Annotated in this window: 53 protein-coding genes and 1 riboswitch (2 of these 54 cut by a window edge); of the genes, 13 read left to right on the top strand and 40 right to left on the bottom strand. The window is 45.3% G+C overall.

Annotation, left to right across the window (positions count from 1 at the left end):
• The 4 genes from JWH17_RS08665 to JWH17_RS08680 all read right to left on the bottom strand — a co-directional run.
• Positions 1 to 922, bottom strand: the 5' portion of a protein-coding gene (locus tag JWH17_RS08665) for an HlyD family secretion protein (protein WP_205222202.1). Its footprint begins 185 nt before the window's first position; the window shows 922 of its 1,107 coding nt (coding positions 1-922); the start codon lies at positions 920 to 922; its stop codon lies off the left edge, out of view.
• Positions 923 to 928: 6 nt separating this feature from the next.
• The gene (locus tag JWH17_RS08670; RefSeq protein ID WP_205222203.1) at positions 929 to 1,141 is read right to left on the bottom strand and encodes a DUF1656 domain-containing protein; all 213 of its coding nucleotides are present in this window, start codon (positions 1,139 to 1,141) and stop codon (positions 929 to 931) included.
• Positions 1,142 to 1,159: 18 nt separating this feature from the next.
• Positions 1,160 to 3,334 (bottom strand): FUSC family protein, encoded by a 2,175-nt coding sequence (locus JWH17_RS08675; protein ID WP_205222204.1) that lies wholly within the window; start codon positions 3,332 to 3,334, stop codon positions 1,160 to 1,162.
• A gap of 67 nt (positions 3,335 to 3,401) precedes the next feature.
• Entirely contained in the window at positions 3,402 to 4,616 is a 1,215-nt protein-coding gene (locus tag JWH17_RS08680; RefSeq protein WP_205222205.1) for a cation:proton antiporter, read from the bottom strand.
• Between the two features lie 1,497 nt (positions 4,617 to 6,113).
• Here JWH17_RS08680 and JWH17_RS08685 point away from each other — a divergent pair.
• The gene (locus JWH17_RS08685) at positions 6,114 to 7,997 is read left to right on the top strand and encodes a bifunctional acetyl-CoA hydrolase/transferase family protein/GNAT family N-acetyltransferase (RefSeq protein WP_232370995.1); all 1,884 of its coding nucleotides are present in this window, start codon (positions 6,114 to 6,116) and stop codon (positions 7,995 to 7,997) included.
• Positions 7,998 to 8,160: 163 nt separating this feature from the next.
• Entirely contained in the window at positions 8,161 to 9,267 is a 1,107-nt protein-coding gene (locus JWH17_RS24335) for a diguanylate cyclase domain-containing protein (protein WP_205222206.1), read from the top strand.
• Positions 9,268 to 9,501: 234 nt separating this feature from the next.
• Here the strand turns inward: JWH17_RS24335 and JWH17_RS08695 are convergent, their stop codons facing one another.
• From JWH17_RS08695 to aqpZ, 16 genes are all read right to left on the bottom strand, one after another.
• Entirely contained in the window at positions 9,502 to 9,726 is a 225-nt protein-coding gene (locus tag JWH17_RS08695; RefSeq protein ID WP_205222207.1) for a YMGG-like glycine zipper-containing protein, read from the bottom strand.
• Between the two features lie 68 nt (positions 9,727 to 9,794).
• Positions 9,795 to 10,202 carry a Rap1a/Tai family immunity protein gene (locus JWH17_RS08700; protein ID WP_205222208.1) on the bottom strand — a complete coding sequence of 136 codons (408 nt, stop codon included), beginning with the start codon at positions 10,200 to 10,202 and terminating at the stop codon, positions 9,795 to 9,797.
• 410 nt (positions 10,203 to 10,612) lie between these two features.
• A riboswitch (cyclic di-GMP riboswitch) is annotated at positions 10,613 to 10,685 on the bottom strand.
• 289 nt (positions 10,686 to 10,974) lie between these two features.
• Positions 10,975 to 11,790: a helix-turn-helix transcriptional regulator gene (locus JWH17_RS08705; RefSeq protein WP_205222209.1), complete on the bottom strand. Its 816-nt coding sequence runs from the start codon at positions 11,788 to 11,790 to the stop codon at positions 10,975 to 10,977.
• Positions 11,791 to 11,858: 68 nt separating this feature from the next.
• Entirely contained in the window at positions 11,859 to 12,197 is a 339-nt protein-coding gene (locus JWH17_RS08710; RefSeq protein ID WP_232370996.1) for a carboxymuconolactone decarboxylase family protein, read from the bottom strand.
• Between the two features lie 27 nt (positions 12,198 to 12,224).
• Positions 12,225 to 12,758 carry a nitroreductase family protein gene (locus JWH17_RS08715; RefSeq protein ID WP_205222210.1) on the bottom strand — a complete coding sequence of 178 codons (534 nt, stop codon included), beginning with the start codon at positions 12,756 to 12,758 and terminating at the stop codon, positions 12,225 to 12,227.
• Positions 12,759 to 12,818: 60 nt separating this feature from the next.
• Positions 12,819 to 13,157, bottom strand: a complete 339-nt coding sequence (locus JWH17_RS08720; protein ID WP_205222211.1) for a zinc ribbon domain-containing protein YjdM — start codon at positions 13,155 to 13,157, stop codon at positions 12,819 to 12,821.
• Between the two features lie 122 nt (positions 13,158 to 13,279).
• Positions 13,280 to 13,924, bottom strand: coding sequence for a flavodoxin family protein (locus JWH17_RS08725; RefSeq protein WP_205222212.1), 645 nt, complete (start codon positions 13,922 to 13,924; stop codon positions 13,280 to 13,282).
• Between the two features lie 65 nt (positions 13,925 to 13,989).
• Positions 13,990 to 14,190 (bottom strand): YwbE family protein, encoded by a 201-nt coding sequence (locus JWH17_RS08730; RefSeq protein WP_205222213.1) that lies wholly within the window; start codon positions 14,188 to 14,190, stop codon positions 13,990 to 13,992.
• Positions 14,165 to 15,454, bottom strand: a complete 1,290-nt coding sequence (locus JWH17_RS08735; RefSeq protein ID WP_205222214.1) for a DEAD/DEAH box helicase — start codon at positions 15,452 to 15,454, stop codon at positions 14,165 to 14,167. The genes JWH17_RS08730 and JWH17_RS08735 overlap by 26 nt, the downstream gene beginning before the upstream one ends.
• A gap of 91 nt (positions 15,455 to 15,545) precedes the next feature.
• Positions 15,546 to 16,793, bottom strand: coding sequence for a phenylacetate--CoA ligase family protein (locus JWH17_RS08740; RefSeq protein WP_205222215.1), 1,248 nt, complete (start codon positions 16,791 to 16,793; stop codon positions 15,546 to 15,548).
• Positions 16,793 to 17,539, bottom strand: a complete 747-nt coding sequence (locus JWH17_RS08745) for an ABC transporter ATP-binding protein (protein ID WP_205222216.1) — start codon at positions 17,537 to 17,539, stop codon at positions 16,793 to 16,795. The genes JWH17_RS08740 and JWH17_RS08745 overlap by 1 nt, the downstream gene beginning before the upstream one ends.
• A gap of 225 nt (positions 17,540 to 17,764) precedes the next feature.
• Complete coding sequence (locus tag JWH17_RS08750; protein WP_205222217.1) at positions 17,765 to 18,553, bottom strand: ABC transporter ATP-binding protein; 789 nt, start codon at positions 18,551 to 18,553, stop codon at positions 17,765 to 17,767.
• The gene (locus JWH17_RS08755; protein WP_205222218.1) at positions 18,550 to 19,506 is read right to left on the bottom strand and encodes a branched-chain amino acid ABC transporter permease; all 957 of its coding nucleotides are present in this window, start codon (positions 19,504 to 19,506) and stop codon (positions 18,550 to 18,552) included. Before JWH17_RS08755 ends, JWH17_RS08750 begins: the two co-directional genes overlap by 4 nt.
• 1 nt (position 19,507) lies before the next feature.
• A complete protein-coding gene (locus tag JWH17_RS08760; RefSeq protein ID WP_205222219.1) occupies positions 19,508 to 20,383 on the bottom strand; it encodes a branched-chain amino acid ABC transporter permease in 876 nt (291 codons plus the stop codon).
• Positions 20,384 to 20,480: 97 nt separating this feature from the next.
• Entirely contained in the window at positions 20,481 to 21,626 is a 1,146-nt protein-coding gene (locus JWH17_RS08765) for an ABC transporter substrate-binding protein (RefSeq protein ID WP_438941064.1), read from the bottom strand.
• Between the two features lie 854 nt (positions 21,627 to 22,480).
• Positions 22,481 to 23,185, bottom strand: coding sequence for an aquaporin Z (aqpZ, locus tag JWH17_RS08770; protein WP_205222221.1), 705 nt, complete (start codon positions 23,183 to 23,185; stop codon positions 22,481 to 22,483).
• Positions 23,186 to 23,582: 397 nt separating this feature from the next.
• On the opposite strand from aqpZ, the gene JWH17_RS08775 reads away from it, so the two are divergent.
• Positions 23,583 to 23,756 carry a hypothetical protein gene (locus JWH17_RS08775; RefSeq protein WP_205222222.1) on the top strand — a complete coding sequence of 58 codons (174 nt, stop codon included), beginning with the start codon at positions 23,583 to 23,585 and terminating at the stop codon, positions 23,754 to 23,756.
• 6 nt (positions 23,757 to 23,762) lie between these two features.
• On the opposite strand, the gene JWH17_RS08780 is transcribed toward JWH17_RS08775, so the two are convergent.
• The 3 genes from JWH17_RS08780 to wtpA all read right to left on the bottom strand — a co-directional run bounded on the left by JWH17_RS08780 (position 23,763) and on the right by wtpA (position 26,658).
• Positions 23,763 to 24,794 carry an ABC transporter ATP-binding protein gene (locus JWH17_RS08780; protein WP_205222223.1) on the bottom strand — a complete coding sequence of 344 codons (1,032 nt, stop codon included), beginning with the start codon at positions 24,792 to 24,794 and terminating at the stop codon, positions 23,763 to 23,765.
• Positions 24,791 to 25,528 (bottom strand): ABC transporter permease, encoded by a 738-nt coding sequence (locus JWH17_RS08785; protein ID WP_205222256.1) that lies wholly within the window; start codon positions 25,526 to 25,528, stop codon positions 24,791 to 24,793. Before JWH17_RS08785 ends, JWH17_RS08780 begins: the two co-directional genes overlap by 4 nt.
• Positions 25,529 to 25,677: 149 nt before the next feature.
• Entirely contained in the window at positions 25,678 to 26,658 is a 981-nt protein-coding gene (gene wtpA, locus JWH17_RS08790; protein ID WP_205222224.1) for a tungstate ABC transporter substrate-binding protein WtpA, read from the bottom strand.
• A 261-nt stretch (positions 26,659 to 26,919) separates the two neighbouring features.
• On the opposite strand from wtpA, the gene JWH17_RS08795 reads away from it, so the two are divergent.
• Complete coding sequence (locus JWH17_RS08795) at positions 26,920 to 27,093, top strand: hypothetical protein (protein ID WP_205222225.1); 174 nt, start codon at positions 26,920 to 26,922, stop codon at positions 27,091 to 27,093.
• Positions 27,094 to 27,253: 160 nt separating this feature from the next.
• Here JWH17_RS08795 and JWH17_RS08800 read toward each other — a convergent pair whose 3' ends face one another.
• Complete coding sequence (locus tag JWH17_RS08800; protein WP_205222226.1) at positions 27,254 to 27,442, bottom strand: ferredoxin; 189 nt, start codon at positions 27,440 to 27,442, stop codon at positions 27,254 to 27,256.
• Positions 27,443 to 27,955: 513 nt separating this feature from the next.
• Here JWH17_RS08800 and JWH17_RS08805 point away from each other — a divergent pair.
• From JWH17_RS08805 to ilvN, 3 genes are all read left to right on the top strand, one after another.
• Positions 27,956 to 28,426, top strand: coding sequence for an Lrp/AsnC family transcriptional regulator (locus tag JWH17_RS08805; RefSeq protein WP_205222227.1), 471 nt, complete (start codon positions 27,956 to 27,958; stop codon positions 28,424 to 28,426).
• A 628-nt stretch (positions 28,427 to 29,054) separates the two neighbouring features.
• A complete protein-coding gene (ilvB, locus tag JWH17_RS08810; RefSeq protein ID WP_205222228.1) occupies positions 29,055 to 30,737 on the top strand; it encodes an acetolactate synthase large subunit in 1,683 nt (560 codons plus the stop codon).
• Positions 30,724 to 31,020 (top strand): acetolactate synthase small subunit, encoded by a 297-nt coding sequence (ilvN, locus tag JWH17_RS08815; RefSeq protein ID WP_205222229.1) that lies wholly within the window; start codon positions 30,724 to 30,726, stop codon positions 31,018 to 31,020. Before ilvB ends, ilvN begins: the two co-directional genes overlap by 14 nt.
• A gap of 117 nt (positions 31,021 to 31,137) precedes the next feature.
• On the opposite strand, the gene JWH17_RS08820 is transcribed toward ilvN, so the two are convergent.
• From JWH17_RS08820 to JWH17_RS08855, 8 genes are all read right to left on the bottom strand, one after another.
• Complete coding sequence (locus JWH17_RS08820; protein ID WP_205222230.1) at positions 31,138 to 31,863, bottom strand: SIMPL domain-containing protein; 726 nt, start codon at positions 31,861 to 31,863, stop codon at positions 31,138 to 31,140.
• A gap of 57 nt (positions 31,864 to 31,920) precedes the next feature.
• Positions 31,921 to 32,622, bottom strand: coding sequence for an orotidine-5'-phosphate decarboxylase (gene pyrF / locus JWH17_RS08825; RefSeq protein ID WP_205222231.1), 702 nt, complete (start codon positions 32,620 to 32,622; stop codon positions 31,921 to 31,923).
• Positions 32,619 to 32,951, bottom strand: coding sequence for a hypothetical protein (locus JWH17_RS08830; RefSeq protein ID WP_205222232.1), 333 nt, complete (start codon positions 32,949 to 32,951; stop codon positions 32,619 to 32,621). Before JWH17_RS08830 ends, pyrF begins: the two co-directional genes overlap by 4 nt.
• A 203-nt stretch (positions 32,952 to 33,154) precedes the next feature.
• Positions 33,155 to 34,264, bottom strand: a complete 1,110-nt coding sequence (locus JWH17_RS08835; RefSeq protein ID WP_205222233.1) for an aminopeptidase P family protein — start codon at positions 34,262 to 34,264, stop codon at positions 33,155 to 33,157.
• Between the two features lie 2 nt (positions 34,265 to 34,266).
• A complete protein-coding gene (locus JWH17_RS08840) occupies positions 34,267 to 34,854 on the bottom strand; it encodes a DUF6657 family protein (RefSeq protein WP_205222234.1) in 588 nt (195 codons plus the stop codon).
• A 249-nt stretch (positions 34,855 to 35,103) separates the two neighbouring features.
• Complete coding sequence (gene rsmB / locus JWH17_RS08845; protein WP_205222235.1) at positions 35,104 to 36,513, bottom strand: 16S rRNA (cytosine(967)-C(5))-methyltransferase RsmB; 1,410 nt, start codon at positions 36,511 to 36,513, stop codon at positions 35,104 to 35,106.
• A gap of 394 nt (positions 36,514 to 36,907) precedes the next feature.
• Positions 36,908 to 37,333: a response regulator gene (locus tag JWH17_RS08850; RefSeq protein ID WP_332468396.1), complete on the bottom strand. Its 426-nt coding sequence runs from the start codon at positions 37,331 to 37,333 to the stop codon at positions 36,908 to 36,910.
• Positions 37,305 to 38,501, bottom strand: a complete 1,197-nt coding sequence (locus tag JWH17_RS08855; protein ID WP_205222237.1) for a two-component system sensor histidine kinase NtrB — start codon at positions 38,499 to 38,501, stop codon at positions 37,305 to 37,307. Before JWH17_RS08855 ends, JWH17_RS08850 begins: the two co-directional genes overlap by 29 nt.
• Before the next feature lie 1,014 nt (positions 38,502 to 39,515).
• Between JWH17_RS08855 and JWH17_RS08860 the strand changes: the two genes are divergently transcribed.
• Positions 39,516 to 41,540, top strand: coding sequence for a methyl-accepting chemotaxis protein (locus JWH17_RS08860; protein ID WP_205222238.1), 2,025 nt, complete (start codon positions 39,516 to 39,518; stop codon positions 41,538 to 41,540).
• A gap of 481 nt (positions 41,541 to 42,021) precedes the next feature.
• Positions 42,022 to 44,343: an EAL domain-containing protein gene (locus JWH17_RS08865; protein ID WP_205222239.1), complete on the top strand. Its 2,322-nt coding sequence runs from the start codon at positions 42,022 to 42,024 to the stop codon at positions 44,341 to 44,343.
• Between the two features lie 201 nt (positions 44,344 to 44,544).
• Here the strand turns inward: JWH17_RS08865 and JWH17_RS08870 are convergent, their stop codons facing one another.
• From JWH17_RS08870 to JWH17_RS08880, 3 genes are all read right to left on the bottom strand, one after another.
• A complete protein-coding gene (locus JWH17_RS08870) occupies positions 44,545 to 45,315 on the bottom strand; it encodes a transglutaminase-like domain-containing protein (protein ID WP_205222240.1) in 771 nt (256 codons plus the stop codon).
• Between the two features lie 141 nt (positions 45,316 to 45,456).
• Positions 45,457 to 45,852: a hypothetical protein gene (locus JWH17_RS08875; protein ID WP_205222241.1), complete on the bottom strand. Its 396-nt coding sequence runs from the start codon at positions 45,850 to 45,852 to the stop codon at positions 45,457 to 45,459.
• A 455-nt stretch (positions 45,853 to 46,307) separates the two neighbouring features.
• Entirely contained in the window at positions 46,308 to 47,234 is a 927-nt protein-coding gene (locus JWH17_RS08880; protein ID WP_205222242.1) for an RluA family pseudouridine synthase, read from the bottom strand.
• A 596-nt stretch (positions 47,235 to 47,830) separates the two neighbouring features.
• On the opposite strand from JWH17_RS08880, the gene JWH17_RS08885 reads away from it, so the two are divergent.
• The gene (locus JWH17_RS08885) at positions 47,831 to 48,301 is read left to right on the top strand and encodes a MauE/DoxX family redox-associated membrane protein (protein ID WP_205222243.1); all 471 of its coding nucleotides are present in this window, start codon (positions 47,831 to 47,833) and stop codon (positions 48,299 to 48,301) included.
• A 4-nt stretch (positions 48,302 to 48,305) separates the two neighbouring features.
• A complete protein-coding gene (locus tag JWH17_RS08890; RefSeq protein WP_205222244.1) occupies positions 48,306 to 48,842 on the top strand; it encodes a rhodanese-like domain-containing protein in 537 nt (178 codons plus the stop codon).
• A gap of 229 nt (positions 48,843 to 49,071) precedes the next feature.
• On the opposite strand, the gene JWH17_RS08895 is transcribed toward JWH17_RS08890, so the two are convergent.
• From JWH17_RS08895 to JWH17_RS08905, 3 genes are all read right to left on the bottom strand, one after another.
• Complete coding sequence (locus JWH17_RS08895) at positions 49,072 to 49,623, bottom strand: Hsp20/alpha crystallin family protein (RefSeq protein WP_205222245.1); 552 nt, start codon at positions 49,621 to 49,623, stop codon at positions 49,072 to 49,074.
• 106 nt (positions 49,624 to 49,729) lie between these two features.
• Positions 49,730 to 50,116: an Hsp20/alpha crystallin family protein gene (locus JWH17_RS08900; RefSeq protein ID WP_205222246.1), complete on the bottom strand. Its 387-nt coding sequence runs from the start codon at positions 50,114 to 50,116 to the stop codon at positions 49,730 to 49,732.
• Between the two features lie 44 nt (positions 50,117 to 50,160).
• Positions 50,161 to 50,607, bottom strand: coding sequence for an Hsp20/alpha crystallin family protein (locus tag JWH17_RS08905; protein WP_205222247.1), 447 nt, complete (start codon positions 50,605 to 50,607; stop codon positions 50,161 to 50,163).
• A gap of 211 nt (positions 50,608 to 50,818) precedes the next feature.
• Between JWH17_RS08905 and JWH17_RS08910 the strand changes: the two genes are divergently transcribed.
• Together JWH17_RS08910 and JWH17_RS08915 are read left to right on the top strand one after the other, a co-directional pair.
• On the top strand, positions 50,819 to 51,391 hold the full coding sequence (locus tag JWH17_RS08910; protein ID WP_205222248.1) for a hypothetical protein: 573 nt from the start codon (positions 50,819 to 50,821) through the stop codon (positions 51,389 to 51,391).
• Positions 51,392 to 52,219: 828 nt separating this feature from the next.
• Positions 52,220 to 55,378 (top strand): DUF748 domain-containing protein, encoded by a 3,159-nt coding sequence (locus tag JWH17_RS08915; RefSeq protein ID WP_205222249.1) that lies wholly within the window; start codon positions 52,220 to 52,222, stop codon positions 55,376 to 55,378.
• A 49-nt stretch (positions 55,379 to 55,427) separates the two neighbouring features.
• On the opposite strand, the gene JWH17_RS08920 is transcribed toward JWH17_RS08915, so the two are convergent.
• Complete coding sequence (locus JWH17_RS08920; RefSeq protein WP_205222250.1) at positions 55,428 to 56,579, bottom strand: ABC transporter substrate-binding protein; 1,152 nt, start codon at positions 56,577 to 56,579, stop codon at positions 55,428 to 55,430.
• A 3-nt stretch (positions 56,580 to 56,582) separates the two neighbouring features.
• Positions 56,583 to 57,671, bottom strand: partial view of a TIGR00341 family protein gene (locus tag JWH17_RS08925; protein ID WP_205222251.1) — the 3' portion only. Its footprint extends 990 nt past the window's final position; 1,089 of the gene's 2,079 nt are visible here — the last part of the coding sequence; the start codon falls outside the window, past its right edge; the stop codon is at positions 56,583 to 56,585.

Consider the following 57,671-nt stretch of genomic DNA (forward strand, 5'->3'; position numbering starts at 1 on the left):
TTTGTTGGGCGATTCCCCACCCAAGACTATCGACATATCCTTCTAGGGGATTATCTGGATAAGTCATTAGGGTGATAACTGCCTTGTTGCCTGGAGATATTTCACCAATCAGGGTTTCTTTAAAAAAACCATATACCCAAAAGCTGTTTGTATCAATTAAAGCCAAGGCTGGTTGATTGGCAACTGCCTGTGTGCCAACCCGTAGGTTAAGATTGGTTATGTATCCATCTGTGGTGGCCTTAACCTGTGTGAACTCAAAATTTAACCTGGCTTGACGTACATTTGCCTTGGCTGAGCGAATACTGGCGTTTGCTTCTCCTTGTTCGCCCAAATTAGCATTAGCTTCTGCCAAAGCCGCCTCTGCTTGACGCAGTGACGCTTTTGCCTGAGACAAGCTCGCTAACGCGCCTTTTCGTTTTTCAAGGGAAACAGCATAGCTGGCTTTGGCCCGTTCAAGTGATTTTTCAGATGTGGCCTTATGTGGCAACATTTCTTTTTGGCGCTCATATTCAGATTCATTTTTTTCAATCATGGAATCGAGCTCTTTGATTGAACTCATTCCTTTTAATACTGCAGCTTTTGAAACCTCAACGTTGGCTCTGGCAGCCTCAACTTTTTTTTCCAAGGCGACGTAATTGCTTCTGGTGTTATCGAGCTGCGCTTTTGCCTGTTCTAAAGATGCTTTAAAAGTTCTTGGATCGATTTCAAAAAGGAGATCTCCAGCTTTCACAAATTGATTGTCTTTAATCGGGAGTTTTACAATAGGCCCAGAAACCCTTGGCGCAATCTGTATCACTTCTGCACGAACTTGGCCGTCACGAGTCCACGGGTTAGTTAGGTATCTGTTATATTTAAATAAGATGAAGGCCAGTGCGATAAAGACGATACTTCCTGTGAGTAGGTATTTTTGGTATGATTTCATTCTGTTTTATATTCCTGTTAACAATATATCGATAAAAAATGTGTAGATTATCAATAATGCGACAAAAACAAGCGGCGGGTAAAAGAAATATTTAGAAAGCCGATAGCGATTGAGCAGCTTTGCCGTAAAACCGGCAGCTATCGCTCCAACAAGACTTGCAACTAATAGTGGCGGCATATAAACTCCACCGAAAGCAATTTCATGCGGGATTTGATTCATATGCACTCCTTCTGGTTTTCATGAAAATCTTTCTTCTCGCCAATGATCCCAATCAATAGCTGTGGCCAATTCAGCATAAGAGACAGTTGTGGTAGTTACACCTCGTAGTCCTCCAAGTAATCTATAAAAATTTGCAACTTCTTCTTTGCTCATATCTTTTACACCTTGCTCCTGAAGAATCTTTTCAATTTTATCTTCAAGGTACATTTGCCAACGATGGAGCCGATTTTTCAGTGTTTCAGCAGGTTCGAGTGTTTTATTGCTGGAGCAGCTTTTTAAGATTGGGGTGATACCGTCATACCATTTTTGCACATCTGCGTCTAAGCCGATGACCAACTGTTGCGCCTGATGAGCTTTACCAGCTTCATAGAGTTCTTCAATGCGAAAAACAAGAGCCTGTAAATGTAGGACAAGATCGCTAAGTTGTTCAGGTGTGATACCTGGAAAAAGCTTATAATTTATAGCATTACCCCATCCATTGATTTTCGTGGGCAGGGTTCGTATTTCGTGCAGGTAAAATGAATTTTTCCATTGCCGGAAAGACGATGGCTTGGAGCCTGGTTTTTTTACGACCGCAGCAACCAAATATTCGGCACCGCGAAAGAATCTACTGATCATGTGTAAAACAGCCTTTTCAGGACGAGGCGACCTTATTATGTAGGATATCGTAAAAATGAAAAGAAAAACAATTAGTAAAAAAATATACATGTTTGCCATGCTGGCGAAGCTAAAAACTTGCGGATTTTTGATAGAAATCAAATTAACTATGCAAGCAATGCCGATAAGCCGATAAAAGCCCGAGAAAAAATAGCAGGCAATGAACATGCACGAAAAAAGCAGTAGTCCTAGTTCCCAAAAGGTTGACAGCTGGGGCAAAATTAAGACATAAACAGATAGGGCCAGGGAGGCGGCTATGGCGAATGGTTTAATTATCGTAGTTAACCTAATTTGGGGCATAGAAGCAAGCATCATCCCCAACGCACCACAGAGGTTAAACCATAGGTTGTGTCCTGGAGGATCAAAAAATATCCATAGGCAAAACCCCAAAGCTGTGCAGACCGCAGCAAATACAGCACTCAGCATGTAGTCAACATCTGGTACGGGCCAACTCCAATCTCTCTTTTTCTTCTTTCTTTTTATCAGTGAAAGAAGTGAGGGAAAACTCGTTGATGTACTGTAGATTTCCTGGGCACAAGTAAGTATCTCTTTCGTCAGAGGATCCAGTTTCTTTAATTCGTTTCCGCACACAGCGTATAGGGCTTTGTCCAGATGCGAGAACTCGTTCACCATTGATGAATCAACGTTTAATGAGATTGGCTGAGGTACATACCTATTAGGCTGTCCTTCAAATATTTTTTTAACCTCGGCCAGGCGTTCATCGATTTCTGCTAAGTAAATATGCAACTCATCAAAACCATATGTCATCAGAGGGCGTGCATGACCAGCAAGAGATGTTTGCAATCGATTAAAAGTTGACATCAAGCTCGTTGAAAGACTGTGGAAATGACGCAAAAGGTGATACACCTCCTGCACTGAATAGCTCTCCGAGCCCTCTGCTTCAAGCGACTGGGCAAACTGGCCTAGTAATTTTACTTCTTGAGTTTGTAGCAGCTTTAGGCTTTCACCTGACTCAAGACCCAGTATAACCTTGCTTAAGCTGTTAAATAGCTGAATTTGGATAGCTATTAATTCTTTACCACTTTTTTTAATTGCTCCAGCGTTGGTTTGTGGCCATAAAAATACAGAAACAAAAGTATAAACAATAATTCCCAGGCCTGTTTCCAAAACGCGAAACATTGCATGTTGAAAAATATTATTTGAAGATGTGGGATCAACAATAGCAATAATCAGACAAACAAACCCGGCAACATTCCAAAAATATGAATGCTGTTTATCCGAGAGCATCATGTATGTTGTAAAAAAAATCCAAATACAATTAAGAAGTAAAAAAAGCCAAGGTTTTTGCGCAGCAATTGACAGAATGAGCAATGCCGCCAAACACCCGGGAATGGTTCCAAATAAACGCATCAGCCCTTTGCGAATGGACTGACCGGCTGTTGGCAGGGAAATTATTCCTACTGCAAGAGCAGCCCAATTTGGATTCAACCAGTTAACTTTTAAAGCAATACCGTACACTATTACGACTGCAAGGCTTGTTTTAATCGCTTCTTTACATTGAACAGACAGTCTCATGTAAACGCCTTTTTAAAAAGTTTAAAGTCAGTGCACATTTTCGAGGAGTTAAAGATCATCTTTTTTTTTAATGCTTTTTGCAAGTGTTTTTAATACTTTTTGCAAGAACAGCGACAAGAGGGGTTGCAGAAATTCCATGGAGTGTTGCCGATAAAAAAATGGTACAAATCGATACCATGGCGATCACACTCTCCCCCTCTAAATTATTACCGATAACTATTATTCCAAAAACAATACTAGCTAACCCCCTTGGTCCAAACCAACCTATAAAGAGTTTTTCTTTTCTGTCCATCTCGATTCCTTTCAGAGAAATCATAACTGGAATCATTCTGACAAGGGTGAGGCTTAGCAGTGAATAAACAATAATTTGCCAGCTGAAAGCACCAAGTGAAGGACCAATAACACCAGCGCCGAAAATGACCCATGTAATCAGGGCCAAAATTTCGCCAACCCCTTCAGCGGCAAGCACATATGCTGCTTTAGACTTGTGAGCAATTTTACCAAATAAGAGACCACCGATAAACGCAGCAATAAAGCCGCTGCCACCAAGCGATTGAGCAAGAGAAAAACATCCAATTGCTATTGCTACAACAGGCAGTTGCCTCCATGTTTCACCAACCCATCCTAATGAATCACATCGATTAAAGATCCAAACACAAAGAAATGTGAAAGCCACACCAACCGCAAGGCCAATACCTAATTCTTCAACGACAAGTTTTAGCGCGATCATGCCGCTATGATGAGGATCACCATTATGGCTAGTTGCCAAAGCTAGAAAAATAAAGAGAATAGGAACGCAGATACCATCGTTAAGACCGCTTTCGACATTTAATCCCTCTCTTATAGCAGGTGGTACAGCATTATCTGTAACCACAGCTTTACCCAAAGCCGCATCAGTGGGGGCCAGCATAGTTGCAAGAATTGCTATTTCCAAAAAAGTTAGATTGGGCAACAATATCAATCCAGCAGCAAAACCAAACAAGATGGTAAGAGGCAAACCAATAAGAAGTAATCGGCCTGGAATATAAAAAACTTTTTTTAGTACAGAAAGATTAGCGTTTGAGGCATCTGTAAACAATACTAACGCAAGCGTTACTTCTGCTAATGTACGCAGCTCTTCTGCATCAATGTTTACATTGATAAAACCTAGACCCAAGGGGCTGGCAATCAATCCAAAAAGGATAAAGAAAAATGCTCCATTTATAGGTGTTTTTTGCAGTCTCCCTGATATCACGATGTAGAGAAAAATAAAAATGACTACAGCGGTCAGGTTTTCATACATGGTGTACTCCTTTGGTATAAGTTACTTCCAGAGTTATAGAATTACGATTTTTGAACTATCTCAAAATCAGAAGGATTGAGTTTGTAATCGTAATGTTGGCGTGTACTGGTCTTTTGCGGCCATTGTCTTCCGGTATACCAAGCCATTCCGCTCTATTTCCAACGTTAATTGCAAAATGTAGTACTGCTTGTTTCGTTCTCACTGTATAAAGGATACGGGGACACCGCTTTCAGCCTGCTTCAAAATTAACGACATTTGATTGTCGTTGAATCTCAACTTTTTTATAGGAATTTTCCTGTGATACTTTAACGGAAAATGTCACTTATGAATGGGTATTTTTTTCGAGCGGTTTTTTCCCTGGGCATTGATTTTAAAAAGCAGAAAGCTTTATCATCCTTTAAAAAAATGATGGGTTAAATCGCCTCTGAAATTTTCTCCAATCCTTGACATTATTCTTGGATACATTTACCAAGTTTTTCTGTTAAATAGCAATCTTAATATATTTTTACTCTCGGGTTTCCAAGTACCGTATTTTTACAAATTTCAAAAGAGTCAGCTTCATTCTTCGATTTTACACTGCTACTGTTATACTGTTACATCAGCAATCAGAACTTCAATCAATATGACTCCTGTACATCATGATTTGAGACTCGGAATTTAACTTTAGGGATGTTTCCAGAAAATCAATACTCCTGATACCCACTGGGCTATCGATTGCACTATTCCCACCCCTTTTTATGATTGGCCAAGAGTGGCTCCATCAAGTCGATATGTCTGCATTTTGCCTGCATACCGAAAAATATTTGAATCAAAAGGGCACGGTAATGATTAGTAGCTTGATTTTTTTGTGCAAGTAGTTGTGGTGCCGCAATTTGGTAGGTCGGCTAGTGGCGCCTTCGGTGACAATGCATGGTCTTGCTCTGCTTTCCCGAAGTGTCGTTGCACAAGGTCAATTTAGTGTGTGGCTATGAGTAATTGTTGGATATTGAAAATTGTGCAGAGTGTACTGGTTCTTTGTTTATACCTGCCCATGACAGTTCTTAAAGTCGCTTCCGTGGTTCTATCCCCACCAGCTCCAGCTATGGAGTGCTTTGATTGGGCAAATACCTCCAGCTCAACAGCCATCATAACGGCAGTAAAAATTTACACCTATTACTCCGGCAGCAGCGGTACTTTAAAAACGGCAGAAAACGTACTCAATCTTTTTTACATAAGAAGGGTGTTGTAAAGATTGCTTGTTTATCTTGTAAAATCAGAATTTTACCAGTTAAATTATTTTTCTATACTCTCGAGCTTAATTTGTTAATTTCAGGGGTATTTGCAAATACATTGCAACACCCTTAAAAGGTGTATCCTTTAAAAGGACCTGAGAACTATGGTATAAGGGGGAGAGAGGTTTTGCCAATTCGTCATTGATAAAAATTTCCTTTTTGACAACCTGCAACCGGCCTTGTTTATTATTTTAAACTTGAGGCAATGGGGAGATAAAAAAATATAATGCATACTCAATATTGGGCAGACAGTTATGTGGAAAAATCCGTCACTCCTCAAAAAGCAATATCACATATACGATCTGGTCAAATGGTTTTTATAGGCTCGGGATGTGGTGAACCTCAAAAACTGGTTCAGACCCTTGCCGAAAGTACGTCTCGGCTCAATGGACTTGAGATTGTCCGCCTGTTCGGACGAGAAACAGCCTCATTAACAGCCATTGCAGACAAAACATCGGATACGAGTATAAATATTCGTTCAATCTATCTCGGCTCAGCGGAAACACCTCGCATTGCGAAGCATAAACGTTTTATCACACCAATGAATATGTCCGATGTTCCCGCCCTTTTTACAACCCGCAAGATGCCTTTAAATGTTGCGCTGGTTCAGGTGTCTCCTCCGGATGATTTTGGTTGGATGAGCCTAGGGATTTCCGTTGATGTGACTCTTGCAGCCGCCCAATCTGCTGATTTCGTGATTGCCCAGGTGAATCCCCGGATGCCACGCATTATGGGACAAAGTTTTATTCACGTAAACGACGTTGATGCAATTGTCCATCATGAAGAAGAACTTCTTGCTGTACCTCCGGCAAAATTTTCACCGGAGGCTGCCATTACCATGGGTAAACTTATCGCCCGTCAGATAGAGGATGGCTCAACGCTGCAAATAAATATTGATGCCGCTTCCCATGCAACGGTACAGGCGCTGGTCGACAAAAATGATCTCGGGATTCACTCCCAGTTTTTAACAGATGACGTCATGCACCTCTATGCCAGAGGAAATGTCAATAATCGGAAAAAAGGTTTTAACGAAGGCAAAATGGTGGCTTCCATGGCCATTGGCAGTCACAACCTCTATGAATTCCTCAATGACAATCCTGCCGTCGATTTTCATCCTTCCGATTATGTGAATAATCCCTTCAATATTGCCCGAAACAATCGAATGGTATCCTTGAATGTTGCTCAAACCATTGACCTGACCGGACAGGTTTCGGCCGAGGCATCATCAACGACACGGTACGCCGGTGTTTCAGGCACTCCTGATTTTGTGAGAGGGGCTCGCCAATCACCTGGCGGCAAATCGATTATCATGATTTTTTCAACCACCCCTGGAGAAGAGGGCCATGTCTCCAATATCGTACCTCATATCGGCAAAAAAGCTGTTGTAGTCCCACGGGGAGATGTGCACTATGTGGTTTCCGAGTACGGAGCAGTGAACCTCTTTGGGAAAAGCCTACAGGAACGTGTGGTAGCTATGATCAGTCTGGCGCACCCAGACTTTCGAGAAGAGCTTTTCGAGCATGCCAAGGAACAGGGGCTGATAGGAGCACAACGCAGTCTCGGCGAGGCGGAAAAGGCTGTTTACCCCGTTCGCCTGGAAGAAACAATGACAATAGATGGTAATGAAGTCACTATCCGTCCCTCTAAACCTGTGGATGGACGACGCATTCAGGAACACTTTTACAATCTGGCAAAAGCGGACATATTTACACGTTTTTTCCACGAAAAAACAGTTTTTGGTATCTCGGAAGTGGAAAGTCGCTCCCATGTTGATTATATGCAAGATCTTGCTCTGGTGGCCGTTGTCGGTGAATTTGGCTTTGGTCGTGTTGTCGCTATCGGGGAAAGCATGAGACTGAAAAACTCCAATATGGCAGAAGTGGCTTTTTCGGTGAGTAAAGACTATCAAGGTAAGGGACTGGGGAAGATTTTCCTCAAGAAGTTGGCTCTTTCGGCCAGGGAGAACGGTATTGCAGGCCTGATGGCCACCACCTTTCCCAGCAATACGGCCATGATTAAACTTTTTAAAACTCTTCCTTATAAGGTGCACACAAAGTATGAAGATGGAGATGTTGTCCTGAGTTGTCGTTTTGATGAACTTGCTGAATAGGGGAGAGGAAAGGTGGTGACAAACCAGCAGGTTTACCGGTCGGTGAACTGTTCCTCTGTCTCCCTAGTGATCGGGAACCAGTAACCGGGGCAGGACAAAACCAACCCAGCAAAAAAAGTGTCCGAACTCTTTTATAAAGTCAAAACAATCCCTCCTGTCAACTGTGTTCATAAAACAAGAACTTCTCATTGAAAACCAATTTTCGGCAATCAGGATCAATGTCGGAATCGTACAAGCTCCAGATATATTTTTCTCTTTTGGAAATGCGCGTAACTCATTTCAGTTGATGAGGTTGTACCAAGCAAAATACCTCAACGGAGCCAATGAGAAGTATTTTGTAATGTTTAAAAACAACTATAAATACGCTAAAGAAGCTTTTCATAACCTGAACACAGCTTTGGTGAAAGTTTCTGATAGTGCTCGTATTAGTGCTAATGCTTTCAAAGCAAACCAAGAGTTACAGGTTTATTATGAGACCTTTTTGAAAATTCGTTCTGCCAGCATTGATTTAAAAAAAGCATCCCGTAAATTAGATCAACATGAACTTCAAATCACACGGACGGCCTCTGATATTGCATCGGAAATCGAAAGTGAGTACCAGAGTCAAAATAAGGTAATGCAATCATTAGTTCTCAGGACACAATTTGAGATTGTTGTTGCTGTTATTATCTCTATTTCACTTAGTTTAGGCCTGATCTTAGTTGTGTCACGAAAAATAACGACACCCATATTTCTTGAGATGCAAAAAAGGGCAGATGAACTTGAGCGGTTAGCAAAACTTGATGGACTCACTGGAATTGCTAATAGGCGACTTGTGGATGAACGATTGACACTGGAATGGCAGAGGTTGAAAAGAGCTAAAGAAACTTTGTCCATTATCATGGTGGATGTTGACATGTTCAAAGCATATAATGACTATTATGGTCATCAGAAAGGAGATAATTGTTTATTCAGAGTAGCCCATGTCATCGATAGTTGTCTAAAACGCCCTGGTGATTTGGCTGGGAGGTATGGGGGAGAGGAATTCATAGTTATTTTACCAAATACTAATACCCCTGGTGCAATAGAGGTAGCCGAGCATATAAAGAAACATCTTTTTGAAGTGAATATCGAACATGCTCAATCAGATGTTGCACCCCACCTTACTCTTTCTTTTGGCATTGCTTCCTGTGTTCCCTGTGAAGAAAGTTCTCCTGATAGACTTATTCTATTAGCTGATGAGGCTCTTTATAAAGCGAAAAGACAAGGGCGAAATCGAATATCTGTCTAATCGGATCCAATCTGGAAATCTCTCAGCTGAAGCAAAACAATTGAGCCTTTAAACTGGAGCTGACCACCATCCCACAACTTAAAATTGAAGTGTGGGATGGTGGTTGGTTTGCTAGCCCGAAGGGGGAACTTTTTGATTGAAAACGAAAAACAGACTGTTCATTGTGCAATTACTCTTTGAGCAATAAAATCAATTAATTGAGTTTAAAATCAAAAAGTTCATGAGAAAATCGGGCTAGTCAATATTTCCCTTTTTATGTTGGTCGTGCAGATAACCTCCTACCGCTCCAACACCTGCTCCAATGGCAGCTCCTGTACCGAAATTTCCGGACATTGAACCTATTACCCCACCTGCGGCTGCTCCCATACCCGCCCCGCTGAGAGAGCGGCTGCCGGTTGTTTCGCCACAACCAGTTAAAAACAGAAGAATTAAAGCTGAACCAATAGCTACTTTTTTCATGACAATACTCCCTGGTTGCAAGAAAATATAAGAAAGTTGCTGTTGTAAAAATCAAGCAAACCTTCCTGTTAATCTGTACAGGGATACTTGGCGGCCAGAGCTTTTACCAGTCCGAGCACAGCCTGTTCCCGCATAATTGCAGTGTCGCTTTCTCTGTCCTTAGCCCACGCGACAAATGCTTCCCTCCCTTCCTTTAACGTAGTGTCTGGGGGATAACAAATTAAACGCTTCATATCTTTACGGTTACTGATACCATCATGATAATCAACAGCACCGGCAATGTATCCTTTGCAAGAATATATGGCTGCAACAAAATCAGGATCGTCAAGCGGTGCTGAACAGAGTGAATATAGATCCTCTGTTGTGAGAAAATTGAAGTCATCCTTATCAACTTCTACAGCGCTAATTGTCAAGGGCAGACTTATCAGCAGCGTAATCGCCAAGGAGATAAGTCCTTTTTGGATTTGCGTACCCATTAAAACTCTCCTTTCTGTTATGTTGTTAAATCTGTTTTCATCTCTTGAAACTAATATTCATGGGGGGCTTGTTCAGGTGAGACAATTGGTCTTCGGAACATACCCCTTTCTAAATTTTGTAAACAGATCTTCTCTGTTTACTTACCCGATCGAGGGTCCCTGCAAGAAGATAGGGCAGTGAGCCACAAACAGCTCTGCTGCTATGTTGTAAACTTTCCGACATGATCCATTTTATCCTCCTTATTTCTGATTTTAATGCTATTGCATGAAATGTTATTTGCAAGTTTGACATTATGTGCTTGGGTTATGATCATCTCCCCCTAACAAAAGGAAAGTGTGTGTACATAAGCATCTACGCCGATTTTTTTATAATACCATAAATAAAAAAAGCCGGACTGCCTCAATAAAGTAAAGGCAGCCCGGCTATCTCTTGGACCCGTGGCTTTCCGTCCCTGCCTTTCGGAAGGTTTGGCTTTGTCTATTAAATCGAAACCCGTCTAGTTCAATATTAAGGCAAAGCCTGACCAAAAAGCAAGTTAACAAAGATGTTAAGTTCATTTTTTCTACAACAGAATAAAAGGAAGATGGATGTGATTTGAAAGAGTTAACCATATTACACGGAACGTAACTCATTCTCCTCAGCCAAAATCAATTTTTCTCCTGTAAATATTGACTTCGAGAATAGAAGACAGGTTCTAGTTGCATCGATTTGTTAACTGAGTAACGAATATTTGTAGCTAATAATCGGCAATCGAAAAGGTTGCACCGACAGCTAGAGTGGTAGCAGGCAGCGCTGATATTCTCCAGGGGTGAGTGTGGTCATTGCTTTAAAATGGCGGTGGAAGTGGCTCTGGTCGTAAAATCCGCAGGCAAGGGCGGTGTCGGCAATCTCTTCGCCCTGTTGCAGCAGTCTGCGTGCTTTTTCGATTCGGCAGTTCATGCGATAGGCGTGGGGAGTGATGCCGGTGTTTTTACGGAATTGACGGAGGAGTGTGTAAGGGTTGACATGTAACCGTTCGGCTGCAGCAGCCATGATGAATTCCCGCTCCAGATCACTTTCCAGGAGTTGTTTCAAATCATCCACCTTGCTTTGCTGCTTTTGTTCTACCAATCGCTGCGGGTTGCACCCATGTAGAAAAAGCACTTCTGCCAGCTGCACCAGGGCCTGCTCTTTTTCCAGCAGCTCATACCGATCATCCATGAGCTGCTCCATGGTTTGGATATAGAGATCGTAGAGCCTCCACTTTTCCAATATAGGATTTAGCAGAGGGACAAAGGTCTCAACCTGCCACAGCATCTGCTGTACCTGTAGGCACCATGTTGTGTCAAGATAGAGCATGTAGTAGCTGCGGGCAGATATCGGCTGAGGATTGCAGCTATGGAGTATTTCAGGGTTAATCACGGCAAGTGTGCCCTGGGTTAAGGGGACTTGCTCGCTACCGATTCTGAAATAGAGGGAACCTTTGCTGACCGCGCCAACCGAGAAACGACGATGCATGTGCGGCTTGAAGAGGCGGGTGCTGTGTTGGGCATGACGCCCTTCGACAAAGGGAAGGTTTTGGTTTTTAAAAAAACGTTCGTTGTTCATTTTCTGGAACCGCAGCAGAACGTATCAACTTTTATCAAGGACTAGTGATTATACTATTTACACTCGTCTCAAAGCCCTAATTCGTCAAGCAACTGGATCACTTTTAGCCCTTCACCAACGCCTGTGGTTCCACTCATTGCCATGTTGACACTGATGGTCTCCATGATTTCCGCCCTGGTTGCCCCGGCATCAATCGCATGCATGGTCTGGGCAATGATGCAGTTTTCACAGCCGGCCCGTAACCCTATGGCCAGTGCCATAAGTCTTTTCGTTTTTCTACTCAGCGCACCGTCTTGGTAGGTTGTGTCCCACTTGGCTGCATCAAGCTCCATTATTTGAGGGAGTTCCTTGCGCAGTTTTTTTAACAGGGCGAGCCGGGTGTTGTTTTTTGCAGTAAGTGTTTCCATCGGGATTCTTGGTTAATAGTGGTCAGATTAACGCCTGTTGTCAAATTGGTCGTAGCTCACCTGGTTGTAGAGAAGGGAGTCGGCAGGGTGACCGGCTTTTTCCTCCATCGGGTGGCCAATGCCGATAACGGCCACCGGCAGGATGTTTTGCGGCAAGTTGAGGATGTTGCCCAGATACTCCTGGGATGATTGCTGCTCGTTATGTTCACGGAGTCGAATTTGTACCCAGCAGGAGCCAAGGCCCATGTCTGCAGCTGCTAGGTGAACGATAAGCGAAGCAATGGAAGCGTCTTCCACCCACACATCCGTTTTAGAGCTATCAGCACAGACAACAATGGCTAAAGGGGCATTTTTTAAAAAGGTAGCACCATGAGGCTTTGCCACGGCCAGCTTCTGGATCAATTCCTTATCCTGGACCACGACAAATTCCCAGGGATTAATTCCTTTGGAAGAAGGGGAACGAAGCGCAGCTTCAAGCAGCAGGTCAATGTCTTCCTGACTGACAGGTTTGTCCTGGAAACGACGAATGCTTCTTCTTTTTTTCAGTAAATCGATAAACATGAAATACCTCACAAAAAAATGAAAAGGGAATGGGATGGGAATGTGAGTGGAGAAGCCTGGTTATATCTTTTTTACAAAGGCAGACTTCAACTTCATTGCGCCAATACCGCTAATCTTACAGTCAATATCGTGATCGCCATCCACAAGGCGGATATTTTTTACCTTGGTGCCGACTTTGACCACGGTAGATGACCCTTTGACCTTAAGATCTTTTATCACCGTTACCGTGTCACCATCCTGCAGGATGTTACCGTTGGCATCTTTAATGACCGAAGACTTTTCGTCTTCAATGGTGGTGTCCAGGGGCCATTCGTGTCCGCATTCAGGGCAGACATAAAGACTGCCGTCGTTGTAGGTGTATTCCGAGTTACATTGCGGACAGTTGGGGAGTTCACTCATGATGTTCCTTATGGATAAGAGGTATGTTGTTATAGGAAAAATTGTGCAGTAGAAAGATTTTGATGGATAGGATGATACTCAAAATTTTTGCGTACAGCCAAGTGTGTTCTCTATTCAAACACTTATTGTATCATAGATCTGCCTAGTTTTGCGCCCAGTTTTTCAGCCTGGAGCATCACCTCTTCATATTCTTTGACCTTCTTTTTATCAAAGACGCTTAGCACAGGTAACTCATCAATGATATCATAGCCCAATGCTTCAAGAGGGAGGCGCATGGCCTCCAGGGTAAATCCCATGTCTTTTTTGTTTTCCTGTTCACAAATGGCTGCAATTATTGCCTTGCGTCCCTGGCCTGCCAAACGACTCGACCAGTTTCTGGGGCGGTCATTGGTGAAATTGTAAAAACAGTAGAGTCTATCAATAAATGCTTTCATCCAGGATGTAATATTGTAGTTGTGAGTAGGACAGACAAGGACCAGACCCTGGGATTTCAGAATGTCTGGATAGAGAAAGGACATGCCGTCTTGCAGGCCTGTGCAGATTTTATCTTTTCTGCATCGCTCACAGCCAATACAGCCTTGATACTGCATATCCCGTAGATGAATATTTTCTGTGGGGAGCTGTTGCTTGGCTGCACCGATAAGTATTTGCTGGAGGATAGCATCGGAGTTGCCACCCTTTCTGGGACTGCCACCAATACCCAATACCTGCGGTTGGGGAGGAGCGATCGTCGCACTTTGTTGAATCAGGCTGTCAAAAATAGTCATGGTCGATTTGTATCCTGCTTTTTGAAGGGTTTCAAGTTGTATGAGAGAGTAAAAAAAAGTGCTCTCTATTGAGCTTGGATTACCTTCACTCTACCGACAAGTCCGCTTTGCAAACGAACTTTGATACCATGTGGATGGGTGGCGGATTTTGTTAGAATATCTTTCACTATGCCATGGGTAAGCTTTCCCGATCGCTGGTCTTGCTTTAAGACAATGGAAACTTTTGCACCGGCTGTAATTTCAGCTCTTTTGGTTCCGTCGGTCATTTCTTTTATACCTTTTCTTGTTTTTGGGAGAGGTCTTTGCCTTTGCTCTTACAGTGCTACCAGCTGGTTTCTGCGTAGGCGTTTTCGTTTTTTTGGGCCGCGCTTTTGCCAGACGGGTTAAGGGCACGCTATGTTTCGGGATAAAGCCTTTCTCCACTTCACGTATCAGCGTTTGCCCAAGAAGAGCCTCAATGGCGGAGAGCAGTTTCACCTCATCAGCACTTACCAGTGATATTGCAACGCCCTTTGCACCTGCTCGACCCGTACGGCCAATACTGTGAATATAGTCTTCTGCGACTTGAGGTAAATCGAAATTAATCACAGCGGCAAGTTCATTGATATCGAGCCCGCGTGATGCAATACCGGTGGCTACCAGAATACGAATCTTCTTTGCTTTGAAATCTGCAAGGACCCTGTTGCGGTTTTCTTGGCTCTTGTCTCCGTGGATTGCCTCACTGGAAATCCCATCACCTGCAAGTTGCTGAACCAGGCGATTGGCTCCTTTCCTGGTGCGAGTAAAGACCAACACTTGCTCCCAGCTGTTTTTTTGCAGCAGGTAGCGCAGCAAAGCCGGTTTCCTGCTTTTATCCACCTCAATTGCCCATTGCTTGACACCTTTTGCTGCGGAGCTTCTAGGATTGACCTCGATCACCACAGGATTTCGGAACAAATATTTCGTGAGAGACCGGATCTCAGGGGAAAAGGTTGCTGAAAAAAGCAGATTTTGTCGTTTACTTGGCAGCAGATTCATGACGTTTTTAATATCTTCGATAAAGCCCATGCCAAGCATTCGGTCAGCTTCATCCAGGATTAGTGTTTCTACCTGCCCAAATTTAACAGCACCCTGTCGGAAGAGATCCAGCAGCCGGCCTGGTGTTGCCACCAATATATCGAGCCCACCGCGCAGTTGCATCATTTGGGGATTAATCTTCACTCCACCATAAGCTACGCCAAACGTAAGAGGCAGGTGCTTGCCATAGGTTGCCAGGCTCTCCCCAACCTGGTCTGCAAGTTCACGGGTTGGTGCAAGCACAAGCGCTCGAATATGGTTGGATTTCACTCTCGGTCCTTGGGCTAGTCGCTGCAGCAGTGGCAGGGCAAAACCAGCTGTTTTACCTGTCCCTGTCTGAGCCGCAGCTATTACATCCTTACCGGAAAGAATAACAGGAATAGCCTTTGTTTGGATTGGAAAAGGTGTCGTGTACCCCTTTTCATCGATAGCGCGGAGAAGGGCTTTTGAGAGTCCGAGCGAAGAAAATGACATAGAGTGATGTGTCTGCAAAAGGTTGGTTATCAGGAAAAAGGGGAAATCAGCGTCCTGTCAACACTATCCGGCTCGATTTTTCCAGTTTTTTCTATGGTCGCTTTTGCATAAGTCGAATTTTTATGGGAACCCCTACACGCTCACTTAATATCTCTTCCGTGCGGTACATCAGCCTTTCCAGGTCTTTTATTTCATCTGAGAAAAGTTGGTTGTCTACCACAAGAGATATCTTAAGGATCTCTATACCACCTTGGCATATTTTTTCCATTTCGCAATCTGGAGAAGGTATATTCAGAGCCTTTTTGAGATCGATTTTTACCTGATCCAAGGAGACCTTGATGCCGGAGATGATAATATAATTGTCAGCCCGTTTTCTATGCCAGACCATTTTTGTAAAATGTGAACAACAGGAACAGGTTTCGGTTAAAAAGTGAGCCATATCACCGGTGCGAAACCGAATAAGGGGAAAGGCCCGTGCCGAGAGAGTGGTTAGCACCAATTCCCCTTTTTCTCCAGGGAGTACAGGGCGGCCTGTATTCGGATCGATGATTTCAGGAAGGATATGGTCATCATTGATGCGGAGTCCGCAGTGATTTTCGGATTCATGGGCAATGGCGGGTCCGGGAATCTCGCTGAGGCCGTAATTGAGCCAGACATCAACATGAAGCCGGTCTTCAATATCTTTCGCAACGTCTCTTGCCACAGGCTCACCCACCAGGATGATCCGTTTCAGATTCAGCTCGTTGGGATTGTGCTCCTTTTCAAACATATGCTCCATGAGTTGTTGGGCAAAGGCCAAGGTGGTCACCAGGGTGCTGGTTTTGTAGTCCCTCAACACCATGAGTGTTTTTGAAAGGGAGAGAGGGGAGTTGGGGATGACGCTCGCACCGACAGTTTCCCCGCCGTCTTTATAGTCTCGGCCCCAGTTTGCCAACCCCGGCGGCAGGTGGATCTGGATAATATCCATTTCAGTCACTCCGGCAGCTTCAAGGCTCCTGGCGACAAGCTTTTTCCAGATTAATAAGTCTGCCTTGGTGTATCCGCTGATGGAGGGGCTGTCGCCTGTTCCCGGTGCGGTGTGGATACGAACGATATCCCTTAAAGGAACGGCAAACAGGCCATAAGGATAGTGGGTGGCCAGGTGGCCCCGATCCATAAAGGGCAGTTTTTCAATATCCTTGAGGGAAATTATATCCTGGGGGGAAAGTTCCCTTTCCAGGAAACGATTACGGTGGAAGGGTACATTTTTATATGCTCGATTTAATGTGCTTTGCAGTCTTTCTAGTTTGAGCTGTTCTCTTTCTTCAATGCTGCATTCAGACATTTGCATTTCCACCATTACTGGTTCCTCCCATCGTAAAAATCACCGTAATCTTGCCCCAGGTAGGCCCGTTTGACATCGTCGTCCACCAGGAGTTCGTCCGAACTTCCCTGGAGAACCATTTTGCCGGTTTCCAACACATACCCCCGGTCGGCAATTTTTAACGCGGCCCGGGCATTCTGTTCTACCAGCAGGATGGTTACCCCCTGTTCTCTCAAGGTTACTATGGTATTAAAAATCTGATCCACTATCTTGGGTGCCAGCCCCATGGAAGGCTCGTCAAGAATCAACAGTTTCGGCCTGGCCATGAGGGCCCGGCCAATGGCCAGCATTTGCTGTTCTCCACCAGACAACGTTCCTGCGAGTTGCTCCACCCTTTCATGCAGGATGGGAAACATGTCCAGGATCATCTCCAGATCTTTTTCTACCTCGGTTTTCATCCCCCTCCGGTAAATCGTGTAAGCACCCATCTTCAAATTATCCATAACACTGAGAGGGGCAAAAATTTGCCTGCCCTCGGGTACCATGCTGATACCGGAGCGGACAATAGCCGGGGGTGACATGCCTTTTAAGGGGATTTCCTGGAAAAGGATCTCCCCTGACCAGTTCTTCAGCAGGCCTGAAATGGCTAGCAGCAAAGAGCTTTTCCCGGCGCCGTTGGCACCGATAATGGAAATCAGCTCTCCCTCCTTTACGGAAAGGCTGACCCCGTGAACCGCAGTAATACTGCCGTAACTGCATTTTAAGTTTTGTATTCTCAGCATCCTTTAGCCCGGATTTCTCATCAGTTCAGGCGGCGTCAGGTTCAAAGTTTTTGGCTGTAAACTATAATGATTTATGTTTACTGCCAAAATACTGAAGAAGATGGCGTCGCCTGGGCTGACCTTTGGTGAACGTTGTGGAAAATTGATATCTTTTTAAATTGAATCCAACCACTTGTTAGGAAACAATATTTATGAATTTGGCAAAATGTTCATGAGAAGTACGGGTTAGCCCTGTCCCAGGTAAGCCGCCATGACCGCTTCATTGTTCTGGATTTCCCTGGGAGTGCCTTCGGCCAGTTTACTGCCCTGATCAAGAACAATCATTTTGTCGCAAATACCCATAGCAAGGCTCATGTCATGCTCAACCAGCATCATGGTCACGCCTCTTTTTTTGACCTGTTCAATGAGTTTGCCAAGAGCCTCTGTCTCCACTGCATTCAACCCCGCAGCCGGTTCATCGAGCAGCAGAAGCAGAGGGTCCGATGCCAGAGCCCTGGCGATTTCAGCTGTCTTCTGCCTTCCTACGGGCAGGTCTCCTGCCGGGTGGTGGGCATAGTCCATAAGGCCGGTAAATTCAAGAAGAGCTTCAGCCTTTTCAACCGCTTCTTTTTCCTCTCGTATGACCCAGGGGAGGCGGGTTACTGCACCCCAGAATCCGGATCTGGTCCGCACATGCATACCAACCAGCACATTTTCGAGTAGGGTCATGGATCCGAACAGTTCTACATGCTGGAAGGTTCTGGCAATACCGGCCCTCACCCGTTGGTCAACGGTCATCTTCCGGGTGTCTTTACCGTTGAAAACCACCTGGCCCTCGTCAGGGGAATAGATGCCTGTTATCAGGTTGAAGAGGGTGGTCTTTCCCGCCCCGTTGGGTCCTATAAGGCCGCAAACAATACCGGGTTGAATGGAAAAGGAGATATTGTCCTGGGCCTTGACTCCCCCGAACATCTTAGTCAGGGAGCTTACCGCCAGTATCGGCTTGTTGTTGTGTCCGGGTTCAGGGGATATCATTGCCTTTTTTTCCTTGCCTTTTCATACATATCCAGAAATCCACGGGTGAGCCCTTGGGGCATAAAAATCATTACCACCATAAGGATCAGGCCGAATACAATCATCTCGTACTCGGCAAATCCGTGAAGAACCTCCGGCAGCAAGGTGAGCAGAGAGGCACCAAGCAGAGCCCCCCACACACTTGCCATGCCACCGATAACCACCATGGTCACCATTTTCACAGACACCATGAAACCAAATGATTCAGGACTTATGAAGAGGACGAAATGGGCGTAGAGAAATCCAGCAACGGCTCCCAGTGAGGCTGAAAACATGAAAATTTGTAGTTTGAGATAGTGGGTGTTGACTCCCACTGCCAGTGAGGCTTTTTCCCCGTCGTGGATGGAGCGTAACGCCCTGCCCATGCGTGAGGCAAGAATCCTGCGGCACATCAGGATGGCTCCAAGTACCACCCCCCACACCAGGAAAAAATAATTTTGTCCGGACATAAATGAAACCTTTCCTGCCTCCAGAACAGGAATACCGACAAAACCCGAGGAGCCGCCCGTGACACTGCTCCACTCTCTGAACAAAATATTGACGATCATACCGAATCCCAGGGTTCCCATGCCCAGGTAATAACCAGATAGGCGCAGGGTGGGGAGCCCAACCACAAAGGCAATGAGTACAGCCACACCAATGGCGCAGAGCAGGGACAACCAAGGGGAGATTCCAAAGGTCCCGGAAAGGATGGCCGTGGTATATGCCCCTATACCGTAGAATGCCGCATGCCCTAAAGAAATCTGACCAGCATACCCTATCAGCATATTGAGCCCTAAAGCCAGCAGGGTGTTAATACCGATAAAGGTCATTATTTGGAGATAATAGGTGTTTTGGGTAAACAGGCCCAACACCAGTATTATGCAGATAAAAACAGCATGTTCTATTCTGTTTTTAATTTTGTTGTCATCCATATCAGAACCGTTTTGCCTCTTTAGCCGAAAACAGTCCGCCAGGGCGTACATAGAGAATCAGGAGCAGGAGGATAAATGCAATTGCATCCTTGAGTCCCGAAGAAATAAGGCCTGCCCCCAGGGATTCCAAAACTCCCAAAAGGATGCCGCCGGCAAAAGCTCCCCACAGGCTGCCGAGACCTCCGATCATGGCCGCACAAAAACCTTTCAGTCCCAGGATGGTGCCCATGTCATAGGAGCTCATGGTGACGGGCGCAATAAAAATACCGGCAACCGCACCGCAACCTGTGCTGATGGCAAAGGCGAGCACTGCCATTCTTTCCGGGGGAATCCCGCTGAGCCAGGCAGCTTTTTGATTCACGGCACTGGCGACCATGGCCTTTCCGGTTAATGTCCGTTTCAGGAAAAAATGAATGCCACCGGCAAGAAGCAGGGCCGCGGCAACTATCCAGATGGACTGGGGCAGCAGGGCAGCACCGAAAATCTCTAAGGACTCGTGGTTGGAAAACGGTGGCACGCTGAAGGGATCTTTTCCCCACACGATCATTCCCGTTCCCCTTAGAAAGATCGAAGCTCCGACCGTGATGATGACCAGGACAATGGGTTGCGGATTTCTGGCAGTTCGAATGGCAAACCGTTCAAACAAAAGTCCCAGGGCACATCCCAAGGCCAGAGTGCAACCAATAGCTACGGGCAGGGGAAGAGCCATATGGACCCAGAATGTCACCATGGACATTGCGCCGATCATGACGAACTCTCCGTGGGCAAAGTTGATGAGTTCTGTTGAACTATACAGCATGGACAACCCTACGGCGATTACAGCATAAATAGCCCCGGTGGTGATGCCTGAAAAGAGATATTGAATGATTTCCTGCATGGACCTGCCTTGAATTGGATTAATTCAGGGGAAATGCAGGCGAGGGCACCAGACGGTGCCCTCGCAGCAAATCCCCTTGTCTCTACTTAGCGATACCCTAATCGATGAGTTTCCAGGTACCGTTTTTTATTTCCACCATGACAAAAGCCTCTGGTGACAAACCGTTGTGATCCTTGTCGGAAAAATTGAATTCGCCTGTGGCTCCCACGTGATTTCGGGTGTTTTCCAGCGCCAGGCGAATTTTATTTTTATCGCCGTTACTTCCTTTTAAGGCGTTGGCTAGCATATTCACGGCATCAAAGGCATATCCGCCAAACCCCGATACGTTGCTGTTGAACTTGGCGCTGTAGTCTGTCTGGTATCCTTCCAGGATCTTTTTCTGGCTGTCCTTGTCGTCAAGAAGTTCGGTTACAAGAATTTTGCCGGTGGGAAGGATGATGCCTTCTGCCGCATCCCCTGCAAGTTCGATGAACTTGGGAGAAGCAACCCCATGGCTTTGGTACAGAGGAATGTCAATTTTCAGTTGTTTGACGTTTTTGGCAACCACGGCCGGGCCTGGGTTTGTTCCCCAGCAAACAATGGCATCCGGGGAGGCAGCCTTGATTTTGGTGAGTTGGGTGGTTGTGTCCGTATCTTTTGCACCAAAGCTCTCTACCTGAACGACCTCAATACCAAAGTCTTGTGCCTGGTCTAAGAGCTGCATTTTACCGCTCTCGCCAAATGAGTTGGACACGGTGAGAATACCGATTTTTTTGATGCCTGCGTTCTTCATGTGCTGATACACCGCTGCCACAGCCAACAGGTCGCTTTGGGCGGTTTTAAATACCCATGGCTTAACCGGGGTGGTAATTTTGACCCCAGCAGCGCAGCTGATCAGGGGAACCTGGGCCCGCTCTACGAAATTGACAATGGCCAGGGTGGTAGGGGTGGTGGATGGACCAACAATGGCGAGGACCTTGTCTTTGTGGATTAATTTATTAACGGCGCTGACAGCCTTGGCAGGATCACCTTCAGAGTCGTAAATCACCGCCTCGAGCATATGGCCGTCAATACCGCCCTCCGCATTGATTTTTTCCACCATCATTTCCATGGTTTTCTTTTCCGGATCACCAAGGAAAGAGGCTCTTCCTGTGGAGGAGAAGATTCCCCCCACCTTGTACACGGAAGTCGCCATCAGGCTCGATGCCGGTAGCAAAATTAGAACAAGGAACAATGCTGCGATTACGGATTTTTTCATACCCATTTCCATACACTCCTTTATTAAAAATTGTTGAATTAACCAAAGAACCTTATTGACCTGTGTCTTTTTGCAGTCCGAATGATCCAAAAAAAAGGCTGACGGTTCTCCATGCTGTCTTTTGATATGACAAAAAGGTTCCTGTTCCGGCCTGCCCATGGTGTGCCAGATTTCCAATATGTTGCGCTATTTCTCTTGGCCCTTCCACTGTCATATTTTTTTATACCGGGAAAGAACATATCATATTAATTAAAATTTGCAATCTGGCCAAGAAGGTTAATAAAGAAAGTGAGTTGCTGGTTAATCTCTACTTTTGTTAAGTCTTAGTGGTTGGTGTAATATTCCTTATTCAAAATAAGGGAAGCATGAATTAAGAAGCATAAAAATGATTTCCCATCAGCAACTGTTTAATATTACGAGTATATAGTTGTGGTGTATCACTGAAGTCGGGAAAAAAATTGATTTCGGGCGGAAACAGGGGTGGAGAAAATAACCGGCAACAGGTAGTTCGTTTAATGGTAGAACATTTGACCTAACCCGCATTTCTCATCAGTGAAGTTTTTCGCAGATCGAGGCGCAGGACATGCAGCAGGTAAGCGTAGACTCCGATAGTAAGCTACCGCAAATGGCCTGCAACAAAGAGTCTGCGGAAAAATCCGCTGACCCGGAGGGTGAGTTTTTTTGATTATCGACGAAAAAAACAGTCTGTTTATTTAGCGCTACCGTATTTTCTTTAAATATCAAAAGTTAAGTCGAAAATCAAAAAACTCATGAGAAATCCGGGCTAACCTCAATCCGTGAAAGATTTTAGTAATCGATTGTCACGGATTGAGGAAGTTGAGAAAGTTGAAATAGTCTTGTTATGCCTTGTTTTCAGATTCAAACCATCGGTAGACAAGGCCGGCCAAAATAGCACCCACTATAGGAGCAATCCAAAAGAGCCATAACTGAGAGATTGCCCAGCCTCCCTGGAAGAGAGCAACGCCAGTGCTTCGTGCTGGATTGACTGATGTGTTGGTCACGGGAATGCTGATAAGATGAATAAGAGTAAGGCCAAGGCCAATAGCGATAGGAGCAAATCCTTGCGGTGCCCGTTTATCGGTTGCGCCTAAAATAATAATGAGAAACATGAAGGTCATAACCACCTCACAGACCAGTGCCGCCATCAGGCTGTATCCACCAGGTGAGTGTTCTCCATACCCATTGGATGCAAAGCCGGTAGCAGCTGCATCAAATCCTGCCTGGCCAGTAGCAATAACATACAATATCGCAGCTCCAGTAAGCCCACCTGCCACTTGTGCAATGATGTAAGGGCCAAGTTCAGCCGTTGAAAATCTGCCGCCGGACCAAAGACCAAACGAAACAGCAGGATTAAGATGGCAACCGGATACATGACCAATCGCAAACGCCATCGTTAGCACCGTAAGCCCGAAAGCAAAGGAAACACCCAGTAAGCCAATACCAACATTGGGAAATGCTGCAGCAAGAACAGCGCTCCCGCAACCTCCAAGAACGAGCCATAATGTACCAATAAATTCTGCGCCTAATTTTTTGGTTAATGTCATCTTTCTACTCCTTTAGTTGAGTGATTAAAGGTTGGATGAATGAGATGGCGAGTGTAGATTTATCTGATTTATAATCAGAGTGTTATTTTACTTTTCATTTGTAACTGTAAATAGATGGCTGACCTTCTGCAAGGTGCCACTTACACGTAGTTACGTGATGATCATGTCGATCATTCCGCGCTGCTCTTTAACTTGTTGTGTGTTAACAAAGCCTCTGGATAACTCCTTGTAAGGGATGATGGCGCTGTCTTTTTAATAATAAAAAGATAATTTTTCAGTGTATACTGGGAAAGGTTCTCTTCGATAAGCAAAACCATTTTTTTTTGCTTTCCGTGACAATTGAAGTGTCTGTTTACCCATAGCATTTTTTGATACTATGTATATTGAGAATGTTGATATGACTAAGCCCAAAAAAATGTACTGCGAAGGCTGCGGGATAGAAATCGACCCTGATATAGAGCAAATGGTAGTGGCAGGCGGACAGTTATTTTGTATCTGGTGCTGGAGCAATGATTGCTGTCGGGTCAGCAGGGATGCTGCTGAGGCAAAACAAAAGGAAGGAGACAACTAAAAAAGGCTAAAAGTAATGGACAGCATCCGGATGAAACCCAAGGTAAATCTGCTCGCCGATGGTTAAACCCTTGTCTCTAATGTTTCCTTTATCACCGTGAACAAGGAAAGTGCTGCCTTCACAGTCAATGGTCATTTCACAGCCAAAACCCTGCAGCGTCATCGATTGCAGGATTCCCCTGCCGACCATAAACCCGTCGGGAAAAGAATGAGTGGTACCGACGGTGATGTCCTCGGGACGAAGACCAACATTCCTGCCCTCTGATGTCTTTTCTGCATCTATTCTAAGCCCTGCAAAATATAAACTCCTCCCCTCCCGTTGCGGGGTGAATATATTTTGCATGCCCACAAACTCGCCGACTGCCTTATTTTTGGGGCGTTGAAAGACTTCTTCCACCGTGCCGGTCTGCTCCAGTATGCCCTTGCTTATCACTCCCACTGTATCAGCCAGATAAAATGCCTCGTTAAAATCATGGGTAACCATAAGAAAGGTGGTTGGAAGGGTTTCATGGAGCTGTCTGAGCAACCGCTGGATATCGCTGCGGAAACAGGGGTCTATTGCTGAGAGTGGTTCATCCAGCAAAAGCACCTGCGGCTGAATGGCCAGTGCGCGAGCAAGCGCCACCCGTTGTTTTTCTCCTCCTGAGAGTTTGGTGGTTGATTTTTTGAGGTGGCGGGCCAATCCAAGGGTATCGATAATTCCGGCCAGCACCGCCTTGCTTGCTTTGGTTTTGTTTTTTTGATAGCGAAGGCCGAACTCAATGTTTTCCTGGACAGTCAAGTGTGGGAAAAGTGCCTGGTCCTGGTACACGATGCCGACTTGGCGATTTTCAGGAGCCACTCGGGTGACATCTTTACCAAATAAAAAGATATCTCCGCTATGCGGTTTCTGCAGGCCGGCGATGGACTCCAGGATGACGGTTTTGCCGGAACCGGTAGGGCCAAGAAGAATAAAAAATTCCTGTTGCTCTATGTGGAGGTCGATCGGTCCCAGGGTAAAATTGGGAAATTGGTATGTGAGCTGGTTAATTCGAATCAATTTTTCTTTCCAATCGGTGAGGAGACTACTCGTAAAAGCAAGAACAAGACAAGGCAGATCAGGATAAGCCAAACCGCAACAGGCTGGGAGTATTTAAGGCCGTAGGCTGTAAATCGTTCATACATGAGAACCGGTGCAATCATAGGGTGATAAGCGACAATAACCACGGCACCGAATTCGCTGATTGCTCTGGCCATGCTCATGATAAAGCCGGTTATCATATGCCGCCAGGTAAGCGGTACGGTAATCCGAAAAAAAGTAGCACTTTGTCCGGCACCAAGGCTTCTGGCTACCTGTTCCAGGCGGCAAGGGACTGCCTGGAAACCTGCCTTGGCCGTGTTGATATAGAACGGCAGAGCAACAAAGGTAAGTACGGTGATGATGCCGGTTTTCGTACCTAGGAGCTGGATGCCGATATCTTGGAAAAATTGTCCCAACCAGTGGTTTCTTCCTGAAAGGCTTAAAATGGCAATGCCGATCACCGGGTGGGGAATCATTATTGGCAGGTCAATCATGGATTCAACAACCTTTTTGCCGGTAAAGTCGGTGCGGGCAAGCAGGTAGGCCATGGGGGTGCCGAAAATGAAAGAGATTGCTGCTGCAGAGGCAGAGCAGGTAAGCGACAAAAAGATTGCCGACCTGACCTCTTCATCGGCAATGGTTTCTCGTAGGTCATTCCAGGAAGGTTGGGAAACCATTTCAAACAGTGGCAGCAGGATAAAAAGCAGAACCATCGTCCCTGCTGCTATACAAAGCGGGGTAAAAAGGCGTAAGTTGTACTTTTGGGTCAAAATTGTTCTCCGATCGACCTGCCGGGAAATTTATCTCCCCGGCAGGTCTGCTCGTACATTCGGATAGAAAGTGATGGATTTTTACGATGTCATCAATTCTTCACTTCTACTAATGCCTGCATTCCCTCAGAAAGTTTGCCTTTCATTTCCTCGGAAGCAATTCGAGCTGGAATAAAAGGAGGCTGTCCCATTTCCTTGAGTACTGCCATGCCACCGTTGGGGTCCAAAAGGTACTGGAGAAACATATCTGCTGCTTGTGGATTTGGTGCATTTTTCAACAGGGTGATGCCATAGGTTATGGACTTGCCTTTTCTTTCGATGGTTGTTCCAGGCTTTTTACCACTAACTTCGACGGTTGCATTTTTGTAAAAATCGTTATGGCTGTAATCGCTGAGGTTTATCTGGTTATCCAGGGTTACATATTTCAAGTTATGCTGTACTGCAACAGAGAGGTATTCCCAGGCATAGTCCATGTTGCCGGATTGGAGCAGGGAAATCAGCTCTACTGATTTGGGACGAACCCACTGCTTTTTACGTTGCTCGATCAAGGTATTGTAGAGCCCTTCTTTTTTGTAATATTTCTCAGCAAGCTGGAGAACCATCAGGCTTCGGTAGCCGCATGGATCAAGATTAGGATCTGAGTGGCCCCAGACCACATCAGGTTTGGTAAGAATTTCTGTCCAGTTTTTGCTGTTGATTTCATCAGCATATTTACTTTTGTCAGTATAGCAGAGGACCATCTGATTGGTGGCAAATCGGATGTTGACATCGGCAAAATTAGGAATGAGGTTTTTGTCAATAACCACATAGTCAGCAGAAGCCATGATATCGGCTGGTTTGCCCAGTTCGGAAATCATGCGGGCCATCTTGGTGCTGCCGCCAAATTCGCGGAGGACATCAATGGTCGGATGCTGTGCTTCAAATTGTTTTTCGATTTTTTTGAACGGAACGGAAAGGCTGCCGGCATGGAAAATAATCAGTTTTTCTTTGTCTGCGGCAAGTGAGGGCTGGACAAACAAAAGTGTTACGGCCAATGCAAGGCAGTAGTGGAAGATGGTGTTTTGTTTCGGCATACTATACTCCATTAAATAGATATGGTGGATGGGGGTATCTGTTAATTCGAAGCACGGTATAATTGAAGGAACTCAGGGGTCAAGTAAAAAGAGTATATGCACATAAAAAAGGAAAAATGTTACCATCGTTAACTAGTAATAACAGGTTAACCGGAGGCCGCCGTTTACAGCTTAAGGGTACATTGAAACAATCAGTTTTTCGATCAGGCCTGGTATGTGTAGGTTTACCATGTTGGAAATGGGGCCTTTTCTAAGGCAAATTTGAACGAACATTCTACCCGGTCAACAGGCTCAATTATCGGTCTCTATAAAAGGCGTGCGGAAATAACCCACAGTGCATTCAACGGCCCATGGCTCAAAGAAGACAGTGGTGGTCGGGGAATGTTGCACGAAGACTGTGCAGGTATTTTGGCCTACGATGATGGTATATTGTGACTAAGAGTGGTTAGGTGTGGCTAAGGGGAAAGTTTTTGGTGAAATTCGTTGCCACAACGAAAAAAATGCTATGGAGAAGGTGCGTAGAACTTTTCCAATCCCGTACAAGGGGATGGACATGGTCAGCCAAGGCTGTCGGCCAAGACTGGCCATGTTTTTCTCAGTCGTTTGTGATGCATCCAGCTGGGCACGAAGCAATAGCCTCTTCAACGCAATCTGCGCTTGTGTCAGCACCTTCAATTATAAATGCTTTGGTTTCATCATCGTCAAAACCGAAAACTTCGGGACATGCTTCAACGCATGCTTCACAACCGATACATTCTTCTTGGTCAAGCTGTAATTCTGCCATGGATAATACCTCCGATAGAGTTTAATAAGTTCCATTCAACACGTGTTGGATGGAGAAAATTTTATAAATACGATAAACGTATACATCAACCTTTATCCAAATGCCAACAGTCTTTTATCTTGTCCGGTTTGTATAACGTCTTTTGGAGTTTATCAAGTGGGTGGTTTCGAGTTTACTTCCAAGGCTGGTCCTTCATTAACGGCTGTTGGTGGAGCATGAAAAAATATCGGCCCTTGTTTGCTTTTCGCCCCGACTTTTCATCACTTTAGGCGGCGTCAGGTTCAAATTTTTTGGTTGATCCGCCGGCAGGATTATACCACGACGACGAGGGACAAAACCGTCACCGTGGCAGGCTTTACATCTATCGGAGATGTTTAGTCTGTGCTTTTGGCGGGAGCTTTTATTCGTCGAAAAAGAGGTGTATGTTTTGGTTGTAAAGTGAATAAAATAAGGTGATATTGGTCGTAGTCTTAATAAAATTAAATTTAGCCTGTGTTGCTTGGTACGGGGATTATGGCCTTTGATAAAATAGATATCCAAATTTTGAACATATTGCAGCAAGATGGGCGGATCACCAATACAAAATTAGCAAAGGAAATTGGCATTTCCCCTCCTGCAATGCTGGAACGGGTCAGGAGACTGGAATCTTTCGGAGTAATAGATAGATATGCTGCCATTCTGGATCGTGAAAAGGCAGGGTTTGGCCTGCTGGCAATCATTATTGTCAGTCTGAGCCTGCACCAGATATCTTCTTTGCAGGTTGTGAAGGAGCGGCTGATTGAATTGGAGGAAGTACTCGAATGTCTGCAGCTGACCGGTGATGTGGATTTTTTGCTGAAAGTGGCCATCAAGGACATGAAAACCTACACGGCGTTTATCAACGACAAGCTATCCCATATCCCTGGTATTCAAAATATCAAAACGTCCTTTGTGCTCGATACGCTGAAATCGGAAACCATGCTCCACATGCATCTGGAAGGTTAAAAAAAGCATGCTGCTTATAAGGCAGCATGCTTTTACTTGTATAGGCGAATAAGTTACGGAAGGCTGGTAATGCTACCAGCGCTCAGTACCTACAATTTGATTCACATTGGGACAGGATTTTTTTTCAGATGCGGAAAGGTTTTCAAATCTCTTTTCGTTGCTTAATTTTCTTAAACTAAGGATGTAGTAGTTTGTTGCAAGTGTTGTGTTTTACACTTTTTCGCATATGCTTAGAATTGTTTCGTTTTTTTGTGGAAGTTTTCGTTACCCCACCACGGAGAAGAGGAGGATGAGGGCAGGGCTTTTGTCGCGAGCGGTGATTTTTTCTTCTTGACGCAGCCCGGCAAGCTTGGTATCGATAATTTTCACATACAGTAACAATAACCCATATACAAAGGCGTTTTCGCATGTCCCACAACCTGTTTTCCACTCTCAACATAGCTGATTTTACAAAGCTGTTTGTAGTGGTAGCAGTGGTCGTCGTGGTGATTATTAATGTGAGGAGCGAGGCGCCGTAGCGGTTACTGAAAATAGTTTTTTAACCCCTGTCGGCGCCAGCCGGCGGGGGTTTTTTTTTGCTCCCGCAAAGGCAGCCGACAGCCAAACATGGAAAAAGAGGAGGTGTGTCATGGAGCAGTTAACAGGAGCAGAACTGACCATAAGGCTGTTGGAGGAGTATGGAATCGAGACCATTGCAGGTATTCCCGGTGGTGCTAACCTGCCCTTATACGATGCCCTTTCGCGTTCTTCGCGGATTCGGCATGTACTGGCAAGGCATGAGCAGGGTGCAGGATTTATCGCTCAGGGAATGGCCAGATCAAGCGGGAAGCCGGCTGTCTGTTTTGCGACCTCCGGTCCCGGAGCAACCAATATCGTCACTGCCCTTGCCGATGCCAATCTGGATTCGATTCCGGTGATCTGTATAACCGGTCAGGTTCCATTGTCCATGATTGGTACAGATGCCTTTCAGGAGGTGGATGTTTATGGGTTGACCATTCCCATTACCAAGCATAATTTCCTTGTCCGCTCAGCTCAGGATCTGTTGCGGATTATCCCTGAAGCATTCCATATTGCAACTACCGGTCGGCCAGGTCCTGTGCTTATTGATATCCCAAAAGATGTACAGCTCGATATCGTTGACATAGAAGAACTGCCCATCCCTGCATCTGCTGTTGTCTCTGTTGTTCACAGCCAGGATGATCTGACCCTGGCTGCTGCGATGATTAACAACGCCAAAAGGCCCGTGTTCTATGTGGGGGGAGGGATTGTACATAGTGATGCGGGTGCTGTTGCCCGTTTTTTTGCAGAGAAGAACAGCTTGCCGACCACTATGACGCTGATGGGGCTTGGTGTTATTCCACCTGAGCATGATCTGTTTATGGGGATGTTAGGTATGCATGCCGCCCGTTCCACCAATATGATGCTTGACGAGTGCGATCTTCTGATAGCTGCCGGAGTCAGATTTGATGATCGGGCGACAGGGAAAATCGGCGAGTTTTGTCCTGAGGCAAGGATTATCCACATTGATATTGACCCCTGTGAAATCTGTAAGCTCAAAGAGGCGCACGTCGGCTTGGTTGGCGACATCCGTGACACTCTGGACCGTTTGCTGCCCCTTGTCGAGAGTAGAGCGAGATCATCGTGGAATCAACACATACAACTGCTCCGCGCCAGGCATCCGTTTTTCTGTTCTGAAAATTTTGACTTCAGCAGTCCCTATGGAATCATTATGCGGATCGCCGAGATTGTAGGTGAGGATGCCATTGTGGCAACAGATGTGGGCAAGCATCAGATGTGGACCGCCCAGGTGTATCCCTTTAATCGAACGCGCCGGTTCTTGACCTCAGGTGGTCTCGGCACCATGGGATTCGGCTTGCCGACAGCCATAGGTGCGGCTTTGGAAAATCCAGATAAAACAGTGGTCTGTATTACCGGCGACGGTAGTATTATGATGAATATTCAGGAACTGGCGACCGCTGTAGAGCATGATGTGAATGTCAAGGTGATTGTCCTCAACAATCAATCGCTTGGTCTGGTTCGTCAGCAGCAGAAATTATTTTATAACGAACATATCTTTGCGTCAGAGTATGAGCACCAGGTTGATTTAGCTACCATTGCCAAGGGATTTGGAATGAAGTCATTTGATGCGCGCGACACCCTGGTTCTCGACGAATTACTCACCGTTGCCCTGCAGACGCCTGGACCCAGTCTGATAAATATTCCGATAAGTATAGATGAAGAGGTCTACCCCATTGTCCCACCGGGTGCAGCCAACTCTGTTATGATTGGAGGGAATTATGAGTGCGCATAACAATCAGCCCATTGCCGTTTTGGAACTGCTTGTCCGTAATCACCCCGGCGTGATGTCTCATGTATGCGGCTTGTTTTCCAGGCGCGCCTATAATGTGGAGGGGATTGTCTGTTTACCGGTTGCTACCGGCGAAACCAGCAAGATCTACTTGCAGGTGAGGGAGGAAGAACGGCTGGACCAGATAATGAAACAGATACAAAAACTTTCAGATGTGGAAGGAGTGGTTCGATACACCGGCGATCATCCTGTATTTACAGGTTTAGCAACGTACTTTACCTGTTAGCATTTACCGTTTATTGAAGCAGGTTGATGTTGCTGCTGAGTGCACTCGTTATCTGTCTGCCACCGGTGAAGAGTATTTCACCGGTGGCAGCAGAGAGTGAAATGGATGACCGCTTTGTCATATATCAGTGAGCATATAATCTACCGTGGTGACAACCCTGATTATTTTACGGTAAGGACTGTTTCGGTCACGGTCGACGATTGAGAAAATGCCTTGGCGAGCATTTCTGATTTTGCCGACAGCACTTCCAGAATCACGGGCAAATTGTTCTGCAGCTTTACGGGCACCCTCAGTTGCCTCCCGAATCATATCCGGTTTGATGCTGTTGAGGGTGGTATACAGGAATTCCGGCCGCATCTGATATTGGTCTCCGGTCAAAACGATCCCCTGTTTGATCAGCTCGCTTGATTTACCCATCAGCTGACGAACCAGCTCAACATTTTCAGAGCGTACCGTCAAGGTAGCCCGGGCAAGGTAGCGATACTGACGCTGCTGGTTGGCAGGGTTGTATTTTCTTGCCTGAAAGTCGGTGATGTCCGGAGGGTTGGCGGTGATATTGGTCGGCTGAATGCCGCGCGAGGTCAGAAAAGTGGTCACTGCGGCCTGTCTTTTCTGCATTATTTCATAAAGTCCGGCCAGCTCATTGCCTGCTTCGGCAAAGGAAAGCGGCCAGATTACCAGGTTGGCATCGACCTCCCTTTCTGCCAGGCCTTTAACCGTGACATAGCGGTCAGCATCTTTAAAGGAAAGGAGAGCTTTACCGCTGACAAAAGCAGCACCGATAAGGCCAAGTGCAATGAGGAGGCCGAGGATAAAAGCAGCTGTCGGACTGTTGGTGCGCATGAGGACGCTTCTCCTTACTATTACAATGTACCCTAAAAGATTATATTGCTTGTCAGGCTACAGGGCTGTGCCAATTTCTTGTTGCATAGCAGCGATAACCTGCTGTGGATTATCGGCATCTCGGATAGGTCGGCCAACGACCAGGTAATCGGCACCGTCTGCGATGGCCTTGCCTGGAGTGGCAATGCGCTGCTGGTCATTGGCGGCAGAACCGGCAGGGCGTATACCCGGCGTGACCATAATGAAATCCTGCCCCAGTTTTTTCCTGAGTGCTGCTGCTTCCCTGGCGGAACAGACAATACCGTGGCTACCGCAGGCAAGCACTGCTGCTGAGCGTTGTGCAACCAACTGGTCAACCGTTCCCTGAAAATGAAGCTCTTTCAGGTGTTCCTCTCCCATGCTGGTCAACACAGTCACTGCAAGAATGTTTATATCGGTGCCGGCTGCTAGAGCGGCTTCCACAACCGGAGTGTAACCATGCACCGTGGTCAGGGCGACCCCTCTGTCCGCAAACTGTTTTACAGCGAGAGTGACAGTGGCAGGTATGTCGTAGAGTTTGAGATCGAGCATCACCTTGTTGCCCCGGCCTATAATATGATCAATGACCGACCAGCCACCGGCAAAAAAAAGTTGCAGGCCAACCTTGAAAAACTTGATTTGATCATCAAGCTGTTCAACCAGGGCAGCCGCTTGTGTCGGATCAGCCACATCCAGCGCAAAAATGATCCTTTCATTGAGTGGAATGTGCTGATTTTTCATGCAGCGATCATCTCCTCTGTGAGCATACGATCAGCAAAGTCGAGAACAAACTGTCGTTGGGCCGGCGTTGCCTGGGCGATACAGGAGCAATGCATATTGCTTGCACTGCGAACGAGCAATTCAAATTTTATAGAGCCTTCTTCCAAAATGACTGAAAAGTAGAAAGGGCCGCAGTCATCATGACCGATCTGCTTTTCGCCCAAGAGGTCCGGTGGTACCTCCAGGAAGAATACCCCTTCCAGGGAACCGGGTTTAAGAGATCGTTTGAGATAACTGTCAAGGTTGTCTTTCTCAAGAAAAGAAAGTTCATCAATCATGAAATATCGCATGGTTTTCCTTAAAGCTTTTTTATATTTGAAAAAAGTCGTCCGCAAGTGATAAAGGGTGCGAATTACGTCACGGCTTTTTGTCAGAGTTGGTCATTGTTCTTCTTGAGTTTGCCCTGCTCTTCTATCACTGTCATGGAGTAGTACGTTGGTGTCTAGAGCAAAGCGTTTTGCAGGCATAGAGCGGTTGCTGATCAGATTGGCTTCTAGAGATCAAGAAAGGTCGTGTCTTTGTTGAGCAGTTCATAGCCGTTCTTTTTGACGATAACCATGTTTTCCAAGCGGATACCGCCCCACTCCGGCAGGTAGATTCCCGGCTCAACCGTCACTACCATGCCTGTCTTGAGTTTTTTGCGGCTCATGGGGGAGAGTCGCGGCTCTTCATGAACGGCAATGCCTACACCGTGACCAAGACTATGCTGAAAGGCCTTGCCGTAACCTGCGTCCTTGATGACCTGCCGTGCCGCCTGGTCAACATCTTTGCAGCTTGCACCACTGCGGATAGCCTTCATGCCGGCAAGTTGAGCCTTGCGTACAATTCGCACTCTGTTTTTGAAGGTGGAATCCGGCTTGCCGGCGATAAAGGTACGGGTCATGTCTGAACAGTACCCCTTGTAAATCAGGCCCATGTCAATCAGTACCAGCTGCCCTGTTTCAAGGACTTTGTCTGTTGGGACGGCATGGGGTTTGGCCGCGTTGGTTCCAAAGGCGACAATGGTGTCAAAACTCGGTTTTTCCGCACCCAATTCGTGCATGGTCAGATCAATTGCCAAGGCAACTTCCCGTTCGCTCATACCCGGTTCAATACTATTGGACACCATTTTGAAAACCTGTTCATTCAACCGGGTGGATTCGCGAAGTAGTTCCAGCTCTTCTTCGGATTTGATGATCCGCATCCGCTCGATCATCTCGCTAACCGGCTTGAGAGTGATGCCGGTTTTTTCAGCCATTTTCGAAAGGCTGGCTGCTGTGGAATGAAGCGTGTAGTTGCTCTCAAAGCCAAGGGTCGCAACATCCAGTGAAGGCAGTAGTTTTTTAAGCAGCTTAATAGGGCCTTTGGGATAATTTTGTACCTGGTAGCCTTGAGCCTCCTCTTCAGCCTGCAAGGTAAAACGGGAATCTGTGAGCAGGTGGGGTTTACCGCTGCTGGGGATGAGCAATATGCCGGATGTCTCCTGGATGCCATGGTCACCGGCCGTGTATCCACTGAGGTAGCGTCTGTTTTCCGGTTGGGTGACAAGCAGAGCGTCTATCTTTTCTTTTTTTAAGGTCTTCTGGAGTTTTTCTACCCGTTGAAGATGAGATCGTTTGTCCATTATCACACACCGAGTCGTTGTTTGAGTTGCTCGCGGTATTGGTTCAGGGCCTGCTCGTATTGCCCGTTGAGATCGCCCTCAATGCGTGCCCACTCTTCTTTGAATTGGGGCTCAAGGGTTGGGTCGATTTGCAACCCCTCTGATGACATTCCTTTTTGGGCCAGCATTTGTTCGATCTGCATCTGTACCTGTCCCTTGAGTTGCTCGTAATACTGCTCTCTGTGTTTTCCGTACTGGCCGGTAATACTTTGCAGCTCACCGCACATTGCTGCAAGGTCACTTGCCCCGCCTCCTAGTTCGATGATGCCTTTGAGGGCGGTGTCGATACGCTTGGTTGCCTCTTCATCGCGGGCAAGGAAAACGTTACGCAGTAGCACCTCAAGCATACCCTTGCGGATGGAGTTTTGCTGTGGTTCTGGCTGTTGATCAAGGGTTTCGGTCAATGGTGCTGCCTGTGTGTTGAGAAATTCGGCAGCCAGTTGCATCCCTTTTTTATGGGAAGCATCCTGCTCCATTTCGTCGGATGTGGCCATGCCCATACGGGCGGCTCTTTCCATTACCAGGTCCATGGTGGATTTAATTTCAGCCATTATGTATAAACTCCTTGTTTAAGTAGAGGGGATTTCTGAGTCTGTTGATTTACTAGGATCTTCGTTCAAGGTCAGGTAAGCGAAGCCTCCGAGGCATGATGAAAAAAATTGCCGCAGGTATGTATCTGATATTCCAGTGATTGTTTTTCATTATACGAGCTAAACGCTAGACTCCGAGAAATTGGGCGGAAAGACAGTAAGTCAACGGGGTCATGTCTGGCGAACGATTATAAGCATTGTTGGCCTAAACTACAAGGCAGGAGCGTACTGGAGAGCCGCTGCAAAAAAACCGTCGTTGGTGGGTGTTGGCAGTGGTTTGAAAAGGCCTTGTGCATCAACAAAGCAATGAGCGGTTGCAGGGAGCAAAGTACGTGCATCCACGATGGAATAGTTTGGTGTGGCAGCCAGGAAACGGGCGATGTTTTCCTCATCCTCCTCCGGCTCCATTGAACAGGTCGCATAGACCAAGATACCGCCAGGGTTGAGCAGTGATGCACCAATGGTAAGCAGCTGTATTTGATTTTTTTGGAGCTCAGCAATGTCTGATGGGCATCGATTCCAGCGGATGTCGGGGTGGCGGCGAATCACACCGGTACCGGAGCAGGGGACATCGAGCAGGATGGCGTCAAACCCCTGCGGGCGAGTTGCCGCAAATGCCTCCAGGCTTGATTGGACAATGGTCGTTTGTTGATTGAGCTGCAAGCGAGTGAGGTTCTCAAGGAGCAGGTTTGCACGTCGTTGGTCTGGTTCAACGGCTATTATTTCCCCATGGTCAGCTACCAGTTGTGCAAGGTGACTGGTTTTTCCTCCTAAACCTGCACAACCATCCAATATTCGATTTTTATCATGGAGTGAGCCTAGCAATACCGTGGCGAGTTGCGCTGATTCATCTTGTACCTGGAAGGCGCCTTGCGGGAATCCGGGCAGGTCGGTCACCATTCCTGTGTAGGAAGGCAGGTGTATCCCCAGGTTACTGTGGGTACAGTTGACAGCTTCTATGTTTTGTTGGGTAAAAGCTGTTACAAGTTCGCCTCTTGGCATAACCCGGGTGTTTACCCGCAGAGTCAGCAGTGGTTCGGTATTGTTGAGGCGACAGATATCTTCGCTTTTTTTCTTGCCGAATTGGTGTTGCCATCTATCAATCATCCAACCTGGGTGGTTGAGGATTGGGTACCCTTTTGTTTGCGCTTGTTCAGGCGTGGGCAGGGCGTCTTTTTTGCGGGTCACGTTTCGCAGGATGCCGTTGGCAAAACCCTGCAGCCAGCGAGGTTGTCCCGCATCTTTTAAGGTGTCGATTGTTGCATGCACAGCGGCGGATGGTGGAATACGGTCCAGAAACAGGAGCTGATACACTCCTGTTTCAAGGGTAACCAACGTCCTTGGCTTCATTTTTTTCAAGGGGTGTTTGGAGAATTGCTCAATGATGAAGTCTAGGTATTGTTTTTGGCGCAAAACGCCGTAGACAAGTGTTTTTGCAAAGCCTCTATCCCGCGGGGAAAGCTGTGTAGTCAGTTTGTTGAAAAAGCCATCAACCGGCGTATTCGCAGTCTGCCGGCCAAGGAGAATGTCAATGGCTGTTGCTCTTGCAGAGCTGTTTTTTGCTGTTTGAGTTTGTTGCTTACGGGATGGAGATTTGCTTTTTCGGGGTTTGGATGTCACGAAATTTCTACTCTTTGTTTGCTTATGGTGAGCGCTCCAATAAACGGCTTGTTGAAGGGCGAGTTAACGAATTTGATACTTGCGTGAGTTATCTAGTTTGAGATGCCATTAAGTGCGTCAGTGATTTGTGAATCGTAGGCTAAGGCATCCCAGGGGGTAAAATTTTGATTCTAATCGGCGGTATAGATGAGTCTGTTGATTTGCTGGAATTTTCGTTCAAGGTCAGGTAAGCGAAGCCTCCGAGGCATGATGAAAAAATAACCGTATGCATATAGTTGATATCGGAGTCTACGCTTCCCTCTGAGGATTGTTTTTTAACATAACCAAGAGATTGGGAGAAAAGGCAGTAGATCAACCGGCTCAGAGATGGGACAGGTATTATTAGACCTATGACCTACTGGTCCAAAACCTCCCTGACGGCAATAGCTATTTTTTCTCTCGTAACCGGTTTCATTATAAATTTTCTAATCCCTATTCCTTGGGCTTTTTTTTCTGAAAGCATAGAACTATATCCTGTGCACAGGATTATGGGAATTTCAGGCCGAATTTTTAACATTTCAATTGCTAATTCTTCCCCTGTAAGGTGAGGCATGGTCTGATCGGTAATAATAACATCATATTTTTCCGGGGAGGCCCGGAAAGCATCCAGTCCTGCTTTGCTGCTGGTTGTACTCACGACTGTATACCCAAGTTCCTCTAGAATTTCTTTATACATAAAAACGAGATTTTCCTCATCATCAACAACCAAGATTTTTTCATTGCCGGTGAGGACAGTCTTCTTCGTTTCCGAATCAAATGGAACAGGGGGGGGGGCTAACAACTGGAAAATAAATGTAAAATTCGCTTCCCTTGCCCAGTTGACTTTTTACGTGAATGTGCCCTCCAAAACTTTTAACGATTCCATGGACTATGGCCAAGCCCATGCCACTACCTTTGCCGAATTCTTTTGTTGTGAAATAAGGCTCAAAAATAGATTTGAGCTGACTTTTTTCAATACCACAACCAGTATCTGTGACCACCAGTTCAACACACGGTCCTTCAGGTATATTGGGTTTATCTACCAGGTCAGAAGGTTTCAAAATAATTTCTTGTAGCTTAACTGTTAATATTCCTTTTTCAGCTTCCATCGCGTGCAAGGCATTTGTGCAGAGATTTACAAGAATTTGATGGATACCGATTGGACTGGCCAGAATAATTCCACAATCTGGGTCAATTTTTTGCTGGATTTCTATTGTTGCAGGCAAAGTTGAGCGAAGCAGCTTGAGCGCCTCTTGCACAGAAGGAGATGGATTCATAGGACAGGCATCTTGATCTTTTCTGCCGAAGGCCAAAATCTGCTGTATCAATTCGGCCGCCCTCTCACAGCCCCGGAGGATTGGTTCTAGATACCTGTTTAAGTCACTTGAGGGTGGAATTTGTAGTTGGAGAAGTGAGGTGTACCCTGTAATAGTTTGCAGGATATTGTTAAAATCATGAGCCATGCCGCCTGCCAACTGACCGATCGCATCCATTTTCTGAGTGTGCAATAGCTGCGCTTCAAGCTTCCTTTGTTGCTGATCCGCCTCTTTCTGAGCAGTTATGTCTTTAATAATACAATACGTTTGCTGAAATTGACCATGGGCGGTTGTGCCCACCCTTCCATCAAGGTTGACGAACAGAAGAGAACCATCTTTTTTTACCATTTCAAATTCAAAGCCAAGTATTTCACCTATCGCTTTGAGTTTGGGGAAGTTTTTTGTAAAGTGTTCCTGCCAGTCAGGGGCTAGAAACTCTCCAAAATTCTTACCAATGACCTCCTCCCTTGAATAACCTAAAATATCTAACCAGGCTTGGTTTGTCTCTATGAGGCAGCCATTTTCATCCAGGGATTGATATCCTAAAGGAGAGCGATCATAGAGTTCCCTTAGATATCTATTTTCTTCGCCCAAACGCTCTCTTTCGCTTTCAAGTTCTGCCATTCGTGATTTTAGATCTTCAAGCTCAGACAATAGCAGTCCTCCTTAGGAATTGTGAGGCATCACAACGAGTTGTAAAATAATTTGGTAGTGTCGTACCCGGGACTCGATAAAGGACAGAGACTGTCATGCTTCTGCATTTTTTTAGGCAGGACAATCAATATTTTACGCATTCATATCACTCGATAAATAGTTTCTCATCCATATTCATTGCACTACGTTCAATTTCAAATCCCAATGCCTTGGCGTTATCTTTATGAAAGCTTTTCCACTTTTTTGCCGCCTCTTCTGATACTCTAGCGAAGTTTTTACGAGTTATTTTGTCTTCTTGGATTCTTTGCAGCTATGTCGACCAGCAAATTTTACGAGGCTCATTCCTTGTAACTTCAGGAGGCGAATCTAACCAGTTAACATATTCTAAAGTTGGCTTGTGGGTTCATGGCATTATCCCCTCCGCTATTGTGGATCTTTTTACACTCCTCTCTCTGGGTAAGTTACTCCACTGCTAAAAAAAAACGACAGCTTTATCTTGTCGCTGTATCAATTGTTTACTTCAAGTCGACCTGACAAAGAACAACACTGCTACATCATGGCAACGTTGAGATAATAGTGATTGTCGCAACCTCGTCTGGTAAGCATCAGATGTCAGTGTGCGGCCTGCAAAGGAGATGCTTTTTCTTGCTCATGAAAGGCAAGCTTCACTTCCACGTCCCATTCCCCTGTCCAGGTTACTACCCAGAGTGCTGCGAAGAATTTTGTAATGGCAAGGTTAATTGCTCAAACGTTACTATTCAGCAGCATTCCAACTTTCCACGATCTGCCCCCCAAGCTTGCCGATGTATCGAAGTCGGATCTTATCTGCTAATCGGTCAGCTTGTGAACATTTGGAGCACTACTGAACAGTAACAGTTCGCAGTAGATTGTCAGTTTTTAGATCTTCGCTGAAGTTACGTTTCATTAAAAATAATTTCCTATCTCAATTTTTTTACGATAGCATCTACCTATGAAGCGTAGTTCATGTTTACTAGGAAATATAAAGGTTTTTTTATGTTAGAAAATTTAAGAAGTATTAAATACACCACCTTGATGTACGCCATCGTCTTTATCATATTGATTTTTACCATTAGCATTATGTTCTTCACTTCCAACAGAGCGTCAACCAAAGGCCTTTATGATCTGGGCGAAGAGGGATTGACCACAGTACACACTGCAATGATTAATAGCTTGACAGCGTTAAACGAAGAACTGATCAAAAAGTTAAAAAGTGATCTGAAAATATTGGAATATGATATGACCTCGGGTGAGGATCTCTCTATTGATTCCTCCACTACTACAATTGGTGGAATGACTATCCCTGTCATGAAAAAGGGAACAAAAGCTGTTTACTCCGACACCAACCTTGTCGATAAGATGACCAAAGAAACCGGTGCTAAAGCTACCATATTTCAACTGGTTGACAATCAACTTCTACGCATCTCAACATCCGTTATCAAAAAAAATGGCAACCGAGCTACTGGTACCTCTATTGCCTCAGACAGTCCTGTTTACAAAACAGTTGTGAGGGGAGAAACCTTTTTTGGAAAGGCATACGTTGTCGATGACTGGTATGTAACAGCCTATGCCCCTCTTCATGATGCTAACCAAAAGATAATAGGAGCCATATTCGTAGGCTCAGTTATGTTAAATGATTCTATACGCGATCTCGTGAGCGGCACCAAAATGGGAGCAGGCTATTTCTATGCTTATGCAGAAAACGGGGATTATTTGATACATCCGACCCATGGTCCCGATCAAAACGTATTTGATAAAGTTCCTTCTTTTAAAACACATAAAGGAGGCTTCATTGAATACACATCATCAGCTGGACAAGAGAAAGTCGCTATTCTTGAATTTTTCAAACCATGGGGAATCTGGTTGGGAATAGGAATGGGCAGAGAGGACATGATTAATGGTGTTGATAAGAGATTAAGAAATGAAGCCGTTATTGTCGGCGGCATAGCATTTTTGGTCGGAGCCCTTTTGAACTTAGGCCTTGTTCGACTCATCAACGGCCGTGTCAAATCCATTGCTGATGTTGCGGCCAAAGTTGGTGAAGGCGATTATCGGGTTTCTTTTGATGTCCAGTCAAAAGACGCCCTTGGCTCCCTGTCCAATTCGTTGAATAATATGGTCTCCAGTTCGAATGAAATGCTTACCCAGATCAATGCATCATCTGAGGCTCTTGCCGCTTCAGCGACAGAACTGGCAGCCATCTCGGATCAACTCGTGAGTAACGCTGATCAAACAACCGACGTTGCAGATCAATCTGCGAATCACGCCAATCAGGTTTCAGCTAATATGAGTTCAATCGCTGCAGCTTCGGAAGAATCTGCCACCAACTTGAACATGATAGCATCTGCAACGGAAGAAATGGGGGCAACGATTAAAGAAATTGCAGAAAATAGTGCCAGGGCGAGCGGCACAACGCTCGAAGCAGTCGATGCATCCAAACGCTCCCAGGAAGTTGTTACTTCACTTGGAACAGCTGCAGAGTCTATCGGCAAGGTAACTGAAACTATAACAGACATTTCAGAGCAGACTAACCTATTGGCCCTTAATGCGACTATTGAAGCCGCAAGAGCCGGCGAGGCAGGAAAAGGTTTTGCCGTGGTAGCAAACGAAATCAAGGAATTGGCAAAACAAACTGCAGATGCAACAGGAGACATCAGGGATGCCATTGCAGACATTCAGCAACAAACATCCAGTACAATTGTCGACATAAATGATATTTCCAGCGTCATAACAGATGTTAACGAAATCGTTCAAGGCATAGTTTCAGCTGTAGAAGAGCAATCCATAACGACAAATGAAATCGTTGAAAACGTGAATCAGGCTTCTCTTGGTATCACAGAGGTTAATCAAAATATTGCGAACAGCAGTACGATGACCAACGAGGTCTCGGAAGGGGTTAGTCAAGTCAAAGACAGGTCTGTTGATGTAAAGGAATCAAGTGGGCATGTTCAGACAGCAGCGGATGAACTTTCTAAGCTGGCAGAAAACCTTTCAGCTCTTGTATCAAAATTTAAGGTTTAAAAATATCTCTGCTCCCACCGCATTACATACTTTCAAGTAATGCGGTGGTGAGTTTTATTTATTACTCTTCAAAACAGTTGGATTATTAAAATCGAACAAAAAATATAATCTATAAATAAGAGATTTGATCTCTTTTTAGAAATAGTTTTTTCGTAGTATATCTTTCCTTTTTTTTCCACCGTTGCCGATTGTTATTGGGCTGTCTAGGGTATATCTATTTAGTCCATCCGGTATCATTTTTTTCAGTATTTTGGCAATAAATGCGTCAAAAAAGAGAATGGTACCTATTCGATTTATCAGCATATGAGGATTCTACAAATCTGGGCGCGGCTATTGTGGCTATCCCCGAAGTCGGACGCATTTAACCAATACACGAGGATGCTGGGTAGAGGAATTGTCATGGCAATGAAATTTTACATTTTCATTGCGTTGTCATAAAATATAAGTAACCACAATAAATTATTCATATGATCATGCCCGTATGAAAACAACAAGCAAGCAATCAGCACTAATTTTCGCAGAGCAGGTAAAGCTGTTGTACACAGATGGCATGGTGATAATGTTTGTCTCTTTACTTGCGGGCACCTTGCTATGCTGGTCTCAGCGAGAGGTTATTGAGCATGTATTCATTTTTTCCTGGTTTTCAGCCTTTGTACTGGTTTCAATAAGCAGGGTTGTACTCTTCTTTCTTTATAATAAAACTAAACCCAACGCGGAAACAATTCTTCCCTGGTATCGTTATTTCCTGATAGGAACCTATTGTGCAGGGATTATGTGGGGAATGGCCTCTTTTTTCCTTTTTCCTCTGTCCAGTCAACTGCACCAGATGGTTTTTTTCCTGGTCTTGGTCGGCATTTCTGCCGGTGCTTTCTCTACCCACTGCTCCAGTCTTCCCGTTGTCATCGGGTTTCAATCTATTGTTCTCCTTCCACTTGCCATACGCATGCTGATGCTACAGGAAAGTGAAGGCTATAGATTCATTGGTCTACTTGTGCTCATTCTATGGGCTGTAATTCTTTCCGGAGCAAAAAAGATCCATGGAACCATAAGAGATAATATTGACCTCAGGCTTGAGAGCATTGGTAGGGAAAAAGCTCTTAAGACAAGCGAAGAGCGTTATCGTCACATCTTCAACAGTGCGCCTGTCGGCATCCTTCACTATGACACGAGGGGCATAATCGTTGATTGCAACAAGTACTTTGCTGATCTGCTCGGCTCCACCAGGAAAAAGCTTTTCGGCTTTGCCATGCTAACGAAAATTAAAGACAAAAAGATGATAAAGGCGGTCGAGCAGTCTTTGATCGAAGGGAGTGGTTATTTCGAAGGTGACTACAGGTCAGTGACCGGGAATCAAACAACACCTGTTCGCGCTTTTTTTAAAGCCATCCAGCCTGCTGGTGGAGATACGATAGGAGGAGTAGGCATTGTTGAGGATTTCACAGATAAAAAGTTGTTTGAAGAGAAGCTCTATTATCACGCGACCTTTGACTTTCTTACAGGCCTACCGAATCGTCGACTCCTACTTGACAAGCTTAGCGAAGAAATGTCACGAGCAACTCGACACGGATATTTTGGCGCTCTCTTGTTTATTGATCTTGACAACTTTAAAACCATAAATGACTCCTTAGGTCATTCTATCGGTGATGAATTATTGAAACTCGTGGCCAAGCGCATTAAGGAATGTATTCGCCAAGAGGACTCGGCTGCAAGAATGGGCGGTGATGAATTTGTTGTCATTCTCACTGAACTTGATTCAGAAATGGAATTGGCTGCAAATAAGGCCGGTATGATATCGGAGGAAATCCGCCTATGTCTCTCTGCTCCCTGCAAGGTTTCTGGCTACGAAATGCACACGGGCCTTAGCATCGGTGTTTCGCTTTTCCCAAAGCCGGAAAAAGGTGTGGATGATATTCTCAAACAGGCAGACAGTGCTATGTACAAGGCAAAAGAAGACGGTCGTAACACGATCCGTTTTTTTTCTCCACACATGCAGAAGGCTGCTGACAAGCGTCTTCAGCTCACTTTTGAGATAAAAAATGCCCTCAACAATAACGAGTTTACCCTCTATTACCAGCCACAAGTCGATCGACTTGGCAATCTTATTGGTGCGGAAGGGCTACTGCGCTGGAATCATCCGCAACGGGGGGTGCTGGCCCCTGGCTTCTTTCTTGATACTGCTGAAGAGAATGGACTTATGGCGGATATTGATAGATGGGTATTGGAATCTGCATGCGAGCAGATAAAATCATGGTCTGATGACGGATTGCTTGCCCATAATCAGACTATTTCTATCAATATCAGTGGCAAAAATATTTCTGAACCAAATTTTCTCGACACCGTTCATGATACCCTCATGGCAAAAAGAACCGATCCCGTTCACCTCGGTATTGAATTGACGGAAGGGAGCTTGATTTCAATCAGTGAACGGGTCGTGAAGCAAATAGTTGCATTTCAGGGGTTGGGGATAAAGTTTTCTATTGATGATTTCGGGACTGGTTATTCCTCTCTGAATTACCTCAACAAATTACCGATTAATACTCTTAAAATAGACCGTTCTTTTGTCAACGAGATTACAGGTGCCGACCAAAAAGTCGTACTCATTGACACCATCATTATAATGGCTCAAAATTTGGGCCTTGAGATCATAGCGGAAGGTGTCGAGTCAGAAATAGAATTATCTTACCTGAACTCAAAAGGATGCTCACTCTATCAGGGGTATTTTTTCAGTAAACCTGTACCTACCTCAATATTTTCCGAAATGCTTAAATCAGCAAAGAGCGGTCCAGTGTTTTTGGTCAACTAACACGGTAACCTTCCTATTTGTCTTATCTCCCGTCTTAGTTGCGTATTCCACATCGTCAAAGAACTGATCACTGTGCCGTGCAATCCAGTATTTCTCCGAGGCTGGATATCCCTTAACGGTATTAGCCCAGATTTCTCCGGGAGTTAGCCCGAAATCCGGGTTGATATGTCTAGATAACGTATAGACTTCTACGCCTTAGGTTTATTTTTCCAGATACGGCACTTTATCTAACGGCGAGAGGGGGACCGGTCTCGCTGAGAAGGGGTGCTGATAGTCAACGGTTTTAAAAATGCCTATTGACCTCCGTTTGGAAAAGGACGGAAAGGGGGATGAATATACCGCTGTTGGATCCAGGTAAAACCATCGTCCGGTTAAATAGATCCCAACATAGACATGCGATGCGGTTGGAGGGGCACCGCCTTCGGTATGGTGGGCGGATGCAATAAAGACATGCCAGCGGGGCAGGACACGACCCAGCAAAACCGCAAAAAGATGTGCCTTGGAAAAACAGGCTGACCAGACAAGCTCATCGTGATCGGCAAAATATGTAGCCAACTCTTTGATGGATGGCCAACGGTCGGCTGCAGTTATGGTGCTATAGGCCGTGCCGTCGACACGAACATTCCCTCCAAGCCAGCTCCACACATCTGCAATTCTTTTCCAGATTTCTTTTTCTGTACGCGGCCAAGTGGTGGGGACGCCGATAGCTGTCAGGAGATTCCGAACCTGTTTTGATCCGCTTTCGTAGTTATGAAAAAAGGTGTCGGTTGGCTCATGGGCAGGTGTTCCGACGCGCACCCAGAAATTCCAGAAACGAAGATAGGCGATTTTGCCCTCGTGCATAGTCTTCATGACTGTCATTTCGGGGTGGAGTCTACGGGGGATTTTTATGGGATGCCGAGCATTTTCCGGATTGATTTCCCAATCACTATAGCGCGTCTCATTCTTTTCCCCTGCCTTTTTTACACCCATCTTGTCGGCCTCCTGCTGAACGATACAATCGTTGATGTTTTTATCAGCAAAGCATCTGATTATGTCCGGTAACATATAATGTGATCCGAGAAGTTCCCGGATCACATCTGTTCAAGGCGAAGGCGTTATTTTTCACACTTTCTAATGCGGACATTTTTCCAATAACCTTTCTAGTTCAGGTTGTGCGTATTTTTTTGGAATAGCTGCTAAAGGGGCCTCAGAGAATGCTATCTCTACGGGCTTGGGTATTGCCAAAATATGCCTTTGGAAACCGACAATCCCAAGTTCTGCTTTGTGGTCTCGGTGGGAAATGACTTTCACTACTCCAAATTTTTTCTTCTTTAATTTAGGGACTGGAATCTCCCATATATCATTTGGGCTAAGTTCCGATTTCATTGTCTTGAGACATTCTTCTTTGTCGTCAAGGAACGCGATAAGGACCTCTACATAATCAAGAGTGGGGTTAACGATTTGGATAGTAGTGCCAAGGCCAAATCTCCTTTCCCAGGTTCCAACGAGATATGAACTGAATGACATTTTTTCCTCCTTTATTTTAGCTTATGGTTGCCTTGGGCTCTTTGAAGCCAAAAAGTAGAGGCAACCGTAAATAAACTGCGGCCGGCCTAAAGACGTCTTGCCAAGAGGCTTTCGCATGGCTTGTTCTTTGATACCTTTCACGGTTTGAGGTGGACATGTTCGTTCTCAGCGACATGACCGTTCAATGCTGGGGCATCCTTTTGAGGAGTTATTTTTTCAGTTAGGTATGTTTAACTTCTTATTTTATGCAAAATATGAGCCATCGTGTCATGAAAAGATATGAAGGGCAAATAGCAGGTGGGCAGGGCAACGACAAGAAAAGGCGGGAGGGGTAAGAGTGAATTTGGTTGATATGAACCAAAAGAGGTGGTCCATATCAACCAGAAACCAAAAATGAAGAGTTTTTATGCAGTAAAGATCTTTTGCAAATTTTTAGCCGGTGACAGTCAATATCTTCACTTCTTTTTTTTAGAACGAAACAGTTTTAAAAATTGTCCTGGAATACCTGTGTCAAAGCGGAGTGGTTCCCCGGTCGTGGGATGGGTGAAGGCAAGCACCTGGGCATGTAGCCCCATGCGTCCAATGGGGTTGCAACTTGAGCCATATTTTTTATCTCCGACGATAGGATGTTGTCTGTCCTGCATGTGCACTCTGATTTGGTGTTTTCTGCCTGTTTCCAGGGTAATTTGCAGCAGCGAGAAATCGTTGTTTCCCTGTATTTTTTTGTAATGGGTAACCGCTTTTTTACCCAATTGCTGATTTTGTGAAGAATAGACAATAAACGCTTTGCTCTCAGTTAACCAAGAGGTGATTGTACCTTCTGGTGGAGAGACGACCCCTTCTACCACCCCAACATAGGTACGTTGGCTGATCGTCGTGGCCCAGGTTTCCTGAATCTCACGTTTGATATGCTCGCTTCTGGCGAACATGAGGAGACCGGATGTTTCTCGATCAAGCCTGTGGATGATGAAAATTTTGTTCTCTGGATCTTCAGTTTTCGCGTAGTTGCTCAGCATCGAATAGGCTGTTCTGCGTTGTTCCTTATCCGTGGCAACAGTCAACAGGCCGGAAGGCTTGTTGATAATAATAAGATCCTGATCAATATAGATGATGTTCAATTCACGAGGATGCTTCTCTTTTACAATTCGATCCCAAAGTACTTCAACTTGTTGTCCGGGAAGCAGAACATGATCGAATTGGGTGACGGTTTCTCCATCGACGGACACTTGCCTGTCCCTAAGAACTGCTTTAATAACCTTTCTTTTTTTATTCGGTATATTGGTAAGCAGGCTGGCAAGAAGCGTATCCTTATTCTCAATCGTATAGGAGGAGGTATTCTTTTTTTGCTTTTGCGAAGGGGTACGATCCTTGGTGTTTTTCATCAATTTCACGAGGTAAAAGTATGCTTGTTCTGGTTGGCTGATGGTTTATTTTAGCGTCTGGTTAATATACTCTTTTTTTGTTTTGAAATCTTCACTATTTGTCAAGAGTGTCAGGGCAACCAAAAAACGGTAACTGTTCAGCAGTACCCCAACTCTTCACGATATGCCCGCCCTGCATACCAATGTGTCGCAGGTGGGGCTTATCTGCCAATCGGTCAGCTTGTGAATATTTGGAGCACTGCGGAATCGTTGCCATCATTGTTTTTTCGCAGGCCTAATCTGTTAACTTCCCATTGGAAAATTTTATGAGAAGGAGATGGTGTATTAGTATTACCTGTTTGACATATCGAAAGTGCCTATAGTATTTACATTTCTTCCGATTATTTCTGGGTGGAGGCCCCCCCTTCATCAATTCGGGATTGTTTGACATAGCCGTATGCTAAAGTGATAGCGTTTTAGAAATACATCTTTGCCGGATGAATCAAGCCCCATTGAAATTTATCGGAAATTAATCATCTGAAATACTCTTCACAGGTGTATGCCTTGTTGGGAATAAGCAATTTCGTTTCTTGAGAGACTTAAACCACATGAGAGTAATGGACTGGCTGTATAAAGTTTGTCGATGGATACTTGGCGGCATATTTATTTATGCAGGTACCACGAAGCTATTGGCCCCTGCAATATTTGCTACCTTGATCGATGCTTATGGAATCACTCCCGAAAGTCTGATCATGCCGGTCGCAATCACGCTACCACTGTTGGAAGTAATGGCCGGAATCGGGCTGCTATTCGATATTCGTGGAAGTCTGGCCTTGATTGCCGTCCTGCTGGTACTGTTCATTGCCATACTTTGGTACGCGATTTCGATGGGGCTGGATATTGATTGTGGCTGCTTCGGACCGGAGGATATCGAAGCGAAAGCGTTTCATGGGCTCAGATTGTCTTTGTTTCGGGATATGGTCATGTTAGGTGGAGTCGCTTTTATATATGGTTGGCGCAGGTTCGGGAATATTTTTCCGATAGCAACGATGGATTTGGTGAACACATTATTGAGTAAAAGGAGATAAAGAGATGCGTATAGAGAAATTGATTTTAAAAGTGGTGTTGGTTGTTTGTGTGGTGGCTGGAATGGTTTCTCCTGCCGCTGCCTTTTTGGGCGACAAATTTAAAAAAGAACGGGAGAAGGAAGACGGGGCAATTAAGTTGGTTCGGGAAGTTCAGCGTGGCGGGTACGATGTGGTTGCTACCGAAGAACTGAAAAAATGGATTGATTCCGGACAAGATATACTCATCATTGATACAATGCCACTGGCTGCCAGTTATGAAAAACAGCATGTGCCGGGTGCTGTTCAGTTTTTGTTTCCCATACCAGACATGGAGCAGTGGGATACTAACGAAACTGATGGTAAAACCCAGGAAGATTTCATAAATTTATTGGGTGAAGATAAAGACAAGCGTATCGTAATTTATTGTGGTTTTGTTAAATGCACCCGTAGTCATAACGGTGCAGCCTGGGCCGTCAAGCTTGGCTATAAAAACGTTTATCGGTATCCAGGAGGCATCTTTGCCTGGAAAGGATCTGACTATCCGATTGAAAAAGCAGAATAAATAAACATATTGGACGGTCCTCGCTCGCTCGCATAGATAGGGCGTCGGAGTCTGCGTTTACCTGCAAAAAAAAATCGCGCCTGTTCCATATAGCCTGCTTATGGCAGGAGCAGTAAATAATAGGTGGGTGTGTCCTGCCGGTTTTTACCCCTTACCAAACAGCAGGGGCTCTTCAACGGAATTTGGAAGGCTTTGCTGTCTGGTAAAGGGTTTTTCCCTAAGGTTGCTTTCAGGAACTTGTAATCTCAATTGTTTTGCCCGTGTGGGGAACTACCTTTTGTCTGGGCATGGTTACCGTCAATACACCATGTTTAAAGTTTGCCTGGATATTATCCTGGTCTATATCATCGGGTAAAGAGAGTACGCGCTGGAAAGAGCCATAGCTCCTTTCCATTCGGTAATAGTTCCCCTCTTTGGTTTCCTTTTCTTGCTTTTTTTCGCCTGTGATTGTCATGGCGTTGTCAGCCACGTTGATCATAACATCTTTTTCAGTGACACCTGGAATTTCGACCGTAAGGATATACTCCTTGTCTTCTGCACGTAAGTCAACCTGTGGTTTCAGTAGTCCATACGCACCCAATGGTGTTTGATTTCCACCAATTAAGTCTTTAAAGACGTTGCCGAATAACGTATCGAACAGTCCTTCAGCGCTATTGGGAAACGTAGCCGGAATTTTTTGTACTCTACCCTTTTCAACCGGTACTTTATTCACCGGTACTGAACGTTCCAGCTCTTCCTCTTTGCTAAACCAGTTCCACGGTGCAAGACTCTTTAGTTCCATGGTTGCCTCCTCTGCTTTGGAAGGGAAAAGCGTTTCCGCAGGGAACTGCTCATCCCTCCATGATTATACAGTTTATAATCTCATCGGCAGTCTTTTGGAGCTGTCATTATCCAGTGGTAATTTTAATTTGTTTGGGTTTGGCAGCCTCCAGTTTCGGTAATTGTAATTGCAGAACACCATCCTGCAGGTGCGCTTTGATATTAGGGATATCTATAGATTGCGGTACCGAGAAGGTACGACTATATTCAGCTGCGCCGAATTCCTGCCACCTGGTAGCCCCAGAATCAGTCACTGTTCTTGTGCCTGATAAGTATAATTTGCCGTTGTCAATGTTGATGGAGATGTTCTCTCTCTCTACACCGGGCATGTCGGCGTGGAGCAGTATTTCATTTGTATTTTCGAAGATATCAACTGCTGGAGTAACTACAGGCAATTCCCTGGCTGCGTTGACCTCATGTTTGTTGCTGGGTGTTAATGCTTTGTTGTCGCTCATTGTTAAACTCCTTTGCACCAATTTCTATTAGAGGGTATTTCTGCTTAGCTGATGGCGATTTGTTTTGGTTTTGCAGCCTCTGATTTCGGCAGTGACATGGTCAGGATACCATTGTGGAGTGATGCTGTAACTTTATCAGCATCTACTTCGTACGGTAAAGTGAAGCTTCTGGAGAAAGAGTTTGCCTCCCTTTCTGTTCTGTGAACAGTATATCCTTCCGGCACTTCTCGAGTTCTTTTACCGCTGAGTTCCAGGTAGTTTCCCTGGATTTTGACGTTAATGTCATCTTTTGATACTCCCGGCACCTCAACAATAACCTCCAGGTTGTCACCGGTATCGTTCAGGTTGGTTCGTGGATAGTTGTCAGCTGTTGCCCAGGGATGTCGTTGTTCAATAACTCGGTCAAAGTCCTGAAAGGCACTGCCAAGCCTGGAACGAAAAATGTCCATGTTGTTTAACATTTTTTCAAGTTCATTCATCCGGGTCCACATGTTTTTTCTCCTCATGTATGTGTTTGTATTTGTATGAGTAATTCGTTTTGTATGCTGAAAAAATAGTTATGATTTTTTAGGTGTCAACTCTATTTTATGCAAAAAATAAAAGCATGTCTGCATTACTTTTTTTATTTGCTTTGACATGGTAATGCTTCAAGGTTATCTTTTTTCGTATATCCAGTAAACTTATGGTTGAGGAGCAGGAAAAATGACAGCAGAATTTCCCGATTTGGGACTTTCGGCCGATTTGTTAAAGGGAAAGCAGTCCATTCGGGCAACTTTTAAATTGCCGGTTGAAATAATAAAACTTCTGAGTATTGCTGCCGCACAGTTGGGGATAAAACAGAAAACTCTGTTTGATCAGCTAGTTGAAGATCGTGATGTTTTATCCCAGGTTGCCAGGGAAGTTAAAAATAATGAACGAACGGCTAGAGAACGACGCCAGAAAACGCTCGTGTTGAGTCGTAACTCTCTTATTTCAATTGAAAAAGTTGCGCACGAGTACGAACTGCCAAGGGATGTGTTGGTGGAGGTGTCGATTAGGCGTCTGCTACCGGTCATAGATGCGGAACAGCAAAAGCAAAAAAGACGTAAAGCTGTTCTTGCGGAATTAGAGCAACATCACCAGCAGGGGCTACTGCTCTTACAAAAGACAATGAAGCTTGTCGGAAAAAATGATCGTGTATTCACGCGAATGAAACAGGTGCTGGAGCAGGAGGAGAAAATGCTACAGGAAATACAGGAAATAGTCCTTCGTGGACAACGCGTGGAAACATTTTAAGTCGCAGGTGAGCCCAAACAGTGCATCTTCTTCCTTGTTTTGGCTGTAAAAGGTAAGCGCTTACCGGAGTCCGCGTTTGTAGAAAGCTCTATGCGTTGTTGGGGCTTCGTTTCCCAAAGTATCGGTAATGGTAAAAGCCATACGATTTGGGTTGATAGGGGGGAACCAGATATCGGGGGGCAAGGTTTTGCTGCTGTTGGACACCATGATCGTGGTGCGCATGCTCGTCACGATGGCTTTGGATGGGGATTATTGATACATTCTCTGCAGTTTTGAATATATGCAGGTGGTGCTGTTTGGCTGCAGAATCCTGACAATCATATTTTCAAAGGGCATGTTGGTAGTGAAATAAAGGCCGGCCTTGGTCAGTCGGGCTATTTTGCACAGGAGAAGGCTCAAATGTGTGAGGATCTTGTCCTTGGTCGATTAAGACGTTGCTGCCGGCACGATCGCCTTCGATACGATCAGTGAGCCATTTCCGGGATGGGATGGAGAGAAATACCACTTTAAGCTTTCTGCGTGGAGAGAGGGGATGCAGAACAGGGTAAGCAGGTTGCCGTTAGCAAGAATGTTTGTATTTTTTGTATTGGGTGCTCCTTGATTATTATTTTATATTGTTAGTAATGTAGCAAAAGAAAGGAGTCAACCGGGTAGGGCATTCTCTGGTTGTTCCGCTCCTGCTGTTGCGGGTAACGGGGTGTTTTTTAAGAGCTGGTGACGTCTGTTTCAATTTATTTTTCGATCTTCAGGGCTTGAGTAAAAACTTGATCTCGTTTATTTCTTTTTCAGGCAGCGTTTTATACTTTTATTCCAACAGGCGAAAAGACCATGGCAAAAACCGAAGAAAATGAAAGGGCCTCTTTGCTAAAGAGACTCTGGGCTAAAAGAGTAACCCGGATTTTAGTTGCTGTACCGATTATCGTTGGCGTTGCCATACTCCTGTTACACGTTGGCGTGAAAGTGTATCTGCAGAAATGGTTGGTGAGTAATGGTGCTGATTCAGCCATTATCCAAAAAATTCGCATAAATCCTTTAACAGGAACGGTTGCCCTGCACGGAGTAGACGTTCGGCACAATGATAAACAGGTTTTTTCCCAAAGTGCCATAACGCTCAACATCGGCCTGAGCAAACTTTTTGGTCGCGAGGCTCATGTTGAGGAGGCGACTCTCACCAATGTGGTTATCGATCTGGAAAGATTTAAGGATGGTAGCATCAGGGTAGGCTCTTACACCCTTGATGGACAAGTTGAAGAGGTCCCGGAAAAATCAGTGGTTGCTTCACCTGCAGACGAGGTAAACCCATGGTTACTCTATGTTCAACAGGTTAATATTGAAAACGTCACTGTCCATTACAAGCAACCTGACCTCGATATGACCTGTGTTGTCGAAAGAGGCAGTATTGTTAAATTCAATACAAATCCTGAAGAGAAAAAAGGGAGTGTCAGTTTGAAGGGACTGTTAAATAATGCTCCCTTTGATATACAACTATCACAGGTTGCTGTTTTACCGCAGTTGTTTCTAGAGGGACGGGTGAAACTTGCCGCTGTTGATCTGCAGGATTTTAGCGAGTTGCTCAAACCCTTTGTTTCCCCGTTTCAGGGTGTGGCTGGGCTTGATGGAACGTTCACTTTTGGCATGGATGGCAGCAACAGCATGGATGTCCTTTATGATGGAGCCATTGGGTACAATAAGGGCGAAATTGGCGGGGAGCAGTGGTTGGTTAATGGTACGGCCAACTGGTTGGGCAAAGCAGCATTTCAGATGAATACCAATGAAATGCAGGTTGCCACTGAAGGTATCATGGAACTGATTGCACCCTCTTTTTCTATGCACACCGGGGCTGATAAGAAGGCTGTAGGCAGTGAAAAGCTCGCCTATGAAGGAAAGGTCTCGTATATCCAGCACATTGGTAAGGTGTATAAGGCGACCGTTGATGCCCAGGGGCGTTTGCGAGGCCAACTCACGCAGTTTGGGATGCCGTCAATAGCTATTGACCAGGGAAGCATTGATGCTAACGGGACAACAAAGCTTACTCTTGGCAACAAGCTACGCGTTACCTATCAGGGCAATATTGAGTTGACGGATACCAAGGTAGACCTTGAAGATATTATTTCAACAGAAGGGCAGCGAGTGGCATGGAAAGGCCTGGGTGGGTACAGCCAGGAACAGACAGAACAGGAGATAATAGTTAAAGGGGAACTAGGAGCAGAAAAACTGGCCGTTGATCTTATCGGCAGTGGTTTGCAGCTTACGCAAGCAGAAGGCGGCATACAGAGTGAGTTGACTCTTAAGTTAACAGAAGAACGTCCTTATTTAAGCGGCAATGCAAGCGTTAACACAAAAAGCGTACAGCTGAACCAGGGGGAAGCTTCTCTTGCTCAGCTTGAAAGGTTTGTAATTAAAGATTTGCAAGGTGATACCAAAGGTGGTTTGGCCGTTGGCTCTGTTGAGTTGGATACACTTATTCTTTCTCAGTCTGAAATCAGCCCAGTGCAGGTGAGTCTGCCTTCGGCAGTAATAGGCAATGTCACCAGTCCCGATTTCACATCCGTTGCAGTCGGTAACGTAAATTTGATAAAGCCGGAAGTTACAGACCCTCAAAAGAATAAGCATTTGGTAGCGTTGAGCTCCATACAGGCTGTTGATATTAGTGCGGTCATGAACGGATCGGTTGCAGCTGATAAGCTGATGGCCACTGGAGGTGAGTTTTTTCTTTCCGGAAAACCTGATGTTTCTCCATTGGTAACCCTTGGTCAAATAGAAGCTGAAGAGTTGCAATGGTCGGCAGCAGGTGGCTTTTTCTGCGATGGAGTGACCGTTGATTCACTGTATGCACATATCAACAGGGAAAAAGCTGCTAAGCAAAGTAGTACTCACCATGGGCAGCCGGAGCGCGTGGAAAAAGGTGGTGCACCGCAGGGAAAAAACAACGGCCTGCCGGTAAGGATTACTGCGGTGAATGTGGTCGGTAAAAGCGGTTTCAGGTTTACTGATACGACCTTGAACAGCCCTTTTACTACCGAATTGCTGCTTGACGAAGGGCTGATAAAGGATATTGATTTAAATCAACCTGAAAAACCTTTCTCATATGCTGTAAAGGGTGCGTTTGATAAATATTCACCCTTGAAAATAGAGGGCAGTTGTGCGCCTTTGGCAGAAAAATTTTTACTTGATCAAAAAACGACCCTCAAAAATTATTCCCTGCAACAGTTGTCGCCTTATGTGGTTGATGCTATCGGGACTTATTTCAAAAGTGGTCAACTGGATCTGATTTCGACCAAGAAAATTGTTGGCGATGACCTAGACTTAGATAATAGATTTGTTTTTCAGGGGATTGAGGCGGAAACCGTTAATCCAGAATTAGCTGCAAAGTTAAATAATCAGTTGCCTGTTCCCCTTGATATGGCGTTATCCATGCTGCGTGACAGCAGTGGCAATATAGAGCTTGATGTCCCTATATCAGGAAAAGTTGATGATTTGAATTTTGGCTTGACAGATATCGTCATCACTGCAATGGGAAAAGCCATAGCCGTTGGTGTTGCTCCCTACCTTGCCTATACTTTTCTCGGGCCAACGGGAGCGCTGGTGTATCTGGGCGGAAAGATAGGGCAAGCAATGCTGGATACCGATCTTCCCACACTCACCTTTGAGAAAAATGTAGAAGAACTGTCTGAGGAGCAGAAAAAGACTCTTCAAAAAGTTGGCAAGGCGATACTTGCAGACGAAAAATCAACTTACACTATATGTGCCAAAGTCGCCTTGTCAGAACTTGGTGACGGTGAGCAAGCTGTCGGGAAGAGTGGCTATGCAATAACAAGCGATGAAAAGTTGCGTAAGCAGCTTTATGAAATTGGTGAAAGCCGTTCAATGGCTGTGAAGACCTTTTTGGAGGAGATCATGGATGTTAAGAGTGAACAGTTATTGATCTGCAATCCAGGGGTTAACCACGAAGAGGGCGGAGCCACTATAATAGAGTTTAAAAAGTAAAGGCCAACAGTGGAAAGGCATGCAGACGATGTAAATTGTCCAACCACCATCAGTTGACCTTGGCAATAAAGATGAGTCGGCCGTCTTGGATACCATTGATATAAACAGGACGGACGGCTTTGCCGTCTGAAGTGATAGTGATGGTGGTCATCATCCCCTCAAAGGTGATACCACTGTGTAGTGTGTCTAGAAGGCATTGAGAATCAGCGAGTTCAGGGCAGGTGTTCATCGCTTTTCCAAGCAGGGTCATCCCCTCAATGCCAAGGGCGGCGAAGGTGGTTCCGGCATCATCAAAAAGAGAATCATAGGTGGCAATGGCCTTTTTCCCGGTTTCCGTTACCAGTATCTCACTCGAATATACATCGGTTGCCATTATCCCATCAATTAGGTCTATGTGCTCTTTCTGGGTTAGAAGGAAGTGAGATAACAATCCATCACTGCCTATGGCTTGGACTGCCCAGTCGATTTGCTGTGCTGTTTTCGCAAGGTTGAGCAAAGCTTCTGTTTGTACTGGCAAATAAATAATGTCTGCTTTTTGTTGGCTAAGCCATTCCAGAGTTGCTGGAAGATCAACCGGGGTGTCGCCAAGCTTGTTGTGAGCAATGAGCTTGCCCCCAGCATTTTCGAATGTTCTGATAAATATATCTGCCAGGTGCTTGGAATGGGGTGAAGCTGGTTGGGAAAAAACAGCAGCCCGTTCTGCTAGTAGCTCATCCCTGGCAAACATTGCCGCAACTGTTCCCTGGAAGTTGTCGTCAAAGCTCAGCTGAATAAACAGGTCATTGTCACTGGTGAGGTCTGGATGGGTAGCAACGGTGGCTATGACCGGCAGATTAATGGTCTTGATGGAGGCGACAAGTTCGAGGGCGATCTCACTTCTGGAAAGAAGGAGAATTGCGGCAAATTTTTCTGTTACCAGTTCTTTAATTATCCGCTCAATGGATGATGGGCTGCTTGCATCATCCAAGGTAACCAGCTCAATCTTGTTTCCGTTAGTAAGGAGTGGTTGGATAGCAAGGGCTGTCTTAACGCCCCGCAGACCGCTTTCTCCAATATGACTATCGCCACCGCTAAATGATCCTATGACTGCTATTTTTACCGAAGTGCCGCTAGGGGTAATCGGCGGTGGAGCAGAGTCGCAGCTCCAGAGTAGAAAAACTGTGAAAATGAGAGCGCAAATGGAGAGCTTTCTGGTCAGCATTGTTTATGGAATATAGGTGATGTTAGCGCGGACGATGAGTTTTTTGTCGAAATTACCTTGAATTTTACGCTTGAACTGAGCGAGATCGTGCCTGTTTAGCTGATCTCTGGCAAGCAGATTGACATACAGTACTTTTTTGTCTTTGAGGTTGGTTAGATTGGCCTCTCTGACAATAAGATATTTACCGTTGACCAGAAATCGCTCTGTCTGCCAACTTTTTTCCAGTTCTGCCTTTGAAACAATCTGCTTATAGGAAAGAAAAAGAGGAATGGCAATCAGTGCCATTGTAATTGCGATGAGCGCAACCCCGCGCTTGTTGCGCACAGCTGCTGAAAATCCGAGTACTCTGAAGGTGTAGGCGGCGGCAAGGGTTATCCCGATCAGGTTTGTGGAAAAAAGCAGAAAGGCTTGCCATGCAAAAAGGAGGTCAAGGCGACCAAGGCCGATCCCGGCTACAGCTAAAGGTGGTACCAGCGCAACAGCAATCCCCACTCCAGCTAGACTCTGTAGTATTTCTTTATAAGACTTGGTGTAGGCACCGGCTATTCCAGCAATAACGGCCACTGCCAGGTCAAGCAGGGATGGGTTGAGCCGGGCTTGCATTTCTGCGGTAACCGGTTTGTAGGGAAACGTGAGGGACATGAGAGCAGCTGCTGAAAGAGCGATCCCAACACCGACGATAATTTTACGAAATGAGCGAAAAGCAAGTGCACTGTCACCCCGAAGCAACCCCATGGCGAGGGAAACAATAGGAGACATCAAAGGGGCCAGAAGCATGGCACCGATAACGACAGAGGAACTGTTGAGGTAGAGACCCACTGTTGCCAGCAGCGTACTCAGGAGCATGAGAATGATATAGATGGGATCAATGGCAGCATCGCCTTTTAAGGCGAGAAAAAGATCGCGAAAACGCTCTTCTGATGCATACGAAAAAAACGGGATTTGTTTTTTCTGTGCCTTGATTATTTCTTTTCCCTGGGGAAGATTGTTAATCTTGGTAATTTCTGCAGGTGTTGCCCCCTCTAGTTTTTGTTGGTGCAGCTTTTCGCCGGTTTTGACTCTTACCGCAGCAGAGAGTACCTCGCATTGCAC

Source organism: Desulfogranum marinum (genome assembly GCF_016918565.1).
In the GTDB taxonomy this organism is placed as follows: Bacteria; Desulfobacterota; Desulfobulbia; order Desulfobulbales; family Desulfobulbaceae; genus Desulfogranum; species Desulfogranum marinum.

Bases quoted from the DNA above. Each gene is read 5' to 3' on its own strand.
- JWH17_RS08900 (WP_205222246.1), bottom strand. From the start codon at position 50,116: ATGAGCGACAACAAAGCATTAACACCCAGCAACAAACATGAGGTCAAC.
- JWH17_RS08670 (WP_205222203.1), bottom strand. From the start codon at position 1,141: ATGAATCAAATCCCGCATGAAATTGCTTTCGGTGGAGTTTATATGCCG.
- ilvN (WP_205222229.1), top strand. From the start codon at position 30,724: ATGAGTGCGCATAACAATCAGCCCATTGCCGTTTTGGAACTGCTTGTC.
- JWH17_RS08885 (WP_205222243.1), top strand. From the start codon at position 47,831: ATGGACTGGCTGTATAAAGTTTGTCGATGGATACTTGGCGGCATATTT.
- JWH17_RS08820 (WP_205222230.1), bottom strand. From the start codon at position 31,863: ATGCGCACCAACAGTCCGACAGCTGCTTTTATCCTCGGCCTCCTCATT.
- JWH17_RS08720 (WP_205222211.1), bottom strand. From the start codon at position 13,157: ATGAGTGAACTCCCCAACTGTCCGCAATGTAACTCGGAATACACCTAC.
- JWH17_RS08805 (WP_205222227.1), top strand. From the start codon at position 27,956: ATGGCCTTTGATAAAATAGATATCCAAATTTTGAACATATTGCAGCAA.
- JWH17_RS08695 (WP_205222207.1), bottom strand. From the start codon at position 9,726: ATGAAAAAAGTAGCTATTGGTTCAGCTTTAATTCTTCTGTTTTTAACT.
- wtpA (WP_205222224.1), bottom strand. From the start codon at position 26,658: ATGCCGAAACAAAACACCATCTTCCACTACTGCCTTGCATTGGCCGTA.
- JWH17_RS08920 (WP_205222250.1), bottom strand. From the start codon at position 56,579: ATGCTGACCAGAAAGCTCTCCATTTGCGCTCTCATTTTCACAGTTTTT.
- JWH17_RS08740 (WP_205222215.1), bottom strand. From the start codon at position 16,793: ATGGTGGAAATGCAAATGTCTGAATGCAGCATTGAAGAAAGAGAACAG.
- JWH17_RS08895 (WP_205222245.1), bottom strand. From the start codon at position 49,623: ATGGAACTAAAGAGTCTTGCACCGTGGAACTGGTTTAGCAAAGAGGAA.
- JWH17_RS08750 (WP_205222217.1), bottom strand. From the start codon at position 18,553: ATGATATCCCCTGAACCCGGACACAACAACAAGCCGATACTGGCGGTA.
- JWH17_RS08840 (WP_205222234.1), bottom strand. From the start codon at position 34,854: ATGGCTGAAATTAAATCCACCATGGACCTGGTAATGGAAAGAGCCGCC.
- JWH17_RS08905 (WP_205222247.1), bottom strand. From the start codon at position 50,607: ATGTGGACCCGGATGAATGAACTTGAAAAAATGTTAAACAACATGGAC.
- JWH17_RS08745 (WP_205222216.1), bottom strand. From the start codon at position 17,539: ATGCTGAGAATACAAAACTTAAAATGCAGTTACGGCAGTATTACTGCG.
- JWH17_RS08785 (WP_205222256.1), bottom strand. From the start codon at position 25,528: ATGGTTCTGCTTTTTATCCTGCTGCCACTGTTTGAAATGGTTTCCCAA.
- ilvB (WP_205222228.1), top strand. From the start codon at position 29,055: ATGGAGCAGTTAACAGGAGCAGAACTGACCATAAGGCTGTTGGAGGAG.
- JWH17_RS08735 (WP_205222214.1), bottom strand. From the start codon at position 15,454: ATGTCATTTTCTTCGCTCGGACTCTCAAAAGCCCTTCTCCGCGCTATC.
- JWH17_RS08765 (WP_438941064.1), bottom strand. From the start codon at position 21,626: ATGGGTATGAAAAAATCCGTAATCGCAGCATTGTTCCTTGTTCTAATT.
- pyrF (WP_205222231.1), bottom strand. From the start codon at position 32,622: ATGAAAAATCAGCACATTCCACTCAATGAAAGGATCATTTTTGCGCTG.
- JWH17_RS08830 (WP_205222232.1), bottom strand. From the start codon at position 32,951: ATGCGATATTTCATGATTGATGAACTTTCTTTTCTTGAGAAAGACAAC.
- JWH17_RS08915 (WP_205222249.1), top strand. From the start codon at position 52,220: ATGGCAAAAACCGAAGAAAATGAAAGGGCCTCTTTGCTAAAGAGACTC.
- JWH17_RS08680 (WP_205222205.1), bottom strand. From the start codon at position 4,616: ATGTATGAAAACCTGACCGCTGTAGTCATTTTTATTTTTCTCTACATC.
- JWH17_RS08865 (WP_205222239.1), top strand. From the start codon at position 42,022: ATGAAAACAACAAGCAAGCAATCAGCACTAATTTTCGCAGAGCAGGTA.
- JWH17_RS08725 (WP_205222212.1), bottom strand. From the start codon at position 13,924: ATGACTATTTTTGACAGCCTGATTCAACAAAGTGCGACGATCGCTCCT.
- JWH17_RS08870 (WP_205222240.1), bottom strand. From the start codon at position 45,315: ATGGGTGTAAAAAAGGCAGGGGAAAAGAATGAGACGCGCTATAGTGAT.
- JWH17_RS08890 (WP_205222244.1), top strand. From the start codon at position 48,306: ATGCGTATAGAGAAATTGATTTTAAAAGTGGTGTTGGTTGTTTGTGTG.
- JWH17_RS08710 (WP_232370996.1), bottom strand. From the start codon at position 12,197: ATGGAAACACTTACTGCAAAAAACAACACCCGGCTCGCCCTGTTAAAA.
- JWH17_RS08730 (WP_205222213.1), bottom strand. From the start codon at position 14,190: ATGACCGACGGAACCAAAAGAGCTGAAATTACAGCCGGTGCAAAAGTT.
- aqpZ (WP_205222221.1), bottom strand. From the start codon at position 23,185: ATGACATTAACCAAAAAATTAGGCGCAGAATTTATTGGTACATTATGG.
- JWH17_RS08760 (WP_205222219.1), bottom strand. From the start codon at position 20,383: ATGCAGGAAATCATTCAATATCTCTTTTCAGGCATCACCACCGGGGCT.
- JWH17_RS08705 (WP_205222209.1), bottom strand. From the start codon at position 11,790: ATGAACAACGAACGTTTTTTTAAAAACCAAAACCTTCCCTTTGTCGAA.
- JWH17_RS08675 (WP_205222204.1), bottom strand. From the start codon at position 3,334: ATGAGACTGTCTGTTCAATGTAAAGAAGCGATTAAAACAAGCCTTGCA.
- JWH17_RS08880 (WP_205222242.1), bottom strand. From the start codon at position 47,234: ATGAAAAACACCAAGGATCGTACCCCTTCGCAAAAGCAAAAAAAGAAT.
- JWH17_RS08835 (WP_205222233.1), bottom strand. From the start codon at position 34,264: ATGGACAAACGATCTCATCTTCAACGGGTAGAAAAACTCCAGAAGACC.
- JWH17_RS08700 (WP_205222208.1), bottom strand. From the start codon at position 10,202: ATGGGTACGCAAATCCAAAAAGGACTTATCTCCTTGGCGATTACGCTG.
- JWH17_RS08685 (WP_232370995.1), top strand. From the start codon at position 6,114: ATGCATACTCAATATTGGGCAGACAGTTATGTGGAAAAATCCGTCACT.
- JWH17_RS08910 (WP_205222248.1), top strand. From the start codon at position 50,819: ATGACAGCAGAATTTCCCGATTTGGGACTTTCGGCCGATTTGTTAAAG.
- JWH17_RS08775 (WP_205222222.1), top strand. From the start codon at position 23,583: ATGACTAAGCCCAAAAAAATGTACTGCGAAGGCTGCGGGATAGAAATC.
- JWH17_RS08755 (WP_205222218.1), bottom strand. From the start codon at position 19,506: ATGGATGACAACAAAATTAAAAACAGAATAGAACATGCTGTTTTTATC.
- JWH17_RS08875 (WP_205222241.1), bottom strand. From the start codon at position 45,852: ATGTCATTCAGTTCATATCTCGTTGGAACCTGGGAAAGGAGATTTGGC.
- JWH17_RS08800 (WP_205222226.1), bottom strand. From the start codon at position 27,442: ATGGCAGAATTACAGCTTGACCAAGAAGAATGTATCGGTTGTGAAGCA.
- JWH17_RS08860 (WP_205222238.1), top strand. From the start codon at position 39,516: ATGTTAGAAAATTTAAGAAGTATTAAATACACCACCTTGATGTACGCC.
- JWH17_RS08715 (WP_205222210.1), bottom strand. From the start codon at position 12,758: ATGTTTATCGATTTACTGAAAAAAAGAAGAAGCATTCGTCGTTTCCAG.